Here is a 41,194-nt window from a genome sequence, read left to right on the forward strand (position 1 = left end):
GACGCCGAGCCTAAGCGAGGCGCCGACAGGCGGGGCAGAGCGTTTTGGTTACTTTGCCGCTTTTGCAAAGTGACTCGCTGTAAGAGCGAAACCATAAGTAGCCGTTACCTAAATAACGGATATGTACCCCGCCAGATCAAACCGACAAATACCGACTGATAGTTGCCTCATCCACCCGATCCCGAGTTTCCTCAATCACAAACCTCCCCTTCTCAATCACCAAAAACCGATCAGCAATCTCCAGCGTGAACGACAACACCTGCTCAGAAACAACAATCGTCAAATCCCGCAAATTGCGAATCTCCTTAAGCGTACGAGCAATATCCTTGATGATCGAAGGCTGAATCCCCTCAGTCGGCTCATCCAGCAACAACACCTTCGGATTAGTCGCCAACGCCCGGGCAATCGCTAACTGCTGTTGCTGCCCCCCCGACAAATTACCCCCCTTACGCGAACGCATGTCATACAACACCGGAAACAACGCATACAAATCTTCAGGCACCCTACCCCGGGCCGCCGCCGGCAACCCGGTCTGAATATTCTCCAACACACTCATGCTGGGAAAAATCATCCGCCCCTGGGGCACATAAGCAATCCCCCTCTCCACCCGCTCATGGGTTTCCAGCGCAGACACATCATGCCCATCCACACTCACCTGTCCCTGCCACTGCGGCAGAATACCCATCAGGCTCTTGAACAGCGTGGTCTTACCCATCCCGTTACGCCCCATCACCGCGACGATCTCACGCTTCGCCACATCCAGCTCCAGGTCGTGAAGAATCTGGCTCTGCCCGTATCCGCACGACAGTTTGTCGATCTTGAACATGCCCGACTCCTCAGTGGCCCAAATACACTTCAATGACTTTCGGATTGCTCTGCACCGACTCCATGCTGCCCTCGGCCAGCACCTTGCCCTGGTGCAGCACCGTGACCTTATGGGCGATGCTCTTGACGAATTCCATGTCATGCTCGATCACCAGCACCGAGCGCCCCTGGCTGATGCGCTTGAGCAACTCGGCGGTTTGCGCCCGCTCGTTGACACTCATCCCGGCCACCGGCTCATCGAGCATCAGCAACTCCGGGTCTTGCATCAGCAGCATGCCAATCTCCAGCCACTGCTTTTGCCCGTGGGACAGCAGATCCGCCTGCTGCTGCAACAAATCGCCGAGAAAGATTTCCCGCGCCACTTCCTCGACCCGCGCAATCACCTGGGCATTGCGCTTGAAAAACAGCGCACCCCACACCTTGCGCCCGGCCGGATACGACATCTCAAGGTTCTCAAACACCGTGAGGTTCTCGTAGATCGACGGGTTCTGGAACTTGCGCCCCACGCCAGCCCGCACGATGTTGTATTCGCGCATCTTGGTCAGTTCCTGCCCGTCGAACTGGATGCTGCCGCTGGTGGCGCGGGTCTTGCCACAGATCAAATCCAGCACCGTGGTTTTGCCGGCGCCGTTGGGGCCGATCACCACCCGCACTTCATTGCGGTCGATATACAGGTTGAGGTTGTCGACCGCCTTGAAGCCGTCGAATGACACGGTGAGGCCTTCGATGGCCAGCACCGGTTTCTTCATTTCAAAACCGACGGCGGTCATGGCTGTGTCTCCAGGATCTTGGCTTCAGCCTTGGGCTTGTTCTGCTCAGGCTCGGCGGCTTTCACCACCGGCGTACGACGCAACACCTTGGCCAGGGCCTGGCGACCATGGCTGTCCCACAACCCGGCCAGGCCGTTGGGAAAATACATGACCACGGCGATAAACAGCCCGCCCATCAGGTACAGCCATAGCTCCGGGAAGGATTCGGAAAAGTAGGTCTTGCCGTAGTTCACCAGCAACGCCCCATATACCGCCCCCAGCAGCGACATGCGCCCGCCCACCGCGGCAAAGATCACCATCTCGATGGACGGCACGATGCCCACGAACGACGGCGACATAAAGCCCACCTGCAAGGCAAACATCGCCCCGCCAATCGCCGAGAACGCCGCCGCCACACAGAACACGAAGATCTTGAAACTGGCCACGTCATACCCGGAAAACCGCACCCGCTCTTCTTTGTCGCGCATGGCCATCAACAGCCGGCCGAGCTTCGAGGCGAGGATAAAGCGGCCAATGAAAATGCAGCCGAACAGCAGGCCGGCATTGATGAAGTACAGAATCATCTTCGCGCCGTCACCACGCAGGTCCCAACCCAGCAGGGTCTTGAGGTCGGTGATGCCGTTGACGCCACCGGTGAGGCCCTGCTGGCCAACGATCAACACCGTGAGGATCAGCGCAATCGCCTGGGTGACGATGGAGAAATACACATCGCCCACCCGCCGCTTGAACAGCGCCATGCCGATGATGAACGCCAGCAGCACCGGCACGGCAATCACCGCGAACAAGGTGAAGGTGAAACTGTGGAACGGCTGCCAGAGCCACGGCAGTTCGGTGATCTGGTTCCAGTCCATAAAGTCCGGAATGCCCGGTGTGGACTGGATCTTGGTGCTGATCGGGTCCGACGCTTCCAGCTTCAGGAACATCGCCATGCAGTAGCCGCCGACGCCGAAAAATACGCCCTGCCCCAGGCTGAGAATCCCGCCATAACCCCAGCACAGCACCAGGCCCACTGCGACGAACGCGTAGGTCAGGTACTTGCCGACCATGTTCAGCCGGAAGGCATCCAGGGTCAGCGGGAACACCACGAGGATCAACAACGCGAGCAGCACGATGCCGATCAGGTTTTGCTGGCCGCCCAGCAGCTTGTCTAAAGCCTTCATCGGTTCGCCTCTACTTGCGCACTTTGATGGAGAACAACCCTTGCGGGCGCAGCATCAGGATCAGGATTACCGACGACAGCGTCAGCACCTTGGCCATCGAGCCGCTGAGGAAAAACTCCGACAGCGATTGGGTCTGGGCGATCACGAACGCCGAGGCAATGGTGCCGAACAGGCTCTGCGCGCCGCCGAACACCACCACCAGGAAGGTATCGACGATGTACTGCGAACCGGCGGTCGGCCCGGTGGAGCCGATGGTGGTGAACGCCGCACCGGCCACGCCCGCCACGCCGCAGCCGAGGGCGAAGGTCATGCGGTCGACCTTGCGGGTATTGATGCCCACCGCGCGGCTCATCAGGCGGTTTTGCACGGTGGCGCGCACCTGCAGGCCCCAGCGCGAGCGGTAGAGCATGACGAAGATCGCACCGGTCAGCAGCACGGTCAGGCCCATCATGAACAGGCCGTTGCGCGGGATCTCGATGGCGTCGCTGAGGTTCACCGAACCCATCAGCCAGGCCGGCGGTTCGGCGCTCACTTCACGGGCGCCGAACACCGAGCGGAAGGTTTGCTGCATTACCAGGGACAAGCCCCAGGTGGCGAGCAAGGTGTCCAGGGGGCGCTTGTACAAGCGGCTGATCATCGCCCATTCCACCAGCCAGCCAACCGCACCGGCGACGAGGAATGACAGGGCAATGGCAACGAAAAAGTAATACGGCTGGAAGCTCGGCGCGAAGTGCGCGGTGAGGCTGGAACAGACGTAGGTGGTGTAGGCGCCAATGGTCAGGAATTCACCGTGGGCCATGTTGATCACGCCCATCTGGCCGAAGATGATTGCCAGTCCCAATGCCATCAGCAACAGCACGCAGAACACGGACAAGCCGTTGAACCCCTGCATCGCCGCGATGGCTCCAAATTCCGATAGCCATTCCATGATGATGGTCTCCTGAGCGGGAGGTGAAGGATGAAAAATGCGATCTGCTTTTGCTTGTGTTTTATGTGGGAGCTGGCTTGCCTGCGATGGCATCCCCTCGGTACAACTGAACAACCGAGTCGCCTGCATCGCAGGCAAGCCAGCTCCCACACAAAAACAGTTCCAGCCTTTGGTTCAATGCCAGACCCGAGGTTATTGGTAGCCTTTCGGGAACGGATTCGGCTCGATCAGATCCGACTCGTAGATCACCTTGAACTGCCCGTTTGGCTGCACTTCACCGATGCGCGACTTGCTCCACAGGTGATGGTTTTCGTGGATCTTCACGTAGCCTTCCGGCGCGTTTTTCAGCTCGATGCCCGGGGACGCGGCGACAACTTTATCCACGTCGAAACTGCCGGCCTTCTCCACCGCCGCTTTCCACAACCATGGGCCGAGGTAGGCCGCCTGGGTCACGTCGCCGATGACTGCGTCCTTGCCGTACTTGGCCTTGAACGCTTCCACGAAGGCTTTGTTGTTCGGGTTGTCGAGGCTCTGGAAGTACTTCATCGAGGCGTAGAAGCCGGCCATGTTTTCGCCGCCGATGCCCAGCAGTTCGTCTTCGGTCACCGACAGGGTCAACAGGGTTTGCTTGGACGAGTTCACACCCGCCGCGTTGAGTTGTTTGTAGAAGGCCACGTTGGAGCCGCCCACCACTGCCGCGAACACCACGTCCGGTTTTTTCAGCTTGACCTTGTTGATCAGCGAACCGAACTGGGTGTTGCCCAGCGGGTAGTAGTCTTCGCCGACCACAGTGCCGTGCAGGACGTTTTCAATGTGCTTGCGCGCGATCTTCATCGAGGTGCGCGGCCAGATGTAGTCCGAGCCCACCAGGTAGAAGGTTTTGGCGCCCTTGGTCTTGGCGATCCAGTCGAGGCTGGCGAGGATTTGCTGGGTGGCTTCTTGCCCTGTGTAGATCACGTTTTTCGACTGTTCCAGGCCTTCATAGAAGGTCGGGTAGTAGAGCAGGCCGTTTTCTTTCTCGAAGATCGGCAATACGGCTTTGCGTGAAGCGGAGGTCCAGCAGCCGAACACGGCGGCCACCTTGTCGTTGACCAGCAGCTTCTTGGCCTTTTCGGCGAAGGTCGGCCAGTCGGACGCGCCGTCTTCCTGGATCACCTTGATCTGCCGCCCGAGAATCCCGCCCGACGCGTTGATCTGCTCGATGGCCAGGCGTTCGGCCTGGATCGAACCGGTTTCGGAAATCGCCATGGTGCCGGTGGCCGAGTGCAACTGGCCGACGGTGACTTCGGTAGGCGTCACCGCCAGGCCATCGTTATCGGCCATGACGCCATGGCTGAACAGACTCGCCGCCAGCAGTGATAAGGCCAACAACGGTTTGGAGCGGATCAATCGTGATTCCATGGGGCGACTCCTCTGCAATGAGGGGTTCAGCATGGCGGCAGGTGGCCACGGCGGGTATACGCAGCCTGACGTAACGGAGTACGTCATTTGACGTATGCCGTTGCGCACCATTTTCGAGCAGGATCCCGCCCGCCCAAACACTACCGATCAATGCAGGAGCTGGCTTTCTGTGGGAGCCGGGCTTGCCCGCGATGCAGACAACTCGGTTCTTCAGGTACACCGAGGTGCCTGCATCGCGGGCAAGCCCGGCTCACACACAAGCCAGCTCCCACATTTTGAATCGGGGCACGGAACTTGCTGACCCACATTGCCCACTTCCTGGAGCCACCCACCGTGCATCCCCTCCCCGGCACCCAGCGCATCGTCAAGATCCGCCGCGACTACAATTCCTGGGTCGCCGACGAGACCATGGAAGACTACGCCCTGCGCTACACCCCCAAATCCTTCCGCAAATGGTCGGAACTGCGCATCGCCAACACCGCCCTCGGCGCCGTGTCGTTCCTCGCGCTGGAAGCCATCGGCGGCGTATTGGCCTTGAGCTACGGCTTCACCAACACCTTCTGGGCGATCCTCGCCATCAGCCTGGTGATCTTCCTCACCGGCCTGCCCATCAGCTACTACGCCGCCCGCTATGGCGTGGACATGGACCTGCTGACCCGCGGCGCGGGCTTCGGCTATATCGGTTCCACCATCACCTCGCTGATCTACGCCAGCTTCACCTTCCTGTTCTTCGCCCTCGAAGCGGCGATCATGGCCCTGGCCCTGGAGCTGTATTTCCATATCCCGCTGGCCATCGCCTATGTGATCTGCTCGCTGCTGGTGATCCCGCTGGTGGCGTACGGGGTGACCCTGATCAGCCGCCTGCAACTCTGGACCCAACCGCTGTGGCTGGTGCTGCTGGTGCTGCCTTACGGCTTCGTACTGTGGAAAAACCCCGAGGCCTTCAGCGACTGGACCAGCTTTGTCGGCCGCAGCAGCGACGGTGGCGACTTCAACCTGCTGTCGTTCTGCGCCGCCTGCACCGTGGCGCTGTCGCTGGTCACGCAGATCGGCGAACAGGTGGACTACCTGCGCTTCCTCCCGGAAAAAACCGCGGCCAACCGCAAGCGCTGGTGGGCCGCGCTGTTATGCGCCGGGCCCGGCTGGATCGTACCGGGCGCCCTGAAGATGTTTGCCGGGGCGTTCCTGGCCTTCCTCGCCCTGCAACATGAAATCCCCATGGAGCGCGCCGCCGAGCCGACCCAGATGTACCTCGTCGCGTTCGGCTATGTGTTCTCCTCTCCCGAATGGGCCTTGGGGGCGATGGTGCTGTTCGTGTTCATCTCGCAGATGAAGATCAACCTGACCAACGCCTACGCCGGCTCCCTGGCCTGGTCGAACTTCTTCGCCCGCGTGACCCACAGCCACCCCGGCCGCGTGGTGTGGCTGGTGTTCAACGTGGCCATCGCGCTGATGCTGATGGAGCTGGGGGTGTTCGATGTGATCGAGCAGGTGCTGGGGCTCTACGCCAACATCGCGATTGCCTGGATCGGCACCCTGGTGGCGGACCTGGTGATCAACAAGCCCCTGGGCCTGTCGCCCAAACATATCGAGTTCAAGCGCGCGCACCTCTACGACATCAACCCGGTGGGCGTCGGCTCGATGCTGATCGCCTCGCTGCTGTCGATCCTCGCCCACTTCGGCCTGTTCGGCGCCCTGTCCCAGGCGGCGCCACCGTTTGTCGCGCTGGGCACCGCGCTGGTCATGGCGCCGCTGCTGGCGTGGCTGACCAAGGGCCGCTACTACATTGCGCGCAGCAGCGAGGCGCAGTTGATTCACCCGCAACCCGGCACCGGCCTGGTGATCTGCGGGCTGTGCAGCAACCCGTTTGAAACCGCCGACATGGCGTTCTGCCCGGCCTACAGCACGCCAATCTGCTCGCTGTGTTGTTCCTTGGATGCGCGCTGCGGCGACCGCTGCAAACCCCACGCCCGCCTGGCCAGCCAGTTCGAAGGCGTATTGCGCTGGTTGCTGCCGACCACGCTGGTGCCGCGCCTGCATACCCGGCTGGCGCACTACCTCGGCTTGTTACTGGCGCTGGTACTGATGCTCGCCGGCGCCCTGGCCCTGATCTACACGCAGGCGGCCCAGGGCTTGCCCCATTCGCAAACCTTGTACCAGGCGTTCTTCAAGGCCTTCCTCACGCTCTCGGTGCTGGCTGCCGTGCTCGCCTGGTGGGTGGTGCTGACCCGTGAAAGCCGGCGCGTCGCCCAGGAAGAGTCCGACCGGCAAACCTCGCTGCTGATGCAGGAGATCGCCGCCCACAGCCTCACCGACCAGGCCCTGCAACAGGCCAAGGAGGCCTCGGAAGCGGCGAACGCGGCCAAGAGTCGCTACGTCACCGGGCTGTCCCACGAGCTGCGCACACCGCTCAACAGCATCCTCGGCTTCACCCAGATTCTGCAGCGCGACAGCGCCATGCCCGAGCAGCACCAGGACGCCCTGGCGACCATCCTGCGCAGCGGCTCGCACCTGCTGTCGCTGATCGACGGCCTGCTGGACGTGGCCAAGATCGAGGCCGGCAAGTTGCGCCTGGAACTCACCGAAATTCCCTTCCCGGAGCTGATCCACGACCTGGAGCAAATGTTCACCCCCCAGGCCGAAGACAAGGGTCTGCGCTTTCGCCTGGACTGCGTGGGCAAGATCCCCGCCGTGGTTCGCGGTGATGAAAAGCGTGTGCGGCAGATCCTGATCAACCTGCTGGGCAACGCGATCAACTTCACCGACAGCGGCGAGGTGCGCCTGCGGGTCAGCTATATGCGCGAGACCGCCAACTTCGAGATTATCGACACCGGCATCGGCATTGACCCCGAGCAGATCGAGCGGATTTTCCAGCCGTTCGAACGCGGCGACCTGATGCGCCAGGACAAGGGCGTGGGCCTCGGCCTGACCATCACGCGCATGCTTACCTCGCTGATGGGCGGCGAATTGCGGGTGGTCAGCGAACTGGACAAGGGCACCTGCTTCCAGGTGCGGCTGTTCCTGTCCCAGGTCCGGGTGCCCCAGGCCGTGGTGCATGTGGAGCACGACATCATCGGCTACCACGGCGAACGGCGGCGCATCCTGGTGGTGGATGACCATGTGGACCACCGCAAGGTACTCAGCGGCATGCTCACGCCTCTGGGTTTCGAGGTGTCCCAGGCCAGCAACGGCCAGGAAGCGATCCGCCAGGTAGCGCTGCTGTCGCCGGACCTGATCCTGATGGACCTGTCGATGCCGACCATGGACGGCTGGGCCACCAGCCGGATGATCCGGCGCAACGCGCTGTCCACCGCGCCGATCATTGTGATCTCGGCCAATGCCTTCACCGACGACCGTGAACGCAGCATTGCCGGCGCCTGCAACGACTACCTGGCCAAGCCGGTGCGCACCCCGGAATTGCTCGGGCGCCTGCAACTGCACCTGGATTTGCAATGGCTGCGCCGCCGAACACCGATTGCCGCGCCGGTCGCCACACCGGGCGTGCTGCCCAACGCCGAAGACCTCGCCGTGCTCGCCGAACTGAGCGCCATCGGCTACGTGCGCGGCCTGCATGAAAAACTCGACGCGATCCTGCTGCAAAGCCCAGGCACCGCGCCATTCATCAACAAGCTCCGGGCGCTGCTGAAAAGCTTTCGCCTGGAAGAACTCAACCGAATCCTGAAGGAGGCCGAAGATGAATGCCTTGACCCGCAGCGCTGAGCCCGGCGTGGTGCTGATTGTGGACGACACCCCGGACAACCTGGCGATGCTCTCCGACGCCCTGGACGACGCCGGCTACATGGTGCTGGTGGCGCTGGACGGCCTCAGCGCCCTGAACCGCGTACAACGCCGGCGCCCGGATTTGATCCTGCTGGATGCGGTGATGCCTGGGCTGGACGGTTTTGAAACCTGCCGCCGGCTCAAGGCGCAACCGGCCAGTGCGGACATTCCGGTGGTGTTCATGACCGGGCTGACCGACAGCAAGCATGTGGTGCAGGGGTTTGAGGTGGGTGGCAGTGATTACGTGACCAAGCCGATCCAGACCGATGAAGTGCTGGCGCGGGTGGCGGCGCATTTGCGCACATCGCGGATTTTGTTGTCGGCGCGGGCGGCGACGCAGCCTAGTGTGATCACCCTTGAGGATGAGCCGGCGCATAAGCTGTTGTCGGCGCGGTTTCATCTGACGGAACGGGAAGTGGAAGTGCTGCGCTGGGTGGCGTGTGGCAAGACCAATCGGGATATTGGCGACATTCTCGGGTTGAGCCCGAGGACGGTGAACAAGCACCTGGAGCATGTGTATGTGAAGTTGGGGGTGGAGACGCGCACGGCGGCGACTTCGGTGGCGATGGCGGCGATGAGTCCGACGCGTTCTCAAACGATGGCGGCTCTCTAAGGTGGGAGCTGAGGGCTCTGTTGGGGGTGTGCTGGGCTGAGTACATATCCATTATTTAGGTAACGGCCACTATTGGTTCCGCTCTTACAGCGGGCACGGTCAACTGTGGGAGCTGGCTTGCCTGCGATGGCATCGCCTCGGTGTATCTGATGTATCGAGTTGTCTGCATCGCAGGCAAGCCAGCTCCCACAGAAAAGCAGCTCTGCTTTCGCTCTGGATCTTGCTTTTAACACTCAGGTCGGCTTTCAGGCCGCCGTGCTGTTGATTTTGATCTTGATCTGACTGCCCCAAGAGCGAAACCCTAAGCAGCCGTTACCGCAGGAACGGATATGTAGTCAGCCCCCCATTTAATCTCAGCTACCCACCAAAGATCTGCGAAGGCCGCCGCAACGTCGGATCAAACGGATTAATCCTCGGCCCGATCGCCGCCGCCTCGCGCTTCAACAACTCCACCACCGTGGGCAACCGCCCCGGCCCCAACCGGTCGCTGATGGTCGCCACACTCAACGCCGCCACCGCATGCCCATTGCGGTCCAGGATCGGCACCGCCAACCCGGCCATACCTTCCAGCACCCCGGTATTACGCGCCGCATACCCCAACCGCCGCACACTCTCCACCTCCGAACGCAAAAACACCTCGTCGTACAGGTGAAAATCCTTGAGCCGCGGCAAGTTGTAGCGAATCACCGTCTCCCGCTCTTCCTCCGGCAGGAACGCCAGGATCGCCAAACTGCCCTGCCCCACGCCCAAAGCCACGCGCCCGCCAATGTCCCCCGTAAACGTGCGGATCGGATACGGCCCTTCACTACGGTCCAGGCAGATCGCATCAAACCCGCTACGCGCCAGCAGGAACAACGAATCCCCCAACGATGCACTGAGGCGCAACATGCTCGGCCGCACCAGGTCCCGCAGGTTGCCGGTGTTCCCTGCATTCGCCGCCAGCGCAAAGAACTCCAGGCTCAGCCGATAACGCTTGCTGCGCGCATCCTGCTCCACCATGCCCTCGTCCATCAGGCTGCGCAGCAAGCGGTGAGTGGTGGGTTGCGACAACCCCACCTGCTGGGCCAGTTGCGTCACCCGCTCCCCACCGTCCGGCGCTGCCCCCAGGATACGCAGCAGCGCGAACAAGCGTGAGACGCCACCGGCGCCGACTTCTTTGACACTTTCATTCCGCTCAGTGGAATCCATAAGCCGATATCTCGCACAAAATTCTGATCAGTGAATGAAACTGAAAAAAGTACTCTATCCAGTGAAATTCTATCTTCCGCCATCCTAGTCTTTCGCCCTAATCTGCGTCCACAGGGGCGAAATGAACAACTAACGGCAGCCGACTCAAGATCGAGCGCCAACGCACCCGCAACACCCTTTTCGCATCTGCCCAAAACAAAAAAGCGCGTTTCGACGCGACTCAAAAAAGGTGGAACGCAGACATGGCTTTTCTCCAACTCATCGCCTTGAGCAAACGCTACGGCGCCGTCGACGCGGTGGTCGCCACTGATCTTGCGGTGGAAAAAGGCGAATTCGTGTCCCTGCTCGGCCCCTCGGGCTGTGGCAAGACCACCACCTTGCAAATGATCGCCGGCTTCGTCGACGTCACCAGTGGCCAGATCCTCCTCGACGGTCGCGACATCACCCACGCCAAACCCGCCAGCCGCGGCCTGGGCGTGGTGTTCCAGAGCTACGCCCTCTTCCCCCACATGAGCGTGGCCGACAACGTGGCCTTCGGCTTGAAGATGCGCAAAGTGCCCGCCAGCGAGATCGCCAGCCGCGTCAAGACCGTGCTGGAACTGGTACGCCTGGCGCCCCACGCCGCGCGCTACCCGCGGGAACTCTCCGGCGGCCAGCGCCAGCGCGTGGCCCTGGCCCGCGCCCTGGTGATCGAGCCGCCGGTGTTGCTGCTGGACGAGCCGCTGTCGAACCTCGACGCCAACCTGCGCGAGGAGATGCAGTTCGAAATCCGCCGCATCCAGTGCGAAGTCGGGATCACCACCTTGATGGTCACCCACGACCAGGCCGAAGCGCTGTCCATCAGTGACCGGGTGGTGGTAATGGAGGCCGGGCGCGTCACGCAGATCGACGCGCCGTACAAACTCTACGAACACCCACGCACGCGGTTTATCTCCGACTTTGTCGGCAAGGCCAATCTGCTGACTGGCGACTTCGATCAACTCGGCGCGCCGCAAGTACGCTTCGCGCCCGGCAACGGCGAGCTGACCCTGAGCCTGCGCCCGGAAAAGATCGACCTGGTGGCTCCGGGCAGCGGTCGCCTGCAAGGCAAGATTCTCGACAGCTATTTCTTCGGCAGCCAATGGCTGTACCGCATCAACACCGAGATCGGCGAGTTGACCGTGGTGCGGCGCAACGACGGCAGCGCGCCGCTGGGTTGCGGCGCGGCGGTGGGCCTGGATTGGGAGTCGAGCCTGCTGCGGGTGCTGGCGGCCGATGAGGTGCATCCATGAGCCGTGGCTACCTGTTGTCGTTGCCGGCGCTGCTGCTGTTTTTCGGGCTGCTGATTCTGCCCCTGGGCCTGACGCTGGTGCTGTCGTTCAACGTGTTCGATTACCAGGTCGGGGTGAAGGCCGATGAGTGGACCTTCGCCCACTACCTGTCGCTGTTCAGCGATTCGTACTTCTACGAAATCTTCTGGCGCACCTTCTGGATCAGCGCCCTGGTGACCTTGCTGTGCGTGGTGATCGGGGTGCCCGAGGCCTATATCCTCAGCCGCATGGGCACGCCGTGGCGCTCGATCTTCCTGATCCTGATCCTCACCCCGCTGCTGATTTCAGTGGTGGTGCGGGCGTTCGGCTGGAGCCTGCTGCTGGGTGCCGATGGCCTGGTGAACCAGGTGATCCAGGCCCTCGGCGGCAAGCCGGTGAAGCTGCTGTACACCTCGTTCGCGGTGATCATCGCGCTGGTGCACGTGATGCTGCCGTTCATGATCATCCCGGTGTGGACTTCCCTGCAAAAGCTCGACCCGTCGGCGGAACAGGCGGCGCTGTCCCTGGGTGCCAGCCAGGCCACGGTGATGCGCAAGATCGTGTTGCCGCAGGTCATGCCCGGCGTGCTGTCCGGCACCCTGATCGTGTTCGGCCTGGCCGCCAGCTCCTTCGCGATCCCCGGCCTGCTGGGCGGGCGCCGGCTGAAGATGGTTGCCACGGTGGTCTACGACCAATACCTCTCGGAACTCAACTGGCCCATGGGCGCGACCATCGCGGTGGTGCTGCTGTTGGTCAATCTGCTGATCATGCTGAGCTGGAACCGCATGGTCGAAGGCCGCTACAAAAAGTCCCTGGGAGTATAAGACGATGTCCAGAAACGGTCCTTTGGCCCTGGGCTTTCACGGCCTGGTGGTGCTGTTCATGATGGCGCCGCTGGTGGTGGTGTGCCTGGTGGCGTTCACCCCGGAGAACACCTTGAGCCTGCCCACCTCGGGCTTCTCCCTGCGCTGGTTTCACGCGGTGTTCGAGCGCGCCGACTTTATCCAGGCGTTCTATAACAGCCTGGTCCTGGCGTTCGTTGCCGCCACGCTGGCGACCTTGATTGCAGTGCCGGCGGCGCTCGCGATCAGTCGCTACCAGTTCCCCGGCCGCAACTTCTTCAGTGCGCTGTTCCTCTCGCCCATCATCATCCCGCACCTGGTGCTGGGGGTGGCGATGCTGCGGCTGTTCGCAATGATGGGCGTCAACGGCAGTTTCACCTGGCTGATGCTGGCCCACGTGGTGATCATCACGCCGTACGTGTTGCGCCTGGTATTGGCCGCCGCCATCGGTATCGACCGCAGCGCCGAGCAGGCCGCCGAATCCCTCGGCGCCAGCCGCTTCACCCTGTTTCGCCAGATCACCCTGCCAATGATTCTGCCCGGCGTTGCCGGCGGCTGGTTGCTGGCGTTCATCAACAGTTTCGATGAGGTCACCTTGTCGATTTTCGTCAGCTCGCCGGCCACCCAGACCTTGCCGGTGCGCATGTACGTGTACGCCACCGAATCCATCGACCCGATGATGGCGGCCGTGTCGGCGCTGGTGATTGCCTTGACGGCGGCGGCGATGATTTTGCTGGACCGGGTCTACGGCCTGGACCGCGTGCTGGTAGGGAAACATTGATGGCTCTGTTCAAGCGACTGGCCGAGACGAATCGGCCCACCCTGGCATTCACCCTCGACGGGCAGCCCGCCACGGGCCTGCTCGGCGACACCTTGCTCACCGCCGTACTGACCTGCGCCGAACACCTGCGGGGCAGCGACTTCAGCGCCGAGCGCCGAGCCGGGTTCTGCCTGATGGGCGCCTGCCAGGATTGCTGGGTGCGGCTGGAGGACGGGCGCCGCGTACGCGCCTGCTCGACCCTGCTGGAAGACGGCCAGGCGATTCGCCGTGATCCGGGGCGCCAGGCATGAAGAACGTGGTGATAGTGGGCGCAGGCCCGGCGGGCATTACCGCAGCACGGACCTTGCTGGACCATGGCGTAACCCCGGTGCTGGTGGACGAAAGCCTGCGCGGCGGCGGGCAGATTTATCGGCGCCAGCCGGCGAATTTCCAGCGCTCGCCCAAGCAGTTATATGGGTTTGAAGCGGGCAAGGCGACGGCACTGCATCGCACCATGGACGAGCTGGCAATCCTGATCGACTACCGGCCGGAAACCCTGGTGTGGAACGCCGAAAACGGCCGCCTGGACATGCTCAACAACGGCCACGCCGAAAGCCTCGAGTACGCGCAGATCATCGTCGCCACCGGCGCTACCGACCGTATCCTGCCGGTGCCGGGCTGGACGCTGCCCGGCGTATACAGCCTGGGCGCTGCGCAAATCGCGCTGAAGTACCAAGGCTGCGCCATCGGTGAGCGTGTGGCGTTTTGCGGCAGCGGGCCGTTGCTGTACCTGGTGGCGTACCAGTACGCCAAGGCCGGGGCCAAGGTGGTGGCGGTGCTCGACAGCGCACCGTTCAGCGCGCAATGCCGTGCGTTGCCGGCGCTGCTCGGCCAGCCGGCGACCCTGGCCAAGGGTCTGTATTACCGCGCCTGGCTCACGGCCCATGGCATCCCGGTGCATCAAGGGGCAACGCTGTCGCACATCGACGGTGAGCAGCGGGTCACGGGCATCCACTGGGATCAGCAGCGCATCGCCTGTGACGCCGTGGCCTTCGCCCATGCCCTGCGCAGCGAGACCCAACTGGCGGATTTGCTCGGGTGTGAATTTGCCTGGAACCCATTGAACCGCGCCTGGTTGCCCCAGCGTGACAGCGCCGGGCGTAGCAGCGTCGCGGGTGTGTATTTGGCGGGCGACGGCGCTGGAATCATGGGCGCCGATGCGGCACAGATGGCAGGTGAGCGCGCGGCGTTGGCATTGCTGGAAGACACCGGCGTCGCCATCGACCAGCGTCGCGGGCCCGCTCTTGAGCAGCAACTGGCAGGTATCCAGCGTTTTCGCCACGGCCTGGAAACCGCCTTCCCGTTCCCGGAAAACTGGGCGGCCAAAGCCCCGGATGAATTGATCCTGTGCCGCTGTGAAGAAGTCAGCGTCGGCGAGGTGCGTGCGGTGGTGGATGAAGGCCATTGGGAAGTGAACCGGGTCAAGGCCCATTGCCGGGTGGGCATGGGCCGTTGCCAGGGCCGGATGTGTGGTTTGGCCGCGGCGGAAATCATTGCCGAGCGCAGTGGCCGCAGTATTGAAAACGTTGGCCGCCTGCGTGGCCAGGCACCGATCAAGCCGTTGCCGTTTGGCGTGGAGGTGCAGCCATGATCGACAGCGAAGTGATCGTATTGGGCGGCGGGATTGTCGGCGCCTCGGCAGCCTTGATGCTGGCGCAAAAAGGCCGGCGTGTGGTGCTGGTGGAGCGCGACTTTTGCGGCTCCCACTCCAGCGGCGTGAACTATGGCGGCGTGCGCCGCCAGGGTCGCCCCTTGCATCAATTGCCATTGTCGCAACGCTCCCATGAGCTGTGGTCCGACCTGCCGGGGCTGATCGGGATCGACGGCGAATATGTGCGCTCCGGGCATTTGAAACTGGCCCGCAGTCACGACGACCTGGCCGCGTTGCAGGCTTACGCCGACGCCACCCGGGGCTTTGGGCTGGGGCTGCAGATGCTGGATCACGCTCAACTGCGCGCCCGCTTCCCGTGGGTGGGCGATGTGGCGGTCGGCGCTTCGTTATGTCCCGAAGACGGTCACGCCAATCCCCGCCTGGTCTCCCCCGCCTTTGCCCGCGCCGCGCAACGCCACGGCGCCCGGGTGATGGAGCAAACCGAAGTGACCCACCTTGAACATGACGGCCAGCGGTTTCAGTTGCGCTGTGCCAATGGTTTGCAGCTGCAAGCTCCGTGGCTGCTGAACTGCGCCGGCGCCTGGGCCGGCACCGTGGCCGCGCAGTTTGGCGAGCCGGTGCCGATGACCTCGGCGCACCCGGCGATGCTGGTGACCGAGCCATTGCCGGTGGTGATGGACGTCAGCACCGGCGTCGAAGGCGGCGGGATTTATGCGCGGCAAGTCGCCCGGGGCAATTGCATCCTCGGTGGCGGTCGCGGCTTTGCCCTGGGCCCGCAACAAGCGCGCCCGGGGCAAGCAGCAGTGCTGGAGATTTTGCGCAACGCCGGCGAGTTGTATCCGTTCCTCAAGGGTGCCCAGGCGATTCGCACCTGGAGCGGCACCGAAGGTTATCTGCCCGACCACGAACCAGTGATCGGCGACAGCAGCACCCAACCCGGCCTGCTCCACGGTTTCGGCTTTGCCGGCGCCGGGTTCCAGCTCGGCCCTGCGGTCGGTGAAGCCCTGGCAGAAATCGTCTGCACGGGGGCCAGCCGGCAACCCATCGAAGCGTTTTCCATCCGTCGTTTCCAAGTCTGAGAGGAAGATTTATGCACATGATCAAACGTACTGCGCTGTCTTGCCTGTCCCTCGCCCTGTTAAGCACAGCGGCCCACGCCGCACCGACGCTGTACCTGGGCATGAACGGCGGCACCATGGAACGGGTCTACGCCGACAAGGTGCTGCCCGCGTTCGAGAAGGCCAATAACGTGAAAGTGGTGATCGTGCCGGGCACCTCGTCGGACATCCTCGCCAAGGTGCAGGCCAACAAAGACAACCCGCAGATGCACGTGATGTTCCTCGACGACGGCATCATGTACCGCGCCATCTCCATGGGCCTGTGCGAGAAGCTCACGCCTAACCCGACGCTGGACCAGATTCCGGCCAAGGCGAAAATCAAGGAAGAGGCGGTTGCCGTAACCCTCGGCGTCACCGGCCTGGGCTACAACGCCAAGATGTTCAAGGAAAAAGGCTGGGCGGCACCGACGTCATGGATGGACCTGGCCGACCCGCGCTTCAAGGATAAGGTGGTGTTCCAGTCCCTGGCCTCCTCCACCTTCGGGCTGCATGGGTTCCTGATGTTCAACCGGATCCAGGGCGGCAGCGAAACCAACGTGGAGCCTGGGTTCAAGGCGTGGCCGAAAACCATCGGGCCCAACGTGCTGGAATACATCGCCAGCTCGGCGAAGATCTCCGAGATGGTGCAGACGGATGAGGCGGCGATCTTCCCGCTGACGCCGACGCAGGTGACCACGCAGCAGTTGTTGGGTGTACCGATGGAGTATGCGCAGCCGAAGGAAGGGGCGGTGGTGTTGAACGTCGCGGAGTGTGTGATTGCGCGTAATGACCAGCCGGAGTTGGCGCAGAAACTGGCGCAGTTTTTGTTGACCGCTGAAGCGCAGGCGCCGGCTTTGGAGTTGGGGGATCAGATTCCGTCCAACCCGACGACGCCGACCACCGACAAAACCCGGGCGCGGGTGGAGGCCATGAACAGTTATTTGCAGACGGCGATTTCGATTGACTGGGACCAGGTGAACCAGGCGCGGCCAGAGTGGAATGCGCGGTGGAGTCGGTCGATTGAGCGGTAGGCTTTGGGGGTGAATATCCGTTATTTGGGTGATGGCTTAAATTGGTTCCGCTCTTACAGCGGGTCACTTTTGGAAAAGAGCCCCAAAAGTAACCAAAAGGGCTCTTGCCCCACCACTCGGCACCTCGCTCAGGCTCGGTGTGCCCGAACGCAGGCTTTGGACCGTGGGCCGCCGCGATGGGCCATCCTTGGCCCAGCGCGGCTAACCCGGCGTCCTGCCGGGTTACCCACGCTCCAAAGCCTGCGTTCGGCCAGCGTGGTTTAACGGGGCGCCTAAGATCAAGATCAAAAGCCAGAGCACAGCGGCCTACAGGCCGGCTTGAGTGTGGTGAAGCAACAGCAAAATCTAAAGCGGGCACGGTTAAAAAAATGTGGGAGCGGGCTTGCTCGCGAAGGTCGTTAACGATGACGTTGGCATCCTGGATGAACGCGGCGTTCTCAGGTTTTTCGCGAGCAAGCTCGCTCCTACGGAAAAGCGGCTCTGCTTTCGCTCTGGATCTTGCTTTTAACACTCAGGTCGGCTTTCAGGCCGCCGTGCTTTTGATCTTGATCTGCAGGCCCCGTTAACCACGATGGCCGCAAGCAGGCACGGTGGAGCGGGTAAATCGGCAGGGATGCCGATTTAGCCGCGCCGGGCCATGGATGGCCCGTCGCGGCGGCCCGCGGAGACGGGTCTGATTGCGGGCATGCCGAGCCTAAGCGAGGCACCGAGTGGTGGGGCAAAGACCTTTTGGTTACTTTTGGGGCGTTTGCCAAAAGTGACCCGCTGTAAGAGCGGAACCATAAGCCGCCGTTACCGCAGCAATGGATATGTACTCAGCCAACCATCTCCTGCACCCGATACCACAACATCCCCAACGCCAGCAGCGGCGAACGCAACGCCTTGCCACCCGGAAAGGTCATATGCGGCACCTGGCTGAAAATGTCCAGGCCCCGGCTCTGACCGGCATGAATCCCTTCCGCCAGCAACCGCGCGCACCAGTGGGTCACGTTCAACCCATGCCCCGAATAGCCCTGGGCATAGAACACATTCGGATGCAGCTTCAAGCGCCCCACCTGCGGAAAACGGTTAGCCGTAATCCCAATCTTCCCACCCCACTGAAACTCAACCGCGGTATTAGCCAGTTGCGGAAAAACCTTGAGCATCTTCGGCCGCATGTACGCGGCGATGTCTGCCGGATCACGCCCCGAATAATGACAGGCGCCACCAAACAACAAGCGTCGGTCGGCTGAAAGCCGGTAGTAATCCAGCCCGACTTTCTGGTCACACAGTGCCAGGTTCTGCGGGATCAACTGGCTGGCCAACTCAGCCGGCAGCGGCTCGGTCGCGATGATGTAGCTCCCCGCCGGGAGCACCTTGCCGCTCAGCTTCGGCTCCAGTTCGTCCAGGTGTGCATTGCACGCCAGCACCAGGCTGGCCGCGCGCACGGTGCCGGAGGCACAACGCACCTGCACCGTGTCGCCGTGGATCAACTCCAGCACCGGACTGTTTTCAAAAATCCGCACACCGAGGGATTCAGCTACAGCGGCCTCCCCCAATACCAGGTTGAGCGGATGCAAGTGCCCGGATCCCATGTCCACCAATCCGCCCGCATACAACCCGGAACCCACCACCTGCGCCATATCCTGTGGCGCCACCAACCGAGTTTCGGGCGTATAGCCCAAGGCAGCCAGGCTCTCCAGTTCACCCTGAAACGCAGCGAACTGCGCCGCAGTGTTGGCCAGTTCAGCAAACCCCCAGCGCAGGTCGCAATCGATGCCATGCTCGCGAACCCGCTCGCCCACCAGCGCCACCGAATCAATCCCGGCCTGTTGCAGGTAACGCACGCCCTCCTCGCCTACGTATTTGGCAAACCCCGATACGTCATGCCCAATCCCGCGAATCAACTGCCCGCCATTGCGCCCGCTGGCGCCCCAGCCAATCCGCCGGGCCTCCAGCAGGATCACCGACAGTCCGCGCTGGGCCAGTTCGATGGCGGTGTTGACCCCGGTGAAGCCACCGCCGATCACACACACATCGGCGGTCAGGTCAGCCCCCAACGCGGGGCGCCGGGGCATGGTGTTGGCCGAAGCCAGGTAATAGGAACGGGCGTGCTCGGACGGGGAACGGTTCATTTGTTGGTCTTCACTTTGCTCCAGGACCGCGTCATCAAGCGCATGACGGCAGGCGTCGGGGTGGTGGAAATGTAGAGTTTGTCGAGCACTTCCTGGGACGGGTAGATCTCGGGGTTGTTCACCAACTCCGGCGCCATGAAGGCCTTGGCCGCCGGGTTCGGGTTGGCGTAGCCGACGCTGGCGCTGACCTTGGCGATCACTTCAGGGTCCAGCAGGTAGTTGATAAAGGCGTGAGCCTCTTTCGGGTTGGCGGCGTCTGCCGGGATGGCCAGCAGGTCGAACCACAGGTTGCTGCCTTCCTTGGGAATCGAGTAGGCGATGTTCACGCCGTTCTTGGCTTCCTTGGCGCGGTTGGCCGCCTGGAACACGTCGCCGGAATAACCGAAGGCCACGCAGATATCACCGTTGGCCAGGTCCGAGATGTACTTGGAGGAATGGAAGTAGGTGATGTACGGCCGCAGGGTCAGCAGCTTGGCTTCGGCCTGTTTGTAGTCTTCGGGATTCTCGCTGCGGGGGTCCTTGCCCATGTAGTTGAGGATCGCCGGGAACAGTTCATCCGCCGAGTCGAGGAAAGCCACACCGCACTCGTGCAGCTTCTTGATGTTCTCGGGTTCAAACAGCACGGCCCACGAGTCGATATGGTCGATGCCCAGCACCTGCTTGACCTTGTCCACGTTGTAGCCGATGCCGTTGGTGCCCCACAGGTACGGCACCGAGTGCGCGTTGCCCGGGTCGTTTTTCTCCAGCAGCTTGAGCAGCTTGGGGTCGAGGTTCTTGTAGTTGGGCAGCTGCGAGCGGTCGAGTTTCAGGAACGCGCCGGCCTTGACCTGGCGTGCCAGGAAGTGGTTGGACGGCACCACCACGTCATAGCCGGTGCGCCCGGCGAGCAGTTTGCCTTCCAGGGTCTCGTTGGAGTCGAACACGTCGTAGATCACCTTGATCCCGGTCTTGGCCTGGAAGTCGGCCAAGGTGGTCTCACCGATGTAGTCGGTCCAGTTGTACACACTGACCGTCTGCGCGGCATGGCCCGCGCTGCTGAACAACGCCGCCAAGGCCAGCGGGAGAAGCTTTTTCACCAGACGCATATCGACACCCCTTTGCTTGATTGATTTTTATGTAGTGCCACTACGTAGCAGCTGTCGAGCGCCAGCGAGGCTGCGTAGCGGTGTATCTGACACAGCTGCGGTGGACCCGACACAGCTGCGGTGGACCCGACGCAGCCTCGCTAAAGCTCGACAGCTGCTACGGGGCGGGTTGAAACGCGCTGATATCGTCAGACGCTCAGCAACAGGAACTCACGTTCCCAGGAGCTGATCACCCGCTTGAAATTCTCATGCTCGGCGCGCTTGACCGCGACGTAGCCACGCACGAACTTGTCCCCCAGGTACTGCTTGACGGTGTCGCACTCTTCCATGCGCGCCAGGGCGTCTTCGATGGTGATCGGCAGGCGCAGGTTGCGGCGCTCGTAGGCGCGGCCTTCCACCGGCGCACTGGGCTCGACCTTTTCGACCATGCCGAGGTAGCCGCACAGCAGGCTGGCGGCGATGGCCAGGTACGGGTTGGCGTCGGCGCCCGGCAGGCGGTTTTCCACGCGCATGGCGTCGGGGCTGGCGCTCGGCACCCGCAGGCCGACGGTGCGGTTTTCTTCGCCCCACTCGACGTTGACCGGTGCCGAGGTGTCCGGCAGGAAGCGGCGGAACGAGTTCACGTTGGGCGCGAACATCGGCAATAGCTTGGGGATGTACTTCTGCAAGCCGCCAATGTGGTTGAGAAACAGCTGGCTCTTGTTGCCGTGTTCATCGACAAACACCTGCTTGCCGGTGGCAATTTCCACCACGCTCTGGTGCAGGTGCATCGCGCTGCCGGGCTCGTCGGCCACGGGTTTGGCCATGAAGGTGGCCGCCACATTGTGCTTGAGCGCCGCCTCACGCAGGGTGCGCTTGAACACGGTGATCTGGTCGGCCAGGTCCAGGGCGTCGCCGTGGCGGAAGTTGATTTCCATCTGCGCCGGGCCGTCTTCGTGGATCAGCGTGTCGAGGTCCAGGCCCTGGGCTTCGCACCAGTCGTAGACGTCTTCAAACAATGGATCGAACTCGTTGGCGGCGTCGATGGAGAACGACTGGCGGCCACTTTCGGCACGGCCGGAACGGCCCAGCGGGGTTTTCAGCGGCAGGTCAGGGTCTTCGCAGCGCTGGGTCAGGTAGAACTCCATTTCCGGCGCGACAATCGGCTGCCAGCCCTGGTCGGTGTAGAGCTGCAGGACCTTTTTCAGCACGTTGCGCGGCGACAATTCGATGGGGTTGCCCTGCTTGTCGAAAGTGTCGTGGATCACGATGGCGGTGGGCTCGATGGCCCACGGTATGACGTAGGTGGCGTTGGACACCGGGCGGCAGATCATGTCGATGTCGGCCGGGTCCAGCAGGTCGTAGTAGATGTCGTCGTCGACAAAGTCCCCGGTTACCGTTTGCAGCAACACACTTTCCGGCAGGCGCATGCCTCGCTCATGCAGGAACTTGTTGGTGGGCGAAATCTTGCCGCGTGCGATGCCAGTCAAATCACTGATCACGCATTCGACTTCGGTAATCTTGTGTTCTTTCAGCCAGGCGGACAGCTGATCGAAGGGGGCGTTCATAAGGACCTCGTCATGGGTTGGATGCTGCGCCGACGGGCTTCCCTCGCGGCGCATTGAGGTCTATCTTGGGCCAGCCGTCCAACGGCATCTATCCACTTTGCGCCAACCATAACGCACCAATAGAGTGCGCCCAGGTTACCCATGACACAGGCAACAGCTTTGCGCGTACAGGCCTTCACCACCGGTGATGTGGCCGCTCAATGCAGTGCGACACCCGGGTGGGTGCAGCAGTACCAGCAGATGTCCCCGGGGCATTTTGCCGGGCAGATCCGCTACCTCGACCTGCAAGGTGTGGAGGTGTATGAAGAGCGGATGAACACCCGGGTGGAGCAGAATTTCAATGCGCCGCCGGGCTCCCTGGCGTTCTGTTTCGATGGCAGCGACAACGCGCTGTATGTGCTCAATGGCGAGAGCCGCAACACCTGGATCACCCCGGAGAACTACCGCGAAGTGGCGGTGGTGTTCGGGCCGCAGTTTGTCCAGCACCACGGCCTGGATGTGGCGAAGCTGGAGGGGTTGTTCATGGCCCCGCTCAACTCCCTGCAGAACCCGTTGTTCAGCCGCTGGCTCAGCGGCACGCTGACGCGGCTGTCGGCCACGTTTGATCCGCCAAGTCGCGATGCCCTGACGCAACAACTGCTGGACGACTGCCTGTTCATCCTCGACAACGCGTGTGTGTGCCTGGACCAGGGTTCATTGCAGCGGCGGACCGAGGAGCGAATCATCATGGCGCGCATTGGTGAATGGGCGGCGGATGTGCCGGATGAAACCGTCAACCTGCTGGAGCTGGCGCGCATTGCCGGAGTGCCGTTGCGTCAGTTGCAGCATGGGTTCAAGACGTATACCGGGATGAGTCCGGCGCAGTGGTTGAGGTTGCGCCGGTTGAACTGTGCGCGGCGGGAGTTGTTGAACCCGCCGTCGGTGGACACCACCGTGGCCGAGGTGGCGATGAACTGGTCATTCTGGCATTTGGGGCGGTTTTCCAAGAGTTACCGGGCATTGTTTCAGGAATTGCCGAGCGAGACCCTCAAACGCCACCGATCAATGTAGGAGCTGGCTTGCCAGCGATGGCATCAGCTCGGTGTATCTGAAAATCCGAGTTGCCTGCATCGCTGGCAAGCCAGCTCCTACAGTTGATCTCCATCAGGCTTGGGGTTTGAGGAATGTCAGCATCAGTTCATTCACCCGCTCCGCCGCCTCCAACTGCACCATATGCCCCTGCCCCGGCAGTATCTCCACCTGGGCCTCCAGCCCCTGGGCATGGCTGGCCGGGATGATTGCATCCTCACTGCCCCAGATCACCAGGCTCGGTTGCTGCCCCACCACATTGCGCAGATCCACCAACTGCCGACCACCGCTGAACAACGCCCCGGTGAGCTGCCGCAAGGCTTGGTCCACGCCCTCCAGTCGCTTGAACTTGAGCATGTCCTCCAGCATCTGCCGGGTGACCAGCGCGGGGTCGCTGAACAGTTGAACCAGTTGTGGCTTGAGGGCATTGCGATTGCTCGCGTCGATAAAACCTTGCAGGTAATCACCGTTGATTTCCGTACCCAGGCCGGCACTGGCGATCAAGGTCAAGGAAGCCACACGTTGCGGTGCCATGCGGGCCATGTTCAGGGACACCAGCCCGCCCATGGAATGCCCGGCGAGGTGCACGCGGTCAATCTTCAGGTGATCCAGCAGCGCCAATACCGCCTGGCTCAATTCATCCAGCTCGCCGGTTTGCAGGAACTTGCCCGACTCGCCATGCCCCGGCAGGTCCAGGGCAATCACTCGCCGTTCAGCCGCAAGCACCGGGTGATTGAACAGCCAGTTGTTCAGGTCGCCGCCAAAACCATGCACCAGTACCAGCGGCGTGCCGCCCTCCCCGAGGTCCAGATAGCGCAGCGGGCGCCCGCCCACTTCGACCTTCTGTGCAGATGGCCCGCTGGCTTCAGCTTCGGCCGCACTGGAAACGAACCCGGCCTGGAACGCCTCGATCACCGCATCAATCTCGGCCTCGCTGGCCTCGCCCTCCACCACGATCGCCAGCAAAGCCCCCACTGGCAAGGTCTCGTCACTCAGAGCCAACACCCGCCGCAGCACCCCGCTGAACGGCGCTTCGACGCTGCTGGAAATCTTGTCGGTTTCCACGTCCAGTACTTCTTCGCCCTTCTCCACCCGATCGCCCGGCTGCTTGAGCCAGACGTCGACCCGGCCCTCGGTCATCGACAGCCCCCACTTGGGCATGGTCAGTGTATGGATCATGCGGCATTCCTCTTGTCGGCGATCTTCAGCACGGCCACTTCGATCTTCGCCGCGTTGGGGATGTACAGGTCTTCCAGGGCATCGGAGAACGGCACCGGCGTGTGGGGCGCGGTGACCATTTCGATTGGCGCCCGCAGGAAGCTGAACCCCCGTTGCGCCACCAGCGCACTGATGTCCGTGGCGATGGAGCAGCGCGGGTTGGACTCGTCGATCACCACCAGGCGCCCGGTTTTCTCCACACTTTCGAGGATGCTGTCTTCGTCCAGCGGGCTGGTGGTGCGCAGGTCCAGCACTTCGCAGTCGATGCCTTGGCGGGCCAGGTTGGCCGCGGCCTCCAGGGCGATGTGGACCATCCGCCCGTAGGTCACCAGGGTCACGTCGTTGCCTTCACGCACATAGTTGGCTTCGCCAAAGGGCACGGTGTACAGCTCTTCCGGTACTTCGCCCTGGAGGCTGTAGAGCATTTTGTGTTCGAGGAAAATCACCGGGTCGTTGTCGCGGATCGCCTGGATCAGCATGCCCTTGGCGTCATAAGGCGTGGCCGGGCACACCACCTTGAGCCCGGGAATATGGGTCCACATCGAGGTGAGCATCTGCGAATGCTGGGCCGCGGCGCGCAGGCCGGCGCCGTACATGGCACGCACCACCAGCGGCGTGGTGGTCTTGCCGCCGAACATGTAGCGAAACTTCGCCGCCTGGTTCAGCAACTGGTCGAGGCAGCAGCCGATAAAGTCGACGAACATCAATTCGCACACCGGGCGCATGCCACGGGTGGCCGCGCCGACGGCCATGCCCACATAACCCACCTCGGAGAGTGGCGCGTCGAGCACGCGGTCGGGGAATTCCGGGTACAGGCCCTTGGTCACGCCGAGCACGCCGCCCCACGCGTCCTGCTCACCGGGGGAACCGGTGCCGCCGGACACGTCCTGGCCAATGATGAACACGCTCTGGTCGCGGCGCATTTCCTGGGCCAGGGCTTCGTTGATTGCCTGCTGGTAGCTGATTTTTCTAGCCATGATGACTTCTCCACGGATTGTTTTTGTAGTGGGTGGTGGTTAGCGATAGGCAACGTAGACGTCGCTGAGCAGGTCAGCGGCCTGGGGTTTGGGGTCGGACTTGGCCAGACGCACGGCGTCTTCGATCAGTTGCGCGACTTCGCTGTCGATGCGCTCGAACTGCGCTGCGTCGAGCCAGCCTTCGGCGGTGCAGCGCTGGCGAAACAGGCTCAGGCAGTCGCCGGTTTCCCGCAGGTTTTTCACTTCGTCCGGGCCGCGATAGGTTTGCGCATCGCCTTCGAAGTGGCCGTAGAAACGGCTCAGTTTGACTTCAACCAGCGTCGGGCCTTTGCCGCTGCGGGCGCGCTCCACCGCCACGCCGAGGGCTTGGTGCACGGCAAAGAAGTCGTTGCCATCGACGATCACGCCCGGCATGCCGAAGCCCACGGCGCGCTCGGCAATGTCCTTGCAGGCCACCGACCAGCCGGACCCGGTGGCTTCGGCATAGCCATTGTTCTCGGCCACGAACAGGCATGGCAGGTTCATGATCGACGCCAGGTTCATCGCTTCAAACACCGCGCCTTCGTTGGAGCCGCCGTCACCAAAAAACGCGACCGCCACACCCGCGCTGCCCTTGAGCTTGGCCGCCAGGGCCGCGCCGGCAGCCAAGGGTGCACCGGCGCCGACAATGCCGTTGGCGCCGAGCATGCCCTTCTCCTGGTCGGCGATGTGCATGGAGCCGCCCTTGCCGCCGCACACCCCGGTCTTCTTGCCGTAGATCTCGGCCATCATGCCGAACACATCCACGCCCTTGGCGATGCAATGGCCGTGGCCACGGTGGTTGGAGGCGATGCAGTCTTCATCGTTGAGGTGGGCCATGACCCCGGCGGCGCTGGCTTCCTGGCCGGCGTACAAATGCACGAACCCGGGGATCTCGCCGGTGGCGAATTCCACGTGCAGGCGTTCTTCGAAATCACGGATGGTGCGCATCACGGTGTAGGCATGGAGGAGTTGATCGGTGGACAGGTGAGTGGACATCTTGTTGTTCTCCAGGTTGTCTCGACACACAAAAGGCTGGATCAGGCCAGCTGCAGGGCACTCAGCACGGCCTGTGCCAATCTGTAGCAAAACCCGGGAAAGCCTTGATCCAGAGCAGCCGGTGGCGGTGGCAGGCATGCCACTGTGACCCATTCAATGAGACGCGCCGTTGCACCTTGCCCGCGACATCTCGGCCGAGATGAGACGCTGCGTCTCACCCCGGGCAGTTGGTCAGGCCGCCCTTGTTCCTGCCGCCCCTTGGGCGCTTAATGGCCGGCATAACAACAAAGATCGAGAACCGGAGGCTTCCATGCTCGCCGTGAACTCCAAGGACCATGTCGACTGTGTCAGCCGCGTGGTTCGCAATGCCGACCGCCTGCCCCAGGCTCCGGTGCCGTCGCTGATTTTCGATTCCTGGCGCCGCTCCATGGAGCAGCACCACCTCGACCCCGGTTCCCTGCAAGGACCGCGCATCCTCACCAGCACCTTGCTCAAGGAATGCCGCGAACGCGCCGAGCTGTTCATGCGCATCGCCAGCGAGGAAGTCGGGCAGATTCACAACCGGGTGCGCCACGCCGACTACTGCGTGATGCTCACCGACGCCCAGGGCCAGACCATCGACCATCGCGTGGACGCCGGCATTCGTAACGACTGCCGCAAGGCCGGCCTGTACCTCGGCACCTGCTGGTCGGAAGCCGAGGAAGGCACGTGCGGCGTGGCCACGGTGCTGACCAGCAAGGCCGCGGTGACGGTGCACAAGCGCGACCACTTTCGCGCCGCGTTTATCGGCCTGACCTGCTCTGCCGCACCGATTTTCGATCCCCAGGGCAACCTGCTGGGCGTGATGGATGCCTCTGCCCTCAAATCGCCGGATGACCGGCGCAGCCAGCACCTGGTGCGGCAGATGGTGGCGCAAAGCGCGCGGGCCATCGAGAACGCGTTTTTCATGCACAGCGCCCGGCAGCATTGGGTGTTGCAGGCCCACAGCACGCCCGGTTACGTCGACAGCCAGCCAGACATGCTGCTGGCGTGGGACCAGGACGGGCGGCTGCAAGCCTTGAACAGCAAAGCGCGACAGGCGCTGCGATTGCGCTTCGGGCAGTTGCCGGAGCATATCGGCGAAGTGTTTGACCTGGATGCTCTGCGCGCCGTGACCGATCAATCCACGCAACAGCTGCACTGGCTCGGCGAGCCGGGCGCGCTGCAGGTGCGGGTCAGTGCGCCACGGCGCAAGGCTGCACGTGCGATGGTGTCTTCGAGTCATCAGGTAGACCCGCGAGTAGAAGAACATTTGCGCCTGGCCGTGCGGGTCAAGGACCGCAACCTGCCGGTGCTGGTACAAGGCGAAACCGGCGCCGGCAAGGAAGTCTTCGCCCGCCAGCTGCATGAACACAGTGCCCGCCGTGACGGCCCTTTTGTAGCGGTGAACTGCGCGGCGATCCCGGAAAACCTGATTGAGAGTGAACTGTTCGGCTACGTGGCCGGGGCGTTTACCGGTGCCTCCAGCAAGGGCATGACCGGGCTGCTGTTGCAGGCCGATGGCGGCACGTTGTTTCTCGACGAGATCGGCGACATGCCCCTGGCCTTGCAGACGCGCCTGCTGCGGGTGATGGCCGAAGGTGAAGTGGCGCCGCTGGGCGCGGCAAAAACCCGCGCGGTGGATATCCAGGTGATCTGCGCCAGCCATCGGGATCTGGCGGCGCTGGTGAGTGCCGGGCAGTTTCGTGAGGACCTGTATTTTCGCCTGGGCTGTGCGCGGTTCTGCATGCCGCCGTTGCGGGAGCGTACGGACAAGCTGGCGTTGATCAACCGGCTGCTGGAGCAGGAGGCGCGGCACAGCGGCGTTGCCGTGGGGCTCGCGGCGGCGGCGCTGGAGGTGCTGCTGGGTTACGCCTGGCCGGGGAATGTACGGCAGCTGCGGCATGTGTTGGCGTACGCCAGCGCAGTGTGCGACGGCGGCACGATTCAGCTGGCGGATTTGCCGGTGGAGGTTCGTGGGGAGGCGGTTGCGGTTGAAGAGCAGGAAAGCGTCAGCCCGGAGCGGCAGGTGGTGCTGGATGCATTGATTCGGCATCGGTGGAAGCCGTTGGCGGCGGCGCAGGCGCTGGGGATTTCCAGGGCGACGTTGTATCGGCGGGTTAACCAGCTGGGTATCGACATGCCCGGAAAACACTGACCCAACACCTTCAAATGTAGGAGCTGGCTTGCCTGCGATTGCCGTGTTTCAGTCAATACATCTGGCGACTGTTGCACCGCTATCGCAGGCAAGCCAGCTCCCACATTTGGCTCAGCGGTACAGAATCCCGCCATCAATCAACGGCGATTGCCCGGTCATGTAATCCGAATCCGGCCCCGCCAGGTACGACACCAGCCCCGCCACGTCTTCCGGCGTTTGCGCCCGGCCCAGGGCAATCCCGTCCACGTATTTCTTATAGGTCGCACCCACCTCGGCACCGGTAATCTCGGCCATGCGCTTGTCGATCTCGACCCACATGTCCGTGCCCACCACGCCCGGGCAATAGGCATTCACGGTAATCCCGTCACTGGCCAGTTCCCTGGCCGCGGCCTGGGTCAGCGCACGCACGGCAAACTTGGTGGCCGAATACACCCCCAGCAGCGCGAAACCTTCATGGCCGGCAATCGAACAGGCATTGATGATCTTGCCCTTCTGCTTCAGCGCCTTGAATTTCTTGCCCGCGGCCTGGATTCCCCAGAGTGTGCCCTGCACGTTGATGCGCAGCGTGCGGTCGACCTGTTCCGGGGTCACGTCCAGCAGTGCGTCAATCTGCGCCACACCGGCGTTGTTGATGATGATGTCGAAGCCGCCCAGGGTCTGGTGGGCATGCTCGACCGCCGCAACCACTTGCTCCAGCTGCGAGACATCGGCAACAAACACCGAAGCCTTGCGCCCCAGGGCAACGACTTCGGCCGCCACGGTTTCAATCTTGGCGCTGTTGATGTCCACCAGCGCGATGTCAGCGCCGTCCCGCGCCAGGCGCAGGGCGATGGCGCGGCCGATGCCTTGGCCCGCTCCGGTCACCAGTGCAACTTTTCCAGCGATACTCATGACGATCTCCTTCAACGGTGAGAGAAGCCTTGTCTATCGCAGTTGCCCGGCACCGCTGTCGAGCAGCAGGCGGATTGGTGTGAGGGCTGAGACGGGATGTCTCAACGCGAACCCTTCTCGAAAACTTGTAAAACGCCGCCGTTATGCCTAGCTTATGCGCCCTCCGCTCTGCGCTCTCAGGCCCTCCCCCATGGTTTTGCGTCTTCGTCCCGCTGTTCCTTCACGTTTCGCCCTCGGCTTGCTGCTCAGCGCAGGCATTGGCAGCAGCCAGGCGGCTGACATTGAACTGCCGGAGGTGAAGGTCCAGGGCCAGGATGAGTCCGGCTACAACACCGACACCGCCTCGGTGGGCGGTTTCAACGAGGCGCCGTTGCTCGACACGCCGGCCTCGATCGCGGTGTTCAACGAATCGCTGATCAAGGACCAGCAAGCGCGCCTGCTCAGCGAAGTGCTGCGCAATGACGCCTCGGTGGGCGACAGCTACGCGCCCATCGGCTACTACGAAAACTTCGTGGTGCGCGGTTTCTCGCTGAATGCCGCCAGCAGCTACAAGATCAATGGCCGCACCATCACCGGCGAGCAGAACGTTGCCCTGGAAAACAAGCAGCGCGTGGAGTTGCTCAAGGGTTTGTCGGGCCTGCAAAGCGGGATTGCCGAGCCCAGCGGCGTGATCAACTACGTGACCAAGCGCCCGGAGGATGTGCGTTCGGTGACGGTGTCCACCGATGATCGCGGCAGCGGCTACCTGGCCACCGACGTCGGCGGCTGGTTCGGCAGCGAGCAGCAGTTCGGCCTGCGGGCCAACGTGGCCCATGAAGACCTCAATTCCTATGTCGAACATGCCAATGGCCACCGGGATTTCCTGTCCCTGGCGTTCGACTGGAACATCAGCCCCGATGCGGTGTTGCAACTGGATGCGGAGTATCAGAACAAGCAGCAGCGCTCGGTGCCGGGCTATCAGTTGCTGGGCGGGACCGAGCTGCCGCACAACGCGTCGCCCAGGAAACTGCTGGGGCATCAGAGCGGCGCGAACCAGGTGGGGATTGATTCGCTGAACCTCAACGGCAAGTTTGAATATCGCTTCAGTGACCAGTGGAAAGGCAGCGTGAGTGCGGCGCACAGCAAGGTGGTGATTGATGATTACAGTTCGTTTGCCTGGGGTGGCGATACTGCCGGCAACGAGAACTACTTCAGCCCCGAAGGCGACTACGGAATCTATGACTTCCGCAGCCCGGATGACACCCGCCGCGATGATGAAATCCAGGCGGCGATGACCGGGTTGTTCAATACCGCCGGGCTTGGGCATGAGCTGACGTTTGGCACGAGCGCGTTTCGCCGGGTGATCGACAAGCGCGAGTCGATCAACGAGTGGATCGGCACTGGCAACATCAATCAGGAGCCTGAGAATTTTCCGCGCTACGCCGGTGCGTTGAACGACAGCCACCGCAACCTCGACAGCCGCCAGTACGGCCTGTTCGTCACCGACCGCATCAGCTTCAACGAACAATGGCAAACCATCGTGGGCGGTCGCGAAGTGCGTCTGGACGAAAAGGCCTTCGATGCTCAAGGCAACGAGTCGCGCCACACCCAGCAGTATGTATTCCTGCCCCAGGCGGCGCTGATCTACAAGCCGATCGAAAACCTGTCGCTCTACACCAGCTACAGCAAAGGCTTGTCCCTGGGTGGGCAAGCCCCCTGGTTTGCGCTGAACAGCGACGAGACCCTCGCCCCAACCGTCTCCCGTCAGATCGAAGCCGGTGTGAAATACGACTGGCACCGCATCAGCTTCGCCGCGGCGATCTTCCAGACTCGCCAGGCCTATCAATACGCCAAGCCCGACGATGCGGGGACGTTCACCTACGTACAACAGGGCGAACAGAAAAACACCGGCCTGGAATTATCCGCCAACGGCTGGGCCACCGAGCGCCTGCAGATCGCCACCAGCGTCGCGGCGATTCGCGCACGGGTGACGGGCAGCGGGACACCCGAATACGAAGGCCATCAAGCGATCAACGTGCCGAGACTGCGAGCCAGCCTGTACGCCGATTACGCCCTGCCCTGGGTCGACGGCCTGGCGCTGCTGGGCGGCGTGCAATACAGCGCCAGCAAGTACGCCAATCGCACCGGTGATGTGGAAGTGGGCGACTACGCCATCGTCAATGTCGGCAGCCGCTACACCACCAGGCTCGATGGTTATGAAACGGTGTTTCGCCTGAGCGTCGACAACCTGTTCGACAAGCGTTACTGGCGCGATACCGGCGAATACCTGGGGGATGACTACCTGTTCCAGGGCGCGCCGCTGACGGCGCGCTTGAGTGCAACGGTCAATTTCTGAAGCGGCTTGTAGGAGCCGGGCTTGCCCGCGATGCAGGCAGCGCGGTCTGCCTGTTACACCACAGCGATCCCATCGCAGCCTCGCTGGGCTCGACAGCTCCCACACTGGATCTGCTTCGCTTGTTGATTACTTGGGCATCTTGCGAAAGCCTACCGCCAGGCGGTTCCAGCTGTTGATGGTGGCAATCGCCACGCTCAGGTCGACTTGTTCTTGCGGGCTGAAGTGGGCAGCCAGTTCGGTGAAGTCTTCATCCGGTGCGTGAGTCTGGCTAAGCAGGGTCAGGCTTTCGGCCCAGGCCAGCGCGGCACGTTCACGGGGGGTGAAGAACGGCGTTTCACGCCAGGCCGAGACGGTGTACAGGCGGCGCTCGGTTTCGCCACCCTTGCGGGCGTCGGCGGTGTGCATGTCGAGGCAGAAGGCGCAGCCGTTGATCTGCGACACGCGCAGGCGAATCAGCTCCAGCAGCGGCAGTTCGATGGACAGTTTGCCGACGGCGCCCTCCAGGGCGAGCATGGCTTTCATGGCGTCCGGGGAGGCGGTGTAGAAGTCGGTACGGGTTTGCATGGTGATACTCCAGAGCAGTGGGGATTGGTGCCTAGAGTAGTGAGGCAGGTGCATTGGACAAATAGCCAATCCGGGGAAAGATCAGGTAGCCAATGGGACCACGCCCGACGATCACCCCGGCCCTCCTGCTTCACCGCGAAATGCACTGGGGCTCAGCCCGGTCCAGCGCTTGAATGCCCGCCGAAAACTGCGCACATCGCTGTAGCCGACTTCCTCGGTAATCCGTTCGATGGACAACCCCGGGTTGCTCAGCAAGCCCATGGTTCGCGCCCGCCGCACCTGCTCCAGCAAGCCTTCGAACGTCAGCCCGTGCTCGGTCAGGCGCCGGCGCAGGGTGCGGCCGCTCATGTTCAAGTCACTGGCGACCTTTTCCAGCTGGCTGCCCTGCAAGTCCCGGGAAATCGCGCGCTCCACCGCCTGGATCAAATCCATCTTCTGGTGCAACTGGGCGCTTTCCAGTTCCAGCAGTTCCAGGGCCTGGCGCAAGGCCAGGGCGTGGTGATTGGGCAGGCGCACATCCAGCCAGTGGCTGGCCAGGACCATGCGGTTATGCAGGCAGCCAAAACGCACATCCGCACCAAACAGCTGGTGATAGTCGGCGACGTAGGTGGGCGCGGCGTGGATAAATTCGACCCGCAGCGGCATGAAACCCTCGCCCACCAAGGCCCGGCCATACACCATCAGGCTGGCGAAGAACTCCTCGGCGGCAAACACCTGGACGTCGGCATACGGCAGCAGGCACTCGATATCGACATACACTTCCTGGGGGCCTTCATGGGTGCGCGAGGTGGCGATACCGCCGGAGGTGTGCTGATGACGTTCGCCAATGGCAAAGGCATCGCGCAACGTCTTGCACAGTGAGATCACATGCCCGAGCAGGCCCAGGGTGCCGAGTACATTCTGATGGCCCACCCACAGGCCCAGCCCCTGGTCGGGCAACACCTTGAGGGCACGCTGGATCATCGCAACCGCCTGGCGATAGGAGATCCGCTGGGCCGGGTCGTCCAGGTCAGCCAGGGTGAACCCCAGGCCACGGCACAGGTGCTCGGCACTTGCGCCTTTTTGCGCGACCACTTGTCCGAGGGTTTGCAGCAGAAATGGCGAGACCAGGGCCAAGTCATAGTGCGGATCAACGGCTTTCCTTTGCATGGATCTTCGATTCCCGACTGAGTGCTTCAGTTCTTGTTTTGGAAACATCCTGACAATCATAGGCGCTTGCAAGAACTGCTGCACTCTGGATGAAAGCTGTCCGCCAAAGTCCCCCTATGTGGCCGCCAATACCCTGCCCTGCTGGCCGCTCAGGGCTTATTTCTATAGGTAGCGTCGTCCTAACAATAATAATGAGCCCCGCCATGAACCCGACCCGTGCGTTTTACCCCGTGCAACTCGCCCTGTTGACCCTCATCAGCCTGCCGGCCCTGGCCACCGAAGGCGGCGTGGACAATATCGGCCCCGGCACCGACGGCTTCTACATCCTGCCGCTGGACGTCAACAACCTGCCCGACCACATGTTCGCCTTCAACATTTACTACAACCACTACGAAGCCAAAAAGCTCGATATCAGTTCCCTGGGCGGCAAGGTGCCGGATGTGAAGATCAAATCCGACGCGATCATCCCGCGCCTGGATTACCTGAGCCCGCTGCGGGTATTCGGCGGGCGCCTGGGGGGTTACATCGCCCAGCCGTACCTGAAACAACAGGTGTCGCTGTTCGGCATGTCCGACACCCGCGAGAGCATGGGCGACACCACGCTGGCGCCGATCATTCTCTGGGACCTGGGCAAGAACCTCACCGTGGGCACCGCCCTGGAAATCACCCTGCCCACCGGCGAGTACGACGCCTCGCGCCTGGCCAATACCAGCAACAATTTCTACACCTACAAGCCGCTGGTGTCGGCGACCTGGATGCCCAACGAGCGCACCGAGCTGTCGATCAAGACCACCTACAGCTTCAACAAGGAAAACCCCGATACCCATTACCGTTCAGGGCAGATTTTCCACTTCGATTATTCCGCCAGCTACAAGGTCACGGACAACCTCAGCCTTGGGATTAATGGCTACTACCTCAAGCAGACCACCGACGATAAGCAGTACGGGCATACGGTGGTGAACATCTATGGCGAAGACGTGGACGATGGGGTCAAGGGCCAGGTGTTTGCGATCGGTCCGGCGGTGTATTTCACCTTCCTCAAGTATGCGAGTGCGGAAGTGCGCTGGGCCAAGGAGTTTGATGTGCAGAACCGGCCGGAAGGCGACATGTTGTGGGCGAAGCTGACGATTCCGTTTGCCTTGTAAATACAGTTAAAAATGTGGGAGCTGGCTTGCCTGCGATACAGGCAACTCGGTTTTTCAGTGATACCGAGGTGATGCTATCGCAGGCAAGCCAGCTCCCACATTTTGATCGGGTTTCTTCAGGTGTAGACCGGCCAGGTATCGACAATTTTCCCGCCGCGCACTGCCAGCAAATCGCCGAACTGCAACAGCACAAACTCGCTCTGGGTCGGACGCAAAAACACCTGGTCTTCTACGTTCAACCCCACCTTGGGCGAGCCGTTGACCATCTCCTGATTGGAGCTGCGGCCGTACAGGTCATTGCTCTGCAACCCCTTGGGCGACTCAAACTCCGCCATCCAGTTACCCCCATAGATAAAGAACGTGGCGCGCTGGTTTGCATCCCACCACGAGAACAACCGCGACTTGCCATCCAGCGCCGGAATATCCACCGGCCCGGTGCTTTTCAAAACGGGCGTGGCGATATAGGCCGCCGGCACATGCTCGCTTAACGACGGCAAATCATAGTGCGTGGGCTTGAGCAACGCTGTGCCCACCGACACCTCACTGCTGAGTTTTTCCTGCTCATGAATGCGATAACTCGGGCTGCCTGCCGTGTTCAACGTCAGCCCGTCACGCCACAGCGGCGCAAAGTGCTGGCGGGTGTAATCCACATGGCCGTTGTAGCGCTGCATGACCTTGTCGAACAGGTCCTGGGGCGAACCCAGAATTCCCGGCACTCCCATGCCCACAAACGGGTCGTATCCCATGAAGCCGCTGAATTCCAGCTGCTGCGGATGCGCGCTGATCAGCGTCAGCATTTGCCCCAGCACCGCGTTGTCGCGGATGCCGCCGCGATGCAGGCCCACATCCAGCTCGATATTGACCCGCAGTTTCGTGCCCAGCCCCTGGGCCAGCGCCAGGTATTGCTGCAGCCGCTCGGGGGTATCCAGCAGCCATTGCAGCTGTCGGGACGGGTCGAACGGGCCTTTGTGGGTCTGATAAAACAGCTCGGCCGAACGCACCGGCAACGGCTTGCCCAGCAGGATATCGGCGTCGGGAAAGACCTGGGCATCGTGGTTCAGAAACGGCTGGTGAAACGACATCAAGCGCTGGGTGCCCGCCCGCTTGGCGATATAGGCCAGCAGCCCCGGCGACGGCAGGGATTTCTCCACCAGCCGCAGGTGTTTGCCGCCTCGCTGTACCGACTGCATTACCACGTCGATATTGTGGTCCAGCTTGTCCAGGTCGATCAGCATCACCGGGCGCATTGGCCCGTGGGCCTTGAGCTCCTGGTTGAGGCTGCGGAAGTACTCGGTGTACGGACTGCCCCGGTCGCCCGGTCTCAGCAAAATCGCACCGCCTGCCAGCAACACGCCGGTGCCAAGCATGAAATGTCTGCGGTTCATCAGGCCACTCCCAGAATCGATGACAGGTGCGCATTGAGGAATTTGCCGCTGGGGTCCAGCTCGCGGCGCACCCGGGTGAATTCCTCCCAGCGTGGATACAACGGCTGCAAGGTGCGGGCGTTGAGGGTGTGCAACTTGCCCCAGTGCGGCCGGCCGGCGTATTTCCAGAAGATCGGTTCCACGGCGGCGAAGAAGTTGTGGTGGTCCATGGTGTAGTGCTGGTGCACGGAGATCGAACAGCTGTCGCGGCCCTCGAACATGCTCAGCGGAATGTCGTCGGCCTTGACGTAGCGGTACTCGATGGGAAACCAGGTGCGCAGGTCCTTGTCGTTGATCAGCTTGAGGATCTCCCGCAGGCAGGCCGGGCCGTGTTCGGCGGGCACCGAATATTCCATCTCGTTGAAGCGCACGTTGCGCACGTTGGCGTACACCTGGAAAGACTCGGCCACGCGGTCATCGAAGCTCGCAAAAAACCGCAGGCTGTTGAGCAAGCTGCGCCGGGCGTCGGGGAAATCGCTGCCGTACTTGTCGAGCTTTTCGATGATCGACACAAACTCGTTGCCGCCCGCCTCCGCCGGGTCGATGGGCGGGGTTTCGGGGTCGGTGGTTTCGTTCAGGGCGATGGACAGCGCGTAGTCGGAATGGGTGACCACAAGCATCTCCCAGTGCTGGTTTTCCCGGGTGTTTTTCGCTACGTCTTCCAGCAGTTCTTCGGTCTTGGCGATCCACTGGCGCTCCCGCAGGCGGTACGGCGCGCGGTTTTGCAGACGCACCCGGGTGGCCACGCCGAGGGCACCGAGGGACACACGGGCGGCGCTGAACACTTCCGGGTGGTGGTTGGCGTCGCAGTCCAGTACCTCCCCCTGGGCCGTCACCAATTGCAGGCCGGTGACGCAGCCGGAGTAAGAGGTGAAGCCCACGCCAGTGCCATGGGTTGAGGTGGAGATGGCCCCGGCCAGGGTCTGGTAGTCGATATCCGCCATGTTCGGCAGCGCCTGGCCCACGTCTTTCAGTGCCTGGCCCATGCGCGACATCGGCGTGCCGGCGGCGAAGGTGGCCTGCAAGGTGTGCGGATCGTGATCCAGCAGGCCGTTGAAGTAACTCAGGGACAGCAGCGTGCCGTCGGTGGGCACCAACGCGCTGAACGAATGGCCCGAGCCCACCGGCCGCACCTTGCCCGGTGCCTGGCCGATCACCTGCACCAATTCATCAAGGTTCTTCGGCGCGAGCCGGGCCAGGGGCAGACAGGTTTGCGCCCCCGACCAGTTGCGCCAGGGAATCAACCGCGGTGCCCGGGCCAACTGGGCCAGCACCGGATTGCTGGTCAATGCCATGAACGCGCCGGCTACCGCGCCGCGCTGCAATAATTCTCGCCGTGAAAGCCCCATCGCCTACCCCGTTATTCTTATTGGATGTGTTGACCCGACATAAAGCTGATCAGCCCCAGGAATTGCTCTTCGGAGCACTGCACGCACATCCCCATGGGGGGCATGCCGTTGTAACCGTTGATGGTGTGGTCCAGCAGGGTGTCCGGGCCCTGGGCGATTCGCGGGCTCCAGGCCGGGGCATCACCGGTCAGCGGCGCGCCGGAGGCCGGGTTGGCGTGGCACAGCTTGCAACTGGTGTCGTAGACCTGGGCCAGGGCTGCGTCGCCGGGCATGGCATTGGCCGCCGTGGCGCGTTCGGGGGGATGTTTCGGTGTGTCGTCACAGGCTGTCAGCAGGCAGGTCACGGCCAGCAGCAGACTGAGGCGACGGGGGTTGATTGCCCGCATAGCCACCCTCTCTCTTATTGTGTGAAAGCGTGATCCACACTAAGGCAGCCAGGGCGCGGCGTTGAGGGTATTGGGGGACAGAAAGGGGGGCTTGGGCGGACAGTAAAAGGTGGGGGTTGGCCCCCCACCCCTGCAACAGGTCTTAGAACGCGATACCGACCTTGAACCCATACTCGTCACGCTTGAGCTTGGTGTTGTCGGCCACGTACGAGTCGCCGTCGAGCTTGTACTCGGTGCGGGTGTAGTACAGGCCCGCCATCACCGGCAGGTCGCCTTTCTGGTTCATCAGCAGGCTGACTTCGGCGTAGGGGTTGGTGCGGTCCTTGAGGTCCACGGTGTCGCTGCCGATGCCGTCGACCTTGAGCTTGGCACGGCCGTCGATGGTGTGGCGCGCACCCAGTTCAACGCGCATGGTCATGTCATCGAACTGGTGGTTGTAACCCAGGGCCGCCTTGGCGAACGGCGATTTGTTGGTGAGCTTCATGTCGTAGTCGCCCGAATCCGGCTCGTAGCGGGTCCAGCTGTAGCCGCCACCCACCAGCACGTCGACGAAGTTGCGCGCATCCAGCGCGGCACGCCAGCCGAGGTCGAGGTCGGCCTGGCCTTCCTTGAGCTTGTTGTCGCTCTTTTCGCCGTACTTGGCTTCGATACCGGCCTGGTAGATAAAGCCCGATTCAGCCGTCAGCTTGTTGCCGAAGTTATAGAACAGGCCGGCTTCAGGCATGTGGTCCTTGTCGCTTTCGCTACCGCCTTCGAGTTTGAAGTCGTTGTAGCTGCCGAGGATCCCGAAGGTGGAAATCGGGTCAGTCGGCGCTGCGGCGAACACCACACCAGGTGCCGCGATCAGGGCCAGGACCGAGGAATTCTTGAGGATCTTTCCGAATAGTTTGGACATCGTTTTACGTCTCCATTACAGGTGGCAAATTATTCAGGAAACGGTTCGAACCCTCGTTTTGGCGAAAGGTTCGAATTAATTTGCACCTTTTTTTGAGGTAAAACGGTTCAGCGAAGGCTCTATATCAGGCTTCTCCCTCGGGAGCCAATAAACGACCAAGAATGGGCCGCAACTGTGGATGCTCCGGCAAGCGGATGCCGAAGCTGGCTTGCAGCAGCGCCAGCAACTCATCCACGTCCTTGATGGCGCGCTTTTCGCTGGCGCGGTCCAGGTAGTGGATCGCGTACTGGCCGTTGTTCAGCGTGCGGCGAAATCCCGGGCCGATCAGGGCGACTTTCAGTTGGCCGAGAAACGGCGAATCCGGATGGGTGGAGACGTACCAGTTACCGATTTCGTAGTCGAAGCGTGACTGCACCTGCAGGTCGAACACATACAAGCCACGCCACTCCCCCGCCACCTGTGCCCACAAGGTATAGCTGCCCTCATTCAGGCTCAGGCGATAGGGTTCATGGGCGGTGGCCTGGGTGGCGTCGGTGTCCAGTTGCAGCGGGCTGGTGGGCACCATTCCACCAAAGCCCACATCGCTGATGTAACGCACGCCGTCCAGGGTCACCAGGCTCAGGCGATGGGTGCGCGCCGTGAGTGCATCGGGCGGCCCGCCCATCACCACGCGGCCGGTGATGCCCCGCGCGTCGAAGCCCAACTCCTGCAACAACGCCAGGAACATCTGGTTCAGCTCGTAGCAATAACCGCCACGCCCGTCGAACAGGACTTTCTGCTCGACGCTCGGCAAGTCGATGGGCACCGGGGCATGCAGCAGGGTCGACAGGCTTTCAAACGCAAAGGTGCTGACGTGGCGCAGTTGCAGATCCTGCAGGGTTTGCAGGGTGGGCGGTGGCGGCGCGTCGTAGCCCAAACGTTGCAGGTACAAACGGCTGTGGGTCAGCTCTGGCATGACGCAATCCTGGCGTGGGTGGCAAAGACATCACTAATACCCCGAAGGCCGTTGTTTGCCAATTACGATTTGAATCAAACGCAAGCGCTGTAATGCACAAACTTTCTGAACCTTTCTGAACGGATTTATATCCATTCACTACAAGACAGGGAGGCATCATGAGTACCGCGACGATCTACACCATCCACTACTTGCTACACGGCGAACCGAAAACCTTTGTGGTGCGTGCCGAAGTCATGAACAACGCCGAAGCGTGGCATTGGGCGGCCGTTGACGCCGACATTGCCCACGTGGGGCGCATTGGCCGGCAGGGCCATGAGCGGGTGAAAAAGACCACTCGGCCCTGGGCGGAGAAATTTGGCATCACCGAGGTGACATGGACAGCCCCGAAACGGCTTGGCTGAGGAACAAAAGCCCCGCACGATGGCGGGGCTCACTTCACTTTTTCAGATCTCCCAGGGGATCGTAGGCCGGCTTCTTGCCGGTTTTTTCTGGCTTGTCCAACGGGGCAATGGCAGGGCCCACCGGGTCGACCTGTGGGTCGGCGACGTCCGGGGAATCGGGGTCGAAACCCAATTCGTCCTTGCCGCTGGAATGCTCCGATGAATGCGGGCCATCTGGATGCTTACTCATGACTACCTCCCTGGCGCGCCGGGCTTACAGCGGGCGGGCCTTGTCGTGCAGGTTTTCCAGGTCTTCCTCGACCTGTTCTTCGTCGTTTTCCCGGTCGGCAGGGTCGTTGGGGCGCAGGGCGTCGTTGTCGCGCTCCTCTTCGCCGGGGGTGCGGTCGGGGTTGGGTGTGCCGGGCGGCTGTTGCTGGTACCGGGTCATGGTTCACCTCGCTTGGGGTCGGTTGCCTACGAGATTTAGAGAAATCACGGTGGGGCATCGTTCAACCGGATTACCGTCACTCCGACGGGCGAACCATGAGAAGATGCCGGCCGGCGTTATACCCCTACTCAGCCCATGGAGACTGCACCCGGATGTTTGAGCTTAAACCGTGCGACCCGATTGTTTTTCGCCAGCAGACGCGACGCAGCACGCTGATAGTCGCGGTGCTGTTCGTGGTGCTGGCGATGGGGCTGTCCAGCCTGGCGGTGATGCTGTTTGGTACACCTGGGGGCGATAATTTTCGCTTTAATGTCGGCGGGGTGTTTGCCGGGGTGTTGATCACCTTGGCGCTGGTGCGGGGGCCGTTCTGGAGCCAGGCGTGGCTCGCGCCGGCGGTGTATGGGTGGCAGCTCAAGCGCAGTTTGATGAGTGTGACGAATGTGATGCACAAGGTGACTGACGGGGTGAAGGCGAATGATCCGGTGGCGATCAAGTTGCTGCGGTTTTATCACCTTGGGTTGATGCAGATGCACGAGTTGGACGCCAATTCGAGCTCGCAGGCGCAGTTGGTGCGGGAGGTTGATGAGCACCTGGAGAAGATGCGGGGGTTGGGGATTGAGCCTGACCAGACGCGGTTGGATCCTCGGTGGGTTGAGGCTGTGAAGGCTCGCTGATTGGGGGTATATCCGTTATTTGGGTTGTTGCTGATATT

At 62.2% G+C, this 41,194-nt stretch carries 37 protein-coding genes; 15 read left to right on the top strand and 22 right to left on the bottom strand.

The window, feature by feature from the left end; all coding sequences use genetic code 11:
- Positions 1-136: 136 nt before the first annotated feature.
- The 5 genes from urtE to urtA form a co-directional block, all read right to left on the bottom strand.
- The gene (gene urtE, locus V3W39_RS31855) at positions 137-826 is read right to left on the bottom strand and encodes an urea ABC transporter ATP-binding subunit UrtE (protein ID WP_008430563.1); all 690 of its coding nucleotides are present in this window, start codon (positions 824-826) and stop codon (positions 137-139) included.
- A gap of 10 nt (positions 827-836) precedes the next feature.
- Positions 837-1,595 (bottom strand): urea ABC transporter ATP-binding protein UrtD, encoded by a 759-nt coding sequence (gene urtD / locus V3W39_RS31860; RefSeq protein WP_003218258.1) that lies wholly within the window; start codon positions 1,593-1,595, stop codon positions 837-839.
- Positions 1,592-2,755, bottom strand: coding sequence for an urea ABC transporter permease subunit UrtC (gene urtC, locus V3W39_RS31865; RefSeq protein WP_177045925.1), 1,164 nt, complete (start codon positions 2,753-2,755; stop codon positions 1,592-1,594). Before urtC ends, urtD begins: the two co-directional genes overlap by 4 nt.
- Positions 2,756-2,765: 10 nt before the next feature.
- Positions 2,766-3,683 (bottom strand): urea ABC transporter permease subunit UrtB, encoded by a 918-nt coding sequence (gene urtB, locus V3W39_RS31870; protein ID WP_177010127.1) that lies wholly within the window; start codon positions 3,681-3,683, stop codon positions 2,766-2,768.
- 192 nt (positions 3,684-3,875) lie between these two features.
- Positions 3,876-5,084 carry an urea ABC transporter substrate-binding protein gene (gene urtA / locus V3W39_RS31875; RefSeq protein ID WP_330214060.1) on the bottom strand — a complete coding sequence of 403 codons (1,209 nt, stop codon included), beginning with the start codon at positions 5,082-5,084 and terminating at the stop codon, positions 3,876-3,878.
- 333 nt (positions 5,085-5,417) lie between these two features.
- Between urtA and V3W39_RS31880 the strand changes: the two genes are divergently transcribed.
- Both V3W39_RS31880 and V3W39_RS31885 read left to right on the top strand, forming a co-directional pair.
- Positions 5,418-8,804, top strand: coding sequence for an ATP-binding protein (locus V3W39_RS31880; protein WP_177045923.1), 3,387 nt, complete (start codon positions 5,418-5,420; stop codon positions 8,802-8,804).
- The gene (locus tag V3W39_RS31885; protein ID WP_177045921.1) at positions 8,779-9,477 is read left to right on the top strand and encodes a response regulator; all 699 of its coding nucleotides are present in this window, start codon (positions 8,779-8,781) and stop codon (positions 9,475-9,477) included. The genes V3W39_RS31880 and V3W39_RS31885 overlap by 26 nt, the downstream gene beginning before the upstream one ends.
- A gap of 357 nt (positions 9,478-9,834) precedes the next feature.
- Here V3W39_RS31885 and V3W39_RS31890 read toward each other — a convergent pair whose 3' ends face one another.
- Positions 9,835-10,665 carry an IclR family transcriptional regulator gene (locus V3W39_RS31890; RefSeq protein WP_177045919.1) on the bottom strand — a complete coding sequence of 277 codons (831 nt, stop codon included), beginning with the start codon at positions 10,663-10,665 and terminating at the stop codon, positions 9,835-9,837.
- Between the two features lie 242 nt (positions 10,666-10,907).
- Between V3W39_RS31890 and V3W39_RS31895 the strand changes: the two genes are divergently transcribed.
- The 7 genes from V3W39_RS31895 to V3W39_RS31925 are packed head-to-tail and all read left to right on the top strand — an operon-like array spanning position 10,908 to position 17,356.
- Entirely contained in the window at positions 10,908-11,936 is a 1,029-nt protein-coding gene (locus V3W39_RS31895; RefSeq protein WP_330214061.1) for an ABC transporter ATP-binding protein, read from the top strand.
- A complete protein-coding gene (locus V3W39_RS31900) occupies positions 11,933-12,778 on the top strand; it encodes an ABC transporter permease (protein WP_177045915.1) in 846 nt (281 codons plus the stop codon). The genes V3W39_RS31895 and V3W39_RS31900 overlap by 4 nt, the downstream gene beginning before the upstream one ends.
- A 4-nt stretch (positions 12,779-12,782) precedes the next feature.
- Positions 12,783-13,577, top strand: coding sequence for an ABC transporter permease (locus tag V3W39_RS31905; RefSeq protein ID WP_010175265.1), 795 nt, complete (start codon positions 12,783-12,785; stop codon positions 13,575-13,577).
- Positions 13,577-13,867, top strand: a complete 291-nt coding sequence (locus tag V3W39_RS31910; RefSeq protein ID WP_177080005.1) for a (2Fe-2S)-binding protein — start codon at positions 13,577-13,579, stop codon at positions 13,865-13,867. Before V3W39_RS31905 ends, V3W39_RS31910 begins: the two co-directional genes overlap by 1 nt.
- Positions 13,864-15,207 (top strand): FAD/NAD(P)-dependent oxidoreductase, encoded by a 1,344-nt coding sequence (locus tag V3W39_RS31915; RefSeq protein ID WP_330214062.1) that lies wholly within the window; start codon positions 13,864-13,866, stop codon positions 15,205-15,207. Before V3W39_RS31910 ends, V3W39_RS31915 begins: the two co-directional genes overlap by 4 nt.
- Positions 15,204-16,307, top strand: a complete 1,104-nt coding sequence (locus V3W39_RS31920; protein WP_177045911.1) for an NAD(P)/FAD-dependent oxidoreductase — start codon at positions 15,204-15,206, stop codon at positions 16,305-16,307. The genes V3W39_RS31915 and V3W39_RS31920 overlap by 4 nt, the downstream gene beginning before the upstream one ends.
- A 17-nt stretch (positions 16,308-16,324) precedes the next feature.
- The gene (locus V3W39_RS31925) at positions 16,325-17,356 is read left to right on the top strand and encodes an ABC transporter substrate-binding protein (RefSeq protein ID WP_177045909.1); all 1,032 of its coding nucleotides are present in this window, start codon (positions 16,325-16,327) and stop codon (positions 17,354-17,356) included.
- Positions 17,357-18,171: 815 nt separating this feature from the next.
- On the opposite strand, the gene V3W39_RS31930 is transcribed toward V3W39_RS31925, so the two are convergent.
- The 3 genes from V3W39_RS31930 to V3W39_RS31940 form a co-directional block, all read right to left on the bottom strand.
- Positions 18,172-19,470: an NAD(P)/FAD-dependent oxidoreductase gene (locus V3W39_RS31930; protein ID WP_330214063.1), complete on the bottom strand. Its 1,299-nt coding sequence runs from the start codon at positions 19,468-19,470 to the stop codon at positions 18,172-18,174.
- Positions 19,467-20,555, bottom strand: coding sequence for a polyamine ABC transporter substrate-binding protein (locus tag V3W39_RS31935; RefSeq protein ID WP_177045901.1), 1,089 nt, complete (start codon positions 20,553-20,555; stop codon positions 19,467-19,469). Before V3W39_RS31935 ends, V3W39_RS31930 begins: the two co-directional genes overlap by 4 nt.
- Positions 20,556-20,743: 188 nt before the next feature.
- Complete coding sequence (locus V3W39_RS31940; RefSeq protein ID WP_330214064.1) at positions 20,744-22,102, bottom strand: glutamine synthetase family protein; 1,359 nt, start codon at positions 22,100-22,102, stop codon at positions 20,744-20,746.
- Positions 22,103-22,243: 141 nt separating this feature from the next.
- On the opposite strand from V3W39_RS31940, the gene V3W39_RS31945 reads away from it, so the two are divergent.
- Complete coding sequence (locus tag V3W39_RS31945; protein WP_177045898.1) at positions 22,244-23,152, top strand: helix-turn-helix domain-containing protein; 909 nt, start codon at positions 22,244-22,246, stop codon at positions 23,150-23,152.
- A gap of 93 nt (positions 23,153-23,245) precedes the next feature.
- On the opposite strand, the gene V3W39_RS31950 is transcribed toward V3W39_RS31945, so the two are convergent.
- From V3W39_RS31950 to V3W39_RS31960, 3 genes are read right to left on the bottom strand one after another with little or no spacing between them, the layout of a single operon-like run.
- Positions 23,246-24,349, bottom strand: coding sequence for an acetoin dehydrogenase dihydrolipoyllysine-residue acetyltransferase subunit (locus tag V3W39_RS31950; protein WP_330214065.1), 1,104 nt, complete (start codon positions 24,347-24,349; stop codon positions 23,246-23,248).
- Positions 24,346-25,365, bottom strand: a complete 1,020-nt coding sequence (locus V3W39_RS31955; RefSeq protein WP_330214066.1) for an alpha-ketoacid dehydrogenase subunit beta — start codon at positions 25,363-25,365, stop codon at positions 24,346-24,348. Before V3W39_RS31955 ends, V3W39_RS31950 begins: the two co-directional genes overlap by 4 nt.
- 39 nt (positions 25,366-25,404) lie before the next feature.
- The gene (locus V3W39_RS31960) at positions 25,405-26,382 is read right to left on the bottom strand and encodes a thiamine pyrophosphate-dependent dehydrogenase E1 component subunit alpha (RefSeq protein ID WP_177045892.1); all 978 of its coding nucleotides are present in this window, start codon (positions 26,380-26,382) and stop codon (positions 25,405-25,407) included.
- 310 nt (positions 26,383-26,692) lie between these two features.
- Here V3W39_RS31960 and V3W39_RS31965 point away from each other — a divergent pair, with 310 nt between their 5' ends.
- The gene (locus tag V3W39_RS31965) at positions 26,693-28,558 is read left to right on the top strand and encodes a sigma-54-dependent Fis family transcriptional regulator (RefSeq protein ID WP_330214067.1); all 1,866 of its coding nucleotides are present in this window, start codon (positions 26,693-26,695) and stop codon (positions 28,556-28,558) included.
- Between the two features lie 111 nt (positions 28,559-28,669).
- On the opposite strand, the gene V3W39_RS31970 is transcribed toward V3W39_RS31965, so the two are convergent.
- Positions 28,670-29,449 (bottom strand): acetoin reductase, encoded by a 780-nt coding sequence (locus V3W39_RS31970; RefSeq protein ID WP_177116118.1) that lies wholly within the window; start codon positions 29,447-29,449, stop codon positions 28,670-28,672.
- 190 nt (positions 29,450-29,639) lie between these two features.
- Between V3W39_RS31970 and V3W39_RS31975 the strand changes: the two genes are divergently transcribed.
- A complete protein-coding gene (locus V3W39_RS31975; protein ID WP_330214068.1) occupies positions 29,640-31,784 on the top strand; it encodes a TonB-dependent siderophore receptor in 2,145 nt (714 codons plus the stop codon).
- Between the two features lie 126 nt (positions 31,785-31,910).
- Here V3W39_RS31975 and V3W39_RS31980 read toward each other — a convergent pair whose 3' ends face one another.
- Positions 31,911-32,348 (bottom strand): carboxymuconolactone decarboxylase family protein, encoded by a 438-nt coding sequence (locus V3W39_RS31980; protein WP_177045877.1) that lies wholly within the window; start codon positions 32,346-32,348, stop codon positions 31,911-31,913.
- Positions 32,349-32,459: 111 nt separating this feature from the next.
- The gene (locus V3W39_RS31985; protein ID WP_330214069.1) at positions 32,460-33,497 is read right to left on the bottom strand and encodes an AraC family transcriptional regulator; all 1,038 of its coding nucleotides are present in this window, start codon (positions 33,495-33,497) and stop codon (positions 32,460-32,462) included.
- A gap of 203 nt (positions 33,498-33,700) precedes the next feature.
- On the opposite strand from V3W39_RS31985, the gene V3W39_RS31990 reads away from it, so the two are divergent.
- On the top strand, positions 33,701-34,642 hold the full coding sequence (locus V3W39_RS31990) for a SphA family protein (RefSeq protein ID WP_177045873.1): 942 nt from the start codon (positions 33,701-33,703) through the stop codon (positions 34,640-34,642).
- A 116-nt stretch (positions 34,643-34,758) separates the two neighbouring features.
- Here V3W39_RS31990 and V3W39_RS31995 read toward each other — a convergent pair whose 3' ends face one another.
- The 5 genes from V3W39_RS31995 to V3W39_RS32015 form a co-directional block, all read right to left on the bottom strand.
- Positions 34,759-35,967 (bottom strand): DSD1 family PLP-dependent enzyme, encoded by a 1,209-nt coding sequence (locus V3W39_RS31995; RefSeq protein ID WP_259201051.1) that lies wholly within the window; start codon positions 35,965-35,967, stop codon positions 34,759-34,761.
- Positions 35,968-36,026: 59 nt separating this feature from the next.
- Positions 36,027-37,355: a D-arabinono-1,4-lactone oxidase gene (locus tag V3W39_RS32000; protein WP_330214071.1), complete on the bottom strand. Its 1,329-nt coding sequence runs from the start codon at positions 37,353-37,355 to the stop codon at positions 36,027-36,029.
- Positions 37,356-37,432: 77 nt separating this feature from the next.
- Positions 37,433-37,801: a c-type cytochrome gene (locus V3W39_RS32005; protein ID WP_177116122.1), complete on the bottom strand. Its 369-nt coding sequence runs from the start codon at positions 37,799-37,801 to the stop codon at positions 37,433-37,435.
- Positions 37,802-37,943: 142 nt separating this feature from the next.
- The gene (locus tag V3W39_RS32010) at positions 37,944-38,696 is read right to left on the bottom strand and encodes an outer membrane beta-barrel protein (protein WP_177045869.1); all 753 of its coding nucleotides are present in this window, start codon (positions 38,694-38,696) and stop codon (positions 37,944-37,946) included.
- Between the two features lie 124 nt (positions 38,697-38,820).
- Positions 38,821-39,651 carry an arylamine N-acetyltransferase family protein gene (locus V3W39_RS32015; protein ID WP_330214070.1) on the bottom strand — a complete coding sequence of 277 codons (831 nt, stop codon included), beginning with the start codon at positions 39,649-39,651 and terminating at the stop codon, positions 38,821-38,823.
- Positions 39,652-39,809: 158 nt separating this feature from the next.
- Between V3W39_RS32015 and V3W39_RS32020 the strand changes: the two genes are divergently transcribed.
- Positions 39,810-40,055, top strand: coding sequence for a DUF6555 family protein (locus tag V3W39_RS32020; protein ID WP_177045865.1), 246 nt, complete (start codon positions 39,810-39,812; stop codon positions 40,053-40,055).
- Between the two features lie 34 nt (positions 40,056-40,089).
- Here the strand turns inward: V3W39_RS32020 and V3W39_RS32025 are convergent, their stop codons facing one another.
- Together V3W39_RS32025 and V3W39_RS32030 are read right to left on the bottom strand one after the other, a co-directional pair.
- Positions 40,090-40,284 carry a DUF6021 family protein gene (locus tag V3W39_RS32025; protein WP_177045864.1) on the bottom strand — a complete coding sequence of 65 codons (195 nt, stop codon included), beginning with the start codon at positions 40,282-40,284 and terminating at the stop codon, positions 40,090-40,092.
- A gap of 24 nt (positions 40,285-40,308) precedes the next feature.
- Complete coding sequence (locus V3W39_RS32030; protein ID WP_177045863.1) at positions 40,309-40,482, bottom strand: hypothetical protein; 174 nt, start codon at positions 40,480-40,482, stop codon at positions 40,309-40,311.
- Positions 40,483-40,634: 152 nt separating this feature from the next.
- On the opposite strand from V3W39_RS32030, the gene V3W39_RS32035 reads away from it, so the two are divergent.
- Positions 40,635-41,156, top strand: coding sequence for a DUF3087 family protein (locus V3W39_RS32035; protein ID WP_177116123.1), 522 nt, complete (start codon positions 40,635-40,637; stop codon positions 41,154-41,156).
- Positions 41,157-41,194: the final 38 nt, after the last annotated feature.

The sequence above is a fragment of the Pseudomonas sp. Z18(2022) genome (assembly GCF_036346535.1).
Taxonomy (GTDB): domain Bacteria; phylum Pseudomonadota; class Gammaproteobacteria; order Pseudomonadales; family Pseudomonadaceae; genus Aquipseudomonas; species Aquipseudomonas yamanorum_A.

Excerpts from the sequence above, each read along its gene's own strand:
- urtE (WP_008430563.1), bottom strand. The coding sequence starts at position 826 with ATGTTCAAGATCGACAAACTGTCGTGCGGATACGGGCAGAGCCAGATT.
- urtD (WP_003218258.1), bottom strand. The coding sequence starts at position 1,595 with ATGACCGCCGTCGGTTTTGAAATGAAGAAACCGGTGCTGGCCATCGAA.
- urtC (WP_177045925.1), bottom strand. The coding sequence starts at position 2,755 with ATGAAGGCTTTAGACAAGCTGCTGGGCGGCCAGCAAAACCTGATCGGC.
- urtB (WP_177010127.1), bottom strand. The coding sequence starts at position 3,683 with ATGGAATGGCTATCGGAATTTGGAGCCATCGCGGCGATGCAGGGGTTC.
- urtA (WP_330214060.1), bottom strand. The coding sequence starts at position 5,084 with ATGGAATCACGATTGATCCGCTCCAAACCGTTGTTGGCCTTATCACTG.
- V3W39_RS31885 (WP_177045921.1), top strand. The coding sequence starts at position 8,779 with ATGAATGCCTTGACCCGCAGCGCTGAGCCCGGCGTGGTGCTGATTGTG.
- V3W39_RS31890 (WP_177045919.1), bottom strand. The coding sequence starts at position 10,665 with ATGGATTCCACTGAGCGGAATGAAAGTGTCAAAGAAGTCGGCGCCGGT.
- V3W39_RS31895 (WP_330214061.1), top strand. The coding sequence starts at position 10,908 with ATGGCTTTTCTCCAACTCATCGCCTTGAGCAAACGCTACGGCGCCGTC.
- V3W39_RS31900 (WP_177045915.1), top strand. The coding sequence starts at position 11,933 with ATGAGCCGTGGCTACCTGTTGTCGTTGCCGGCGCTGCTGCTGTTTTTC.
- V3W39_RS31905 (WP_010175265.1), top strand. The coding sequence starts at position 12,783 with ATGTCCAGAAACGGTCCTTTGGCCCTGGGCTTTCACGGCCTGGTGGTG.
- V3W39_RS31910 (WP_177080005.1), top strand. The coding sequence starts at position 13,577 with ATGGCTCTGTTCAAGCGACTGGCCGAGACGAATCGGCCCACCCTGGCA.
- V3W39_RS31915 (WP_330214062.1), top strand. The coding sequence starts at position 13,864 with ATGAAGAACGTGGTGATAGTGGGCGCAGGCCCGGCGGGCATTACCGCA.
- V3W39_RS31920 (WP_177045911.1), top strand. The coding sequence starts at position 15,204 with ATGATCGACAGCGAAGTGATCGTATTGGGCGGCGGGATTGTCGGCGCC.
- V3W39_RS31925 (WP_177045909.1), top strand. The coding sequence starts at position 16,325 with ATGATCAAACGTACTGCGCTGTCTTGCCTGTCCCTCGCCCTGTTAAGC.
- V3W39_RS31930 (WP_330214063.1), bottom strand. The coding sequence starts at position 19,470 with ATGAACCGTTCCCCGTCCGAGCACGCCCGTTCCTATTACCTGGCTTCG.
- V3W39_RS31935 (WP_177045901.1), bottom strand. The coding sequence starts at position 20,555 with ATGCGTCTGGTGAAAAAGCTTCTCCCGCTGGCCTTGGCGGCGTTGTTC.
- V3W39_RS31940 (WP_330214064.1), bottom strand. The coding sequence starts at position 22,102 with ATGAACGCCCCCTTCGATCAGCTGTCCGCCTGGCTGAAAGAACACAAG.
- V3W39_RS31945 (WP_177045898.1), top strand. The coding sequence starts at position 22,244 with ATGACACAGGCAACAGCTTTGCGCGTACAGGCCTTCACCACCGGTGAT.
- V3W39_RS31950 (WP_330214065.1), bottom strand. The coding sequence starts at position 24,349 with ATGATCCATACACTGACCATGCCCAAGTGGGGGCTGTCGATGACCGAG.
- V3W39_RS31955 (WP_330214066.1), bottom strand. The coding sequence starts at position 25,365 with ATGGCTAGAAAAATCAGCTACCAGCAGGCAATCAACGAAGCCCTGGCC.
- V3W39_RS31960 (WP_177045892.1), bottom strand. The coding sequence starts at position 26,382 with ATGTCCACTCACCTGTCCACCGATCAACTCCTCCATGCCTACACCGTG.
- V3W39_RS31965 (WP_330214067.1), top strand. The coding sequence starts at position 26,693 with ATGCTCGCCGTGAACTCCAAGGACCATGTCGACTGTGTCAGCCGCGTG.
- V3W39_RS31970 (WP_177116118.1), bottom strand. The coding sequence starts at position 29,449 with ATGAGTATCGCTGGAAAAGTTGCACTGGTGACCGGAGCGGGCCAAGGC.
- V3W39_RS31975 (WP_330214068.1), top strand. The coding sequence starts at position 29,640 with ATGGTTTTGCGTCTTCGTCCCGCTGTTCCTTCACGTTTCGCCCTCGGC.
- V3W39_RS31980 (WP_177045877.1), bottom strand. The coding sequence starts at position 32,348 with ATGCAAACCCGTACCGACTTCTACACCGCCTCCCCGGACGCCATGAAA.
- V3W39_RS31985 (WP_330214069.1), bottom strand. The coding sequence starts at position 33,497 with ATGCAAAGGAAAGCCGTTGATCCGCACTATGACTTGGCCCTGGTCTCG.
- V3W39_RS31990 (WP_177045873.1), top strand. The coding sequence starts at position 33,701 with ATGAACCCGACCCGTGCGTTTTACCCCGTGCAACTCGCCCTGTTGACC.
- V3W39_RS32005 (WP_177116122.1), bottom strand. The coding sequence starts at position 37,801 with ATGCGGGCAATCAACCCCCGTCGCCTCAGTCTGCTGCTGGCCGTGACC.
- V3W39_RS32010 (WP_177045869.1), bottom strand. The coding sequence starts at position 38,696 with ATGTCCAAACTATTCGGAAAGATCCTCAAGAATTCCTCGGTCCTGGCC.
- V3W39_RS32015 (WP_330214070.1), bottom strand. The coding sequence starts at position 39,651 with ATGCCAGAGCTGACCCACAGCCGTTTGTACCTGCAACGTTTGGGCTAC.
- V3W39_RS32020 (WP_177045865.1), top strand. The coding sequence starts at position 39,810 with ATGAGTACCGCGACGATCTACACCATCCACTACTTGCTACACGGCGAA.
- V3W39_RS32025 (WP_177045864.1), bottom strand. The coding sequence starts at position 40,284 with ATGAGTAAGCATCCAGATGGCCCGCATTCATCGGAGCATTCCAGCGGC.
- V3W39_RS32030 (WP_177045863.1), bottom strand. The coding sequence starts at position 40,482 with ATGACCCGGTACCAGCAACAGCCGCCCGGCACACCCAACCCCGACCGC.
- V3W39_RS32035 (WP_177116123.1), top strand. The coding sequence starts at position 40,635 with ATGTTTGAGCTTAAACCGTGCGACCCGATTGTTTTTCGCCAGCAGACG.